The sequence below is a fragment of the Isachenkonia alkalipeptolytica genome, assembly GCF_009910325.1.
Taxonomy (GTDB): Bacteria; Bacillota; Clostridia; order Peptostreptococcales; family T1SED10-28; genus Isachenkonia; species Isachenkonia alkalipeptolytica.
Genome location: NZ_SUMG01000002.1, coordinates 57672 through 115342, shown reverse-complemented (window position 1 = coordinate 115342; position 57671 = coordinate 57672). Strand labels below are relative to the sequence as shown.

45 protein-coding genes (1 of these 45 only partly in view) are annotated in these 57671 nt (G+C 45.4%); 42 read left to right on the top strand and 3 right to left on the bottom strand.

All coding sequences use genetic code 11. The features are described 5' to 3' along the window. Positions 1 to 41: 41 nt before the first annotated feature. Entirely contained in the window at positions 42 to 941 is a 900-nt protein-coding gene (locus ISALK_RS02340; protein ID WP_371723399.1) for a LysR substrate-binding domain-containing protein, read from the bottom strand. A gap of 206 nt (positions 942 to 1147) precedes the next feature. On the opposite strand from ISALK_RS02340, the gene ISALK_RS02335 reads away from it, so the two are divergent. From ISALK_RS02335 to ISALK_RS02210, 26 genes are all read left to right on the top strand, one after another. Beyond that, complete coding sequence (locus ISALK_RS02335; RefSeq protein WP_160718640.1) at positions 1148 to 1375, top strand: hypothetical protein; 228 nt, start codon at positions 1148 to 1150, stop codon at positions 1373 to 1375. Positions 1376 to 1378: 3 nt separating this feature from the next. Beyond that, a complete protein-coding gene (locus tag ISALK_RS02330; RefSeq protein WP_160719035.1) occupies positions 1379 to 1804 on the top strand; it encodes a C-GCAxxG-C-C family (seleno)protein in 426 nt (141 codons plus the stop codon). Between the two features lie 158 nt (positions 1805 to 1962). Then, positions 1963 to 2145 (top strand): hypothetical protein, encoded by a 183-nt coding sequence (locus tag ISALK_RS02325; protein ID WP_160718639.1) that lies wholly within the window; start codon positions 1963 to 1965, stop codon positions 2143 to 2145. 44 nt (positions 2146 to 2189) lie between these two features. After that, the gene (gene fdhD / locus ISALK_RS02320) at positions 2190 to 2990 is read left to right on the top strand and encodes a formate dehydrogenase accessory sulfurtransferase FdhD (protein ID WP_160718638.1); all 801 of its coding nucleotides are present in this window, start codon (positions 2190 to 2192) and stop codon (positions 2988 to 2990) included. Positions 2991 to 3004: 14 nt separating this feature from the next. After that, positions 3005 to 3967 carry a GTP 3',8-cyclase MoaA gene (gene moaA / locus ISALK_RS02315; protein WP_160718637.1) on the top strand — a complete coding sequence of 321 codons (963 nt, stop codon included), beginning with the start codon at positions 3005 to 3007 and terminating at the stop codon, positions 3965 to 3967. Between the two features lie 2 nt (positions 3968 to 3969). After that, positions 3970 to 4383 carry a hypothetical protein gene (locus ISALK_RS02310; protein ID WP_160718636.1) on the top strand — a complete coding sequence of 138 codons (414 nt, stop codon included), beginning with the start codon at positions 3970 to 3972 and terminating at the stop codon, positions 4381 to 4383. An 83-nt stretch (positions 4384 to 4466) separates the two neighbouring features. After that, positions 4467 to 5381 carry a UDP-N-acetylmuramate dehydrogenase gene (murB, locus tag ISALK_RS02305; RefSeq protein ID WP_160718635.1) on the top strand — a complete coding sequence of 305 codons (915 nt, stop codon included), beginning with the start codon at positions 4467 to 4469 and terminating at the stop codon, positions 5379 to 5381. Between the two features lie 77 nt (positions 5382 to 5458). Further along, positions 5459 to 6322, top strand: a complete 864-nt coding sequence (rapZ, locus tag ISALK_RS02300) for an RNase adapter RapZ (RefSeq protein WP_160718634.1) — start codon at positions 5459 to 5461, stop codon at positions 6320 to 6322. 107 nt (positions 6323 to 6429) lie between these two features. Continuing rightward, positions 6430 to 7704, top strand: a complete 1275-nt coding sequence (gene mgfK / locus ISALK_RS02295; protein ID WP_236660233.1) for a gluconeogenesis morphogenetic factor MgfK — start codon at positions 6430 to 6432, stop codon at positions 7702 to 7704. Between the two features lie 155 nt (positions 7705 to 7859). Next, positions 7860 to 8276, top strand: coding sequence for an NUDIX hydrolase (locus ISALK_RS02290; protein ID WP_160718632.1), 417 nt, complete (start codon positions 7860 to 7862; stop codon positions 8274 to 8276). A 20-nt stretch (positions 8277 to 8296) separates the two neighbouring features. Further along, positions 8297 to 9253, top strand: a complete 957-nt coding sequence (gene whiA / locus ISALK_RS02285; protein WP_160718631.1) for a DNA-binding protein WhiA — start codon at positions 8297 to 8299, stop codon at positions 9251 to 9253. Between the two features lie 136 nt (positions 9254 to 9389). Then, the gene (locus tag ISALK_RS02280) at positions 9390 to 10448 is read left to right on the top strand and encodes an HD-GYP domain-containing protein (RefSeq protein ID WP_160718630.1); all 1059 of its coding nucleotides are present in this window, start codon (positions 9390 to 9392) and stop codon (positions 10446 to 10448) included. A 100-nt stretch (positions 10449 to 10548) separates the two neighbouring features. Further along, entirely contained in the window at positions 10549 to 12219 is a 1671-nt protein-coding gene (locus ISALK_RS02275) for a formate--tetrahydrofolate ligase (RefSeq protein ID WP_160718629.1), read from the top strand. A 17-nt stretch (positions 12220 to 12236) separates the two neighbouring features. After that, complete coding sequence (gene hutU / locus ISALK_RS02270; protein ID WP_160718628.1) at positions 12237 to 14273, top strand: urocanate hydratase; 2037 nt, start codon at positions 12237 to 12239, stop codon at positions 14271 to 14273. A gap of 101 nt (positions 14274 to 14374) precedes the next feature. Next, positions 14375 to 15271, top strand: coding sequence for a glutamate formimidoyltransferase (gene ftcD, locus ISALK_RS02265; RefSeq protein ID WP_160718627.1), 897 nt, complete (start codon positions 14375 to 14377; stop codon positions 15269 to 15271). A gap of 235 nt (positions 15272 to 15506) precedes the next feature. After that, on the top strand, positions 15507 to 16784 hold the full coding sequence (gene hutI, locus ISALK_RS02260) for an imidazolonepropionase (protein WP_160718626.1): 1278 nt from the start codon (positions 15507 to 15509) through the stop codon (positions 16782 to 16784). Between the two features lie 77 nt (positions 16785 to 16861). Next, entirely contained in the window at positions 16862 to 18493 is a 1632-nt protein-coding gene (gene pruA, locus ISALK_RS02255; RefSeq protein WP_160718625.1) for an L-glutamate gamma-semialdehyde dehydrogenase, read from the top strand. A gap of 218 nt (positions 18494 to 18711) precedes the next feature. Continuing rightward, positions 18712 to 21816: a BTAD domain-containing putative transcriptional regulator gene (locus tag ISALK_RS02250; protein ID WP_160718624.1), complete on the top strand. Its 3105-nt coding sequence runs from the start codon at positions 18712 to 18714 to the stop codon at positions 21814 to 21816. A gap of 35 nt (positions 21817 to 21851) precedes the next feature. Next, positions 21852 to 23375 (top strand): histidine ammonia-lyase, encoded by a 1524-nt coding sequence (hutH, locus tag ISALK_RS02245; RefSeq protein WP_160718623.1) that lies wholly within the window; start codon positions 21852 to 21854, stop codon positions 23373 to 23375. A gap of 234 nt (positions 23376 to 23609) precedes the next feature. Further along, complete coding sequence (locus ISALK_RS02240; RefSeq protein ID WP_160718622.1) at positions 23610 to 24926, top strand: Na+/H+ antiporter family protein; 1317 nt, start codon at positions 23610 to 23612, stop codon at positions 24924 to 24926. A 229-nt stretch (positions 24927 to 25155) separates the two neighbouring features. Continuing rightward, a complete protein-coding gene (locus tag ISALK_RS02235; protein ID WP_503466073.1) occupies positions 25156 to 28629 on the top strand; it encodes a DNA polymerase III subunit alpha in 3474 nt (1157 codons plus the stop codon). A 78-nt stretch (positions 28630 to 28707) separates the two neighbouring features. Then, positions 28708 to 29667 (top strand): 6-phosphofructokinase, encoded by a 960-nt coding sequence (gene pfkA, locus ISALK_RS02230; protein ID WP_160718621.1) that lies wholly within the window; start codon positions 28708 to 28710, stop codon positions 29665 to 29667. A 105-nt stretch (positions 29668 to 29772) separates the two neighbouring features. Next, entirely contained in the window at positions 29773 to 31527 is a 1755-nt protein-coding gene (gene pyk / locus ISALK_RS02225; protein WP_160718620.1) for a pyruvate kinase, read from the top strand. Between the two features lie 24 nt (positions 31528 to 31551). Beyond that, positions 31552 to 31971, top strand: coding sequence for an acyl-CoA thioesterase (locus ISALK_RS02220; RefSeq protein WP_160718619.1), 420 nt, complete (start codon positions 31552 to 31554; stop codon positions 31969 to 31971). 11 nt (positions 31972 to 31982) lie between these two features. Next, positions 31983 to 32504, top strand: coding sequence for an FxsA family protein (locus tag ISALK_RS02215; protein WP_160718618.1), 522 nt, complete (start codon positions 31983 to 31985; stop codon positions 32502 to 32504). Positions 32505 to 32620: 116 nt separating this feature from the next. Continuing rightward, positions 32621 to 33634: an aldo/keto reductase gene (locus ISALK_RS02210; RefSeq protein ID WP_160718617.1), complete on the top strand. Its 1014-nt coding sequence runs from the start codon at positions 32621 to 32623 to the stop codon at positions 33632 to 33634. A gap of 171 nt (positions 33635 to 33805) precedes the next feature. Here the strand turns inward: ISALK_RS02210 and ISALK_RS02205 are convergent, their stop codons facing one another. Further along, entirely contained in the window at positions 33806 to 35221 is a 1416-nt protein-coding gene (locus tag ISALK_RS02205) for a GerMN domain-containing protein (protein ID WP_160718616.1), read from the bottom strand. 163 nt (positions 35222 to 35384) lie between these two features. Here ISALK_RS02205 and rlmD point away from each other — a divergent pair, with 163 nt between their 5' ends. The 6 genes from rlmD (at position 35385) to katG (ending at position 43805) form a co-directional block, all read left to right on the top strand. Continuing rightward, positions 35385 to 36752, top strand: coding sequence for a 23S rRNA (uracil(1939)-C(5))-methyltransferase RlmD (gene rlmD / locus ISALK_RS02200; protein ID WP_160718615.1), 1368 nt, complete (start codon positions 35385 to 35387; stop codon positions 36750 to 36752). Positions 36753 to 36818: 66 nt separating this feature from the next. Further along, positions 36819 to 37646 (top strand): exodeoxyribonuclease III, encoded by an 828-nt coding sequence (locus ISALK_RS02195; protein WP_160718614.1) that lies wholly within the window; start codon positions 36819 to 36821, stop codon positions 37644 to 37646. A gap of 275 nt (positions 37647 to 37921) precedes the next feature. Next, entirely contained in the window at positions 37922 to 39301 is a 1380-nt protein-coding gene (locus tag ISALK_RS02190; protein WP_160718613.1) for a tryptophanase, read from the top strand. 60 nt (positions 39302 to 39361) lie between these two features. Further along, positions 39362 to 40108, top strand: coding sequence for an IclR family transcriptional regulator (locus ISALK_RS02185; RefSeq protein ID WP_160718612.1), 747 nt, complete (start codon positions 39362 to 39364; stop codon positions 40106 to 40108). Between the two features lie 136 nt (positions 40109 to 40244). Beyond that, entirely contained in the window at positions 40245 to 41450 is a 1206-nt protein-coding gene (gene dpaL / locus ISALK_RS02180) for a diaminopropionate ammonia-lyase (RefSeq protein ID WP_160718611.1), read from the top strand. A gap of 159 nt (positions 41451 to 41609) precedes the next feature. Next, positions 41610 to 43805: a catalase/peroxidase HPI gene (gene katG / locus ISALK_RS02175; protein ID WP_160718610.1), complete on the top strand. Its 2196-nt coding sequence runs from the start codon at positions 41610 to 41612 to the stop codon at positions 43803 to 43805. Positions 43806 to 43926: 121 nt separating this feature from the next. Here katG and ISALK_RS02170 read toward each other — a convergent pair whose 3' ends face one another. Continuing rightward, positions 43927 to 45708: a glycerophosphoryl diester phosphodiesterase membrane domain-containing protein gene (locus ISALK_RS02170; protein WP_160718609.1), complete on the bottom strand. Its 1782-nt coding sequence runs from the start codon at positions 45706 to 45708 to the stop codon at positions 43927 to 43929. Positions 45709 to 45912: 204 nt separating this feature from the next. On the opposite strand from ISALK_RS02170, the gene ISALK_RS02165 reads away from it, so the two are divergent. The 10 genes from ISALK_RS02165 to ISALK_RS02120 all read left to right on the top strand — a co-directional run. Next, positions 45913 to 47100 carry an aminotransferase-like domain-containing protein gene (locus tag ISALK_RS02165; protein ID WP_160718608.1) on the top strand — a complete coding sequence of 396 codons (1188 nt, stop codon included), beginning with the start codon at positions 45913 to 45915 and terminating at the stop codon, positions 47098 to 47100. 181 nt (positions 47101 to 47281) lie between these two features. Continuing rightward, positions 47282 to 47656 carry an ArsR/SmtB family transcription factor gene (locus ISALK_RS02160; RefSeq protein ID WP_160718607.1) on the top strand — a complete coding sequence of 125 codons (375 nt, stop codon included), beginning with the start codon at positions 47282 to 47284 and terminating at the stop codon, positions 47654 to 47656. A gap of 33 nt (positions 47657 to 47689) precedes the next feature. After that, on the top strand, positions 47690 to 49825 hold the full coding sequence (locus ISALK_RS02155) for a heavy metal translocating P-type ATPase (protein ID WP_160718606.1): 2136 nt from the start codon (positions 47690 to 47692) through the stop codon (positions 49823 to 49825). A 90-nt stretch (positions 49826 to 49915) separates the two neighbouring features. Beyond that, positions 49916 to 50782 (top strand): tRNA 2-thiocytidine biosynthesis TtcA family protein, encoded by an 867-nt coding sequence (locus ISALK_RS02150; RefSeq protein WP_160718605.1) that lies wholly within the window; start codon positions 49916 to 49918, stop codon positions 50780 to 50782. Positions 50783 to 50832: 50 nt separating this feature from the next. Then, positions 50833 to 51726 (top strand): acetamidase/formamidase family protein, encoded by an 894-nt coding sequence (locus tag ISALK_RS02145; protein ID WP_160718604.1) that lies wholly within the window; start codon positions 50833 to 50835, stop codon positions 51724 to 51726. A 150-nt stretch (positions 51727 to 51876) separates the two neighbouring features. Next, a complete protein-coding gene (locus ISALK_RS02140; protein ID WP_160718603.1) occupies positions 51877 to 53577 on the top strand; it encodes a DUF4153 domain-containing protein in 1701 nt (566 codons plus the stop codon). A 237-nt stretch (positions 53578 to 53814) separates the two neighbouring features. Further along, entirely contained in the window at positions 53815 to 55167 is a 1353-nt protein-coding gene (locus tag ISALK_RS02135) for a rhodanese-like domain-containing protein (protein ID WP_160718602.1), read from the top strand. 62 nt (positions 55168 to 55229) lie between these two features. After that, positions 55230 to 57017, top strand: a complete 1788-nt coding sequence (locus ISALK_RS02130; RefSeq protein WP_160718601.1) for an SLC13 family permease — start codon at positions 55230 to 55232, stop codon at positions 57015 to 57017. 65 nt (positions 57018 to 57082) lie between these two features. Beyond that, positions 57083 to 57595, top strand: coding sequence for a YeeE/YedE thiosulfate transporter family protein (locus ISALK_RS02125; RefSeq protein ID WP_201756822.1), 513 nt, complete (start codon positions 57083 to 57085; stop codon positions 57593 to 57595). Positions 57596 to 57610: 15 nt separating this feature from the next. Next, on the top strand, positions 57611 to 57671 hold the 5' end (the start) of the coding sequence (locus tag ISALK_RS02120; protein ID WP_160718600.1) for a YeeE/YedE thiosulfate transporter family protein. The gene runs 497 nt beyond the window's last position; only the first 61 of its 558 coding nucleotides appear in the window; its start codon is at positions 57611 to 57613; the stop codon falls past the right edge of the window.

Genomic DNA, 57671 nt, shown 5'->3' with positions numbered 1-57671 from the left:
AAGAACCCCCGATGGAAACATTCCGTCGGGGGTTCTTTCGACTAACAAAATCCTCGGCTGGAGGATTGCAAGAATTTTTTAAACTCTTCTTCATAGATGGAAAAAGGATGTTTTTTTCGATAGATGATGTAGTAGCTACTGCTAACGTTAAGATTCTCCACATTTACAGGGTGCAATGTTCCCTCGTAGAGTTCTCTTTCGATGGTCAGTTTCGGGATAAAGGCCATACCTTTTCCTGAAGCTACGGAACTTTTGATGGCCTCCATGGAATTTAACCGGTACATAATATTAAGATCTTCGCTTCGAATACCATGCTGCTTTAATGCTTCTTCAACGGATTTTTCATTACCGGAGCCTTTTTCTCGGGAAATAAGAGGGATATCCCGGAGTTCGTCGAGGGAGATCTCTTTTTTTTGAGTAGGGGATGAGGTCACTAATAGGATCGGATCTTCTCCGATGAACTCTGAATCGATGGTCTCTTCCGAAATATGTCCCTGAACGATCCCTAGGTTAATGGTATTATCCTTCAGTCGATTGATCACATCCTGGGAATTGTAGATATTAAAATTGATGTTAATATCGGGATGTTGATTTTTGAAAATATATATACTACAGGGAAGAGCGTGTTCTCCGATAGATTTACAGGCTCCTAGAAACAGTTCTTTTTTAGATGTTTTAAAATTACTGAGATCCCGTTGTATATTGTCTTGTAGCGATAGAATAGTGTCGGCATAATCAAAGAGAATTTTCCCGGCATCGGTCAGTTCTACCCCGCGGTTACTGCGAGTCAACAGTTTGGAATCAAATTCTTTTTCCAACGATTGTAGTTGCATACTTAAGCCCGGCTGGGTAAGGTGCAGTTCTTTAGCCGCTTTGGAGATGCTATTGAGTTTTACTGTTATATAAAATGACTTTAAGTACTGAAGATTCATTAACAACATCCTTTCCAAGCTTCCTATATATTAACAATTTATTGTTATTATAACATAACGGAAAGACCTATGCAGAAAAAAAACGAAGAAGGATAAAAAATTGTTATAGACTATAATGAATACTAATTATCTAATATTACTCATCTGTAATATACTATTGTTAGATAAATAACTAACAGTAAAATTATGAAATTATATTGCATAGGAGGAGTAGAATGAGCGAAAAGCAAATAACTAGAAAAAACTTTTTAAAAGGAATGGGGACAACTTTAGCCGGTGTTACGGTACTTGGAGGGATGAGCAGTATCTTAACCGGATGCGATGAAGATGTGCAAGCGGCTGGAGACCGGGATGAAGCAGTATACCCGGTGAATTATAAAAAGGTAGATCCTGATATGGTGGCGGATCGGGCTTATAATGCTTATCATGAACAAGGTGGATGAGGGATCGGTGTTGCCGAAGGTCTATTCGGCACGTTAGCGGATGAAGTCGGGTATCCGTACAACCACTACAACACCCAGATGTTTCACTCTTTTTCCGGAGGTTATGCCAGTGAAGCCTCCCTATGCGGAGCTTTAGGGGTTGCAGCCACATTCGTAGGTGCAGTTTTAGAGCCGGCAGAGGCGAGACCGGTGATTAAAGAAATGATGGATTGGTACAAAACGGCGGATCTTCCGATTTATGATTCGGGTAATCGGCCGAGCGGAACGACTACCGTAGCCAAAAGCACCCTTTGTTACGACTCCGTTAGCAAGTATATCAAAGCGGATAACCTTGAGTATGCCGACGGAGAAAGAAAAGAACGATGCGCTTCGGTTACGGCCGACGTCTCCAGATATATTGTGGAAGTTCTAAACGAAAAATTAGGATAAAACATTGACTAAAGCGTAATAGGGATTGATGCAATCCGAAATAGTAGAAGCGGTGTTTCAGAAAGAATCCATCTGAAACATGGCTTTTTTTATGGTTTCTATGTTAAAATAAGCATAAAGGAAAAAAATAATGGTCATATCCTGAAGGAGAAGTGTGAATGAAAATCAAAGAAAAATTTCAACGTTTTAATAAAAAAGTGTTTTTAATAACAGTCATTCCTTTTTTGATCATTGCCACGGTGGGCGTACAATTTATCGACGGATTGGTGGTTTATTTGTTTTTAGGAATTCTGGTGTCCTTACACTCGGCGGTATACCAAAAGTATAAAGACCGGGAGTAATCAAGAGGGAGAACCGGAAAAGAGCAATACTGGGAGGGAAAACCATGGAGCGGACAAAAAAAATTCAGATAGAACAGATTAAGGATGGATTAATAAAAGGGATGGAAGACCAGGTGGTGGTGGAATATCCCTTAACCGTATATTTAAATGATGAAGAGTTCATCACCCTGCTTTGCTCCCCGAACACATCGGAAAATCTTCAGTATTTGGCCCTGGGTTTTTTAATATCCGAAGGGATGATTGTCCATAAAAGCGATGTGGGAAAGATCACCGTGGAGGAAGAGGCCGGTCATATTCATATACAATTAAAGAATAAAATCAACCTAAAACAGAAGCTGTACGGCAAACGGACCGTTACCACGGGATGCGGGAAAGGAACCGTGTTTTATAATGTGTTGGATTCTCTGGGAAGCCAGGAGATCAAAAACGATATCATCTATGATTATCGACACATTCTTAAATTATCCACAGAACTGAATCAAAAATCCGGGCTTTTTAAGGAAACCGGAGGAGTGCACTTTTGTGCTCTCTGTGATCAGGAAAAGGTGCTGTTTTTTCATGAAGATATTGGAAGACATAATGCCCTGGATAAAATTATCGGGGAGGCCTTTGCCAAGGAAGAGCCCCTGGAGGATAAAATTCTAATTACCAGCGGAAGGCTTTCCTCGGAGATGATCATCAAGGCGGCCAAAAAAGCGATACCGGTGATTGTTTCCCGGTCGGCGCCCACAGAACTGTCCGTTAATATCGCAAAGGACCTGGATATCACTTTGATCGGTTTTGCCCGGGGAAATCGAATGAATATCTATCATGGAAGCAAGCGAGTGAGCCAAAAGGCTCTATAGAATGGAGAGATCTTATGAAAGATACCTATAAAAGAAATATCAATTATCTGCGAATTTCTGTAACGGACTTTTGTAATCTCCGTTGCAAATACTGTATGCCGGAAGCCGGCGTGGAGAAAATGAAGCACTGCGATGTGTTAAGCATCGAAGAAATTGTAAAAATCGCCAAAGAGAGTGCAAGTCTGGGGATTCGCAAGGTTCGAATCACCGGGGGAGAGCCCCTGGTACGAAAGGGCATTATCGATTTGATCAAGGGGATTTCCGCCATTGAAGGCATCGAGGATATTGCCATGACCACCAACGGATTGCTCCTGAAAGAATACGGAAAAGAATTAAAGGAAGCGGGGCTTAAACGGGTAAACATCAGCATCGATTCCCTGGATCCCCATAGGTATCGGGAAATCACCCGGGGAGGAGAAGTAGAGAAGGTTCTGGAAGGTATTGAAGAAGCCTTAACCCTCGGCCTGGACCCCATTAAGTTAAACACCGTAATCATCGGAGGAGAAAACGAAGAAGACATCCGGAAACTAATGGACTTAACAAAAGTCTACCCCATCGATGTACGGTTCATCGAACTGATGCCTATCGGAGAGGCCAGTTCCTGGTCCAAAAAACACTTTATCTCCAATGAAGAAATAAGAAAACGGGTTCCGGAATTGGTGCCCCAGCTTCATGAGACCGCCAGTCCCGCACAGTACTACAAACTTCCCAGCGCTAAAGGAAGGGTAGGCTTTATTGACCCCATATCCAGTCATTTTTGCAGCGAATGCAATCGGCTCCGGGTCACCTTTGACGGGAAGTTAAAGCCCTGCCTCCACAGCTCCCAGGAAATTGATCTTCTTCCCGCTCTTCGGGAGGAAACCGGGTCCCTAAGGGAACTTTTGGCACAGGCCATTGCATCCAAGCCGGAAAAACACTTCTTGGATACCGTGGACTACAAAGCGATTACTCGAAACATGTCTCAAATCGGAGGCTGAAAATGCGAATCACCGGACTGCAAAAGAAGCGGGAGGGCCGCTGGGAGAGACAGGCGGAACTCACCCTAAAAGAAAATGAAGATGTGTCCCTGATTACCCGGCGAGGGAAAAAGATCATCGAAGAGGATCTGAACCGGGGAAAGGTAGGCTTTTGTCATCAGCGATTCAAAGCGAATATCCGGGTGGAAAAAATCAAAGAGCTCCGGGACAGAAAGGTTCGGCGGGGAGATCAATTGTCGGGAAGAGAAGTAATCCTGGTCATTGAAAAAGTCGGGAAGAAATGCCATGGAAATTGTCCGATTTATACCGGGGAGGCCTGTGCTTTTTTGGAAGAGATTTATTTTCTAAAAGTTCGACAACCGGGAACAATAAGGTTGTCGGAGAGTTTGAAGTATGAAGAGCACCCAAAGCCTTAAGACCTACAGGGGAAAATCCATTGACTATACTTTGATTAAATTTGATTAAATGAAAACATATTAATGAACTGGGAGTGGATACATTGAATAAAACCAAGATTTTAGAAACATTACAGAAAACCGTGGATGATAATCGAATTTTAACCGACGAACCCATGAAGAATCATACCTCCTTTAAAATCGGCGGGCCGGCGGATTTTTTGGTGCTGCCGGAAAAAATGGAGGAGATTACGGAAACCGTAAAAAGTTTAAAGCGAGAAAAGATCCCCTATATGATTATCGGAAATGCCAGCAATCTACTGGTCCGGGATAAAGGCATACGGGGGGTGGTCATTAAACTGGGGGAAAGTTACAACCGGGTAACCATTGAAGGAACAAGGGTAACCGCGGAATCCGGCATTCTTCTTTCAAGGCTGGCCAAAAGAATTGCCAAAGCCTCTTTAAAAGGTTTTGAATTTGCCAGCGGGATTCCCGGAAGTCTGGGAGGCGCCGTATTCATGAACGCCGGGGCCTATGGCGGCGAGATGAAGGATGTGATTACTTCCGTTAAGGCCCTGGATGACCGGGGGCGTGTGATTACCTTCCGCAATGATGAGCTGGAGTTGGGATACCGTAGCAGTATTTTACAAAAAAAAGAGTATGCGGTGCTGGAAGTGGTCATGGAGCTGGAAACAGGATCGCCGGAGGAAATCTACGGAAAAATCCAGGAACTGGATCAAAAGAGAACCACGAAACAGCCGATTCACCTACCCAGTGCCGGCAGTGTTTTCAAACGGCCGGAGGGATATTTTGCAGGGAAACTGATTGAAGACAGCAACCTGAAAGGGTGCCGGGTCGGCGGTGCGGAAGTATCCACCCTACACAGCGGGTTCATAGTAAACCAGGGAGGGGCTACGGCTCAGGATGTCATAGACTTAGTGGAAAAGGTGCAAAAAACCGTGAAGGAACAATTCGGCGTGGATTTGGAGCGGGAACTTCGGATTATCGGTGAAGAGTAACTTCGCCGTAGACAAACATTAAGTCACTTACGCAAGTACTTATAAAAGGGTACTTTACTTAACGAGGAGATGAGAGGATGAAGTTCACCATCATTACCGGGATGTCCGGGGCCGGAAAAAGCCAAGTGATCAAATATATGGAGGATTTAGGATTTTATTGTGTGGACAACATGCCTCCCATGCTGTTGCAAAAATTTGCGGAGCTCTGTGACCAGTCCCAGGGAAAACTTGAAAAAGTGGCCATTGTTATGGACATCCGGGGAGGAGAATTTTTCGATGACCTGGTATCAAACCTGGAAGAGTTGGAACGGCTGGGCTATCATTATGAAATATTATTTTTGGATGCGGGGAATGAGGAACTGATCAAGCGCTTTAAAGAAACGAGAAGAAGTCATCCCCTGTCCATGTCCCGCTCCCTGGAGGAAGGCATCCAAAAGGAACGGGAGAAGCTTCGGAATTTACGCCAGATGGCGAACAATATTATGGATACCACGGGTCTGGATCTGCAGTCTTTGAAGGAGGAGATCCGAAACCTTTACATTGAAGGACGAAAGGGACGAAACCTTCGGATTTCTTTGATTTCCTTCGGTTTTAAGTACGGCATTCCCCTGGAGTCGGATCTGGTTTTTGATGTCCGTTTTTTACCGAATCCATTTTACGATAAGACCTTAAAGGAGTACACCGGGGATGATCCCCGGGTGCAACGCTTTGTCATGGACCATGAAATCAGTCAAGCTTTTTATGACAAGCTGTTGGATATGATTCGATTTTTAATTCCGAATTACATTCAGGAGGGCAAGAATAATCTGGTCATAGCCATCGGGTGCACCGGGGGACGGCATCGCTCGGTTACCTTGGTGAATAAGCTCTTTCAGGAACTGACCGAGGATGAAAACCGGGTAACCATTCATCACCGGGATAAGGGGAAAGGGAAAGGCTAACAAAAGGGAAGGAAGGAAAGGGGGAGGCTGTCATTGTAAAGGAAATAATAAAGACCGGTTGGCGAATTAAAGAGTATCTGTTCTTTGTTTTCCTAGGATTTGCCATGATGCTTTCCGCCTTCAGCGGAATTTTCACCAGACTGAATAACTATTTGACCCTGCCGGTGAAAGGTTTTTTACTGGGACTGGGGTTGATACTGGTAATCCTGTCCCTACGGGGGATGCTGATATTCTTTCTCACCAATATCAAACTGAAAACCTTTTCCAAGAAGGATATACGAACCCAGATCCTAAGGCAGAAACGCTTAATCCGGGGCCCGAAGGTGGTGGTTGTCGGTGGGGGAACCGGGCTTTCCGTACTCCTTCGGGGACTAAAGAAATTTACCGCGAATATCACCGCGATCGTTACCGTGGCCGATGACGGCGGCGGTTCGGGAATCCTTAGGGAAGACCTGGGAATGCTCCCTCCCGGAGATATACGAAACTGCATTCTGGCCCTATCGGATATGGAACCCACCATGGAAAAACTGTTAAACTACCGATTTGAAGAGGGGCAGTTAAAAGGGCAGAATTTCGGAAACCTGTTTATTGCCTCCATGAACGAAATCACCGGGGATTTTGAAAGTGCCATCAAGGAGATGTCCAGTATTTTAGCGGTTACGGGACAGGTGTTGCCGGTGTCCCTAGAGGATATTACCCTGTATGCAAAACTGGAAAACGGAACCGTGGTGAAGGGAGAATCGGATATCCCGGTGAAAAGCCTGGAGCATCAGAGCAAAATCCATCGGGTATTCATCAAGCCGAAGTACTCCAAGCCTTTGAAGGAGGCCCTACGGGCCATTGAAGAGGCGGATGTGGTGGTTCTGGGACCGGGGAGCCTGTACACCAGTGTTATTCCCAACTTATTAGTGGAAAAACTAAGGAAACAGATTCAAAAGACCAAGGCATCAAAGGTTTACATCCCCAATATTATGACCCAGCCGGGAGAAACCGACGGTTATTCGGTGTTTGATCATGTCCAGGGTCTGTTGAATCACCATCGGAACCTGCATCTGGACTGGGTGATCGCCAATAACAGCCGGGAGCTCCCCGAAGCCGTTAAGGAGAAGTACGAAAAAGAAGGGGCCCATCTGGTATCCATAGGGGAGGAAGACCGCCGGAAACTGAAAGATTTAAATATTAATATTCTGGAAGAGGATTTAGTTGAAGTGCGAAAGGATTATGTACGCCATAACAACCTGGAGCTTTCCCGATTGATTATTTCCTGTGCCTACGAAAAAAAAGGTTCCCGATGGTTTATCGGTGGCGTTCCGGGAAGAGGTAAATCCCATTATTTCCAATGGTTATCGGGGGCAACTTCCCAAGGAAGGACAGACACATAACAACAACTATAATAGACTAAGATTTGCAGGGGTTCCGGAGAAATGGGGAGCCCTTTTTTTATGGATTTTCAAGATTTTATTTATTATGCTATAATGAATAGTAATTACAGAGGGTTTAAAGAAGCAGATCCACAAAATTGAAGGAGTGGAGAGTCTTGAGTATAGAAATCAGTGCGGGAGGCGTGGTAATTTTCGGAAACGCCGTCCTATTACTAAAAAAATATAACGGAGACTTTGTGTTGCCCAAGGGCAAGGTGGAACCGGGGGAAACCCTGGAGGAATCCGCACAAAGAGAAGTTTTGGAAGAGGCCAAGGTTCGTGCCTGGCCTATGGAATATATCGATAAGATCGAATACAGCTATCATAATTCCTGGAGCAAAGACCAACGGGTGCATAAAACCGTACACTGGTTTTTAATGGAATCCAATAGTATCGATTGTTTGCCTCAGAAGGAAGAGGGCTTTATCGAAGCGATTTTTGTACATGAGGACAAAGCCGTGGATATGGCTCGATACCGGGATGAAAAAAATATTATTGAGCAGGGACTTCGATTATATAAAAAGCGGGTATAGAATAATAAGGACGTGATAAAATGTCGTTTTCTTTAAAGACCAAGGGAGAATTGGCCCGACTGGAAGCCGAGACCCCCTGTTGTCATAGAGCGGAGCTCGCCGCCTTGATCGGGCTGAACGGAGAGACGGTTCCCACCACCGAGGGAAAATTCAATTTAAAGGTTACGGTGGAAAATCCGGCGGTGGCCCGGAAGATCTTTAAACTGATCAAGCTTCTCTTTGCCATCAATCCGGAGATTAAAGTCCGTAAAAATTCAAGCTTTAAAAAATCCAACTATTACCTGATGGTGATCACCCATACCATGGGCAGTAGGAAAATCATTGAAGAGCTGGGACTGGTGGAGGAATCTTCCTCCCGTCAAGCCCTGATACGCTTTCCCCGGGAATATATCGTTGATAAACGATGCTGTAAACGGGCATATCTCCGGGGGGCCTTTCTTTCAGGAGGGTCCATCAGTGCCCCGGAAAAAACCTATCATCTGGAGTTTGTGGCCCATGAAATTGCCGTAGCAAAAGGGATTCAAACCCTGGTCAACGGCTTTGGCCTCAATGCGAAAATCGTCCCTCGGAAAAAATACCAGGTGGTGTATTTGAAAGAAGGGGATCAAATCGTGGAGCTGTTGAATATTATCGGCGCTCATAATGCTCTGTTGGAGCTGGAAAACGCCCGGATTTTAAAGGAAATGCGCAATAATATTAATCGGGTGGTAAACTGTGAAACTGCAAATCTCAGCAAGACCGTAAATGCATCGGTAAAACAATTGGAAAACATTCATTTGATTCAACGAACCATCGGTCTCGAAGAACTTCCGGAAAGCTTGCGGACCCTGGCGGAACTTCGGATTCAACACGAGGACGCCAGCTTGAAAGAACTGGGGGAAATGATGAATCCCCCGGTGGGAAAATCCGGCGTCAATCATCGCTTTCGAAAAATCAATAATCTGGGGGAAAAAATACGTCAGAACCGTTATATATAACTTGGGCAAAAGAAAGGTTCGTAAAGGATCGAGGGGATAAGGAAAAGGAATCATTGGTATTTATTGAAATGCAGGGTATAATAAACAGAGGGGAAATGTGAAGTTTTACAATAGAAGTCAAGGAGGACAGACACCCATGCTGAGGATTCGAAAAGAGGCACTGAAGCCGGGAATGCGATTAGCGAAGCCCATATTTACCGAGGAAGACCAGCTCCTACTTCATAAAGGGGAGCTTCTAAAGGGCCCCTTCATTCAAAGGATGAAAAACTATGATGTGAAGGAAGTTTATATTGACTGGCATCATCAGTATCCCATGGAAATCATGGAAGGGATCATTCAGGATACCCAAAATCAGATCCAGGATCAGTTTAAAACAAGCTTCAGTCGATTAATTGACAACAAAAATTCAGAATTTGAAAAGATAGAAAATCTGGTAGAGGAAATTTTAAGCGAAATATTGGAAAATAAAAAACTGTTGATTGATTTAACCGAAGTCCGTTCCACGGATAATTATACCTTTGCCCATTCGGTAAATGTTTGTATTCTTGCCATGATTTTAGGAAAATCCATTGGATACGGCAAAAAAAACTTGAAAAAAATCGGCCTGGGAGCCCTTCTGCATGACATCGGAAAAGTAGGAGTGGACGAGGAAATTCTGAAAAAATCCAAGGGGCTTACCGACGGAGAATATGGAGAGATTAAAAGGCATACCACGAAAGGGTATGAATTGGTAAAGAGTCTGGATCTGCTCTGTGAAGAATCCCGGCGGATCGTTAGGGATCATCATGAGTGGGTTAACGGAAAAGGCTATCCCAAGGGATTAAAGGGCGGTGAGATTCACCCTTTTGCCCGAATTGTGGGGATTTGCGACCAATTTGACGCCCTGAGTACCGACCGGGTATATCGTAAGGCATGGTCTTTCAGTGATGTGGTGGAATATCTGATTGTCTACCAGGGAGAAATATTTGACGAAAATTTTGTTCAGGCATTTTTGCGAAGCTTTGAAGTATATCTTGAGGGTCGATTGATTGAACTCAGTTCCGGGAGAAATGCGGTGGTTCGGAAATTCAATCGATCTTTTCCAACCCGGCCTATGATTCAGGTTATACAGAGGGAAGCTAAGGGAATCATTGAACAGGAATTATTGGATCTGACAAAAATACATAACGAAAAAATTGTCAAAGTTTATCATTAAAACAGGGTGAATATCTTTTTTTTTCTCCCTGTTTTTTTGACGTAAAATTGACGGTGAAAAGATATCATAATATTATCACACATAGAAAGGAAGAGATAAAATGTTAACGGATATTCAAATTGCACAACAAGCAAAGATGAAGTACATTTCTGAGATCGCCGAGGAGGCGGGAATCAACAGTGATGAATTGGAGATGTATGGTCATTATAAAGCCAAGGTATCACTGGATTTGTTTGATCGATTGGAAAAGCAGGAAAACGGAAAGTTGATTTTGGTAACTGCGATCAATCCTACCCCGGCGGGAGAAGGAAAATCCACCACAACAGTAGGACTTGGACAGGCACTGAACCAAATCGGGAAGAAAACCGCAATCGCCCTACGAGAGCCTTCCCTAGGACCGGTTTTTGGAGTTAAAGGAGGCGCTGCCGGTGGGGGACAGGCCCAGGTAGTACCCATGGAGGACATCAACCTTCATTTTACCGGAGACATGCACGCCATTACCACGGCGAACAACTTATTATCCGCAGCCATTGACAATCATATCCATCAGGGTAACACCTTAGATATCGATACCCGACAGATTGTTTGGAAACGGGTAATGGATATGAACGACCGGGCCCTAAGAGAAGTTACCGTAGGCCTGGGACCAAAAGGAAACGGATTCACCCGACAGGACAGCTTTATGATCTCTGTGGCATCGGAAGTAATGGCCACCCTTTGTTTAGCCAATAGTCTTGCGGATTTAAAAGAACGTCTTGGAAACATTGTGGTTGCTTATACGAGAAAGAATCAACCGGTTCTGGCGAAGGAACTGAACATTCAGGGAGCCTTAGCTTTAGTGCTTAAGGATGCTATGAAACCGAACCTGGTACAAACCCTGGAGAACACGCCCGCATTTATCCACGGAGGACCCTTCGCAAACATTGCCCACGGTTGTAACAGTATTATGGCAACGAAGATGGCGCTGAAACTTGGAGACTACGCCGTAACGGAAGCTGGATTCGGCGCGGATCTTGGAGCGGAAAAATTCTTAGACATTAAATGCCGGTACGGCGGATTAAAGCCTGATGCGGTAGTCATCGTCGGCACCATTCGGGCACTGAAGATGCATGGCGGTGTGGACAAAAAGAGTTTAGAAGCGGAAAATGTGGATGCACTGAAAAAAGGATTTGTAAACTTGAAAAAGCAAGTGGAAAACATCCGAAAGTTCGGTTTACCCGCAGTTGTGGCCATGAACCGATTCCCAACGGATACCGAGGAAGAAATTAAGGCCCTTCGAGCCCTTTGCGAAGATCTTGGCGTGGACGTAGCCCTGTCCGAAGTATTTACTAAAGGGGGAGAAGGCGGTATTGAGCTTGCGGAAAAGGTCGTAGGCATTGTTGAAAAAGGGGAAGCGGATTATAAGCCTCTCTATGAAGTGGAAAAATCCATTCCGGAAAAAGTGGAAACCATTGTCAAGGAAATCTACGGTGGAGACAACGTGGTATTTACCGGCAAGGCGGAAAAACAAATTCAAAAGCTGGAGGAAATCGGATTGGATAAATTACCGATTTGTATGGCGAAGACCCAGTATTCCTTAACCGATGACCCCACTTTATTAGGAGCGCCGGAAGGATTCGACATTACCGTACGGGAAGTCAACGTATCTGCAGGAGCCGGCTTCATTGTCTGCTTAACGGGAGACGTCATGACTATGCCGGGACTTCCGAAGGTACCCTCTGCGGAAAGAATGGATATTGATGAAGAAGGAACTATCACAGGATTGTTTTAGGAAAGGAGAGGTCCTAGATGAGTAGTAATTTTGATGTATCGGAAGCCATGACCATTAAATTGGATAATGAATTGCCGGATTACCCCCATTTTCAAGAGGGGATCCGACGGGCCCCGGACCGGGGATTCAAGCTAAGCAAGGAACAAACCGAGGTGGCGTTGAAAAACGCCCTTCGGTATGTCCCTGAATCTTTACACGACACGTTGGCGCCGGAATTTTTAGAGGAATTAATGACCAAAGGAAGAATTTACGGCTATCGATTCCGACCGAAGGGGGAAATCAAAGGAAAACCCATTGAAGAGTATAAAGGCAACTGCCTTGAGGGGAAAGCCATGCAGGTGATGATTGACAACAACCTGGATTTTGACATTGCCCTATACCCCTATGAGCTGGTAACCTACGGGGAAACCGGCCGGGTTTGCCAGAACTGGATGCAGTATCAATTGTTAAAAAAATATTTAGAAGAACTGACGGTAGACCAGACCTTAGTGGTAGAGTCGGGACATCCCCTGGGATTGTTTAAATCCCACCCGAAAGCTCCGAGAGTGATTATTACCAATTCTTTAATGATCGGCATGTTTGACAACATTAAAGATCAGGACATTGCAGAGCAGATGGGGGTTGCCAATTATGGACAGATGACCGCCGGTGGATGGATGTATATCGGTCCCCAGGGAATTGTCCACGGAACCTTTAATACCATCGTAAATGCCGGACGTAAAAAACTGGGCATCGCCGATGATAAGGATCTTAGAGGGCACCTTTTTGTATCCTCGGGCCTTGGGGGGATGAGCGGAGCTCAGCCGAAGGCCATTGAAATTGCCAATGGGGTGGGAATTGTGGCGGAGGTTGATTACTCCCGTATCAAAACCCGGTATGACCAGGGTTGGGTTAGTAAGATCTCCAGTGACTTAAAAGAAGTCTTTGATACCGCAAAGGAATATATGGAAAAAAGAGAGCCCATCTCCATCGCCTATCACGGAAACATTGTGGATTTATTGGAGTATGCCGTGGAAAACAACGAAAAGATCGAGCTTTTATCGGATCAAACCTCCTGCCATGCGGCTTATGACGGAGGCTATTGTCCCCAGGGGCTGACCTTTGAAGAGCGAACGGAACTGCTGCAAACTGATCGGGAGAAGTTTACCAAGATGGTGGATGACACCCTGAAAAAGCACTTTGAATTAATCAAAACCCTGGACGAACGGGGAACTTATTTCTTTGACTACGGAAACTCCTTTATGAAAGCGGTGTACGATGCCGGGGTAAAGGAAATTTCCAAGAACAAAATCGATGATAAGGACGGTTTCATCTTCCCCTCCTATGTGGAGGATATTATGGGACCGGAATTATTTGACTACGGATACGGACCCTTTAGATGGGTGTGCCTAAGCGGAGATCCGGAAGACCTTCGGAAAACTGATAAGGCCGCCATGGACTGCATCGACCCCGAACGTCGGGGACAGGACCGGGACAACTATGTGTGGATTCGGGATGCGGAGGAAAACCAACTGGTTGTGGGAACCCAGGCGAGAATTCTTTACCAGGACGCCATGGGACGAACCAACATTGCCCTGAAGTTTAATGAAATGGTACGAAAAGGGGAAGTGGGTCCCATTATGCTTGGACGGGACCACCACGACGTCAGCGGTACCGACTCCCCCTTTAGAGAAACCGCCAACATCAAAGACGGCAGTAACGTTATGGCGGATATGGCCACCCAATGCTTTGCTGGAAACGCAGCTCGGGGTATGAGCTTAATTGCTCTGCATAACGGCGGCGGCGTGGGCATCGGAAAATCCATCAACGGCGGTTTCGGTATGGTTCTTGACGGAAGCCGACGGGTGGATGATATTTTAAGCACCGCTATGCCCTGGGATGTTATGGGCGGTGTTGCCCGACGGGCTTGGGCCAGGAATGAAAATTCCATCAGCACCAGTATTGAGTATAACAAAGAAAACACCGGTGCCGACCATATTACCATTCCCTACATCCCTAAGAAAGATTTAGTGGAGGATTTAGTGAAAGAAGCCTTTGAAAAAAATAAGAAGTAAAATTACTAGCCTTATCCGGGAGTGAAAGTACCCGGATAGGGCTGGTTATTCGTGAAAAAGTTAACCAGACAGGATTTCCAAATAGAAAGGAGATTGTTAAAATGAACAAAATTGTACAGTGTGTACCGAATTTCAGTGAAGGAAGAGATCCGAAAAAAGTGGATCGAATTGTTGAACCCTTTCGGGGCAAGCAAGGGGTAAAACTCTTGGACTACAGCTCCGACGAGGACCACAACCGAACCGTGGTAACCTTAGTGGGAGAGCCGGATCCTTTAAAGGAAGCGGTGATTGAAGCCATGGGCATTGCCACGGAAGAGATTGATATGACCAAGCACGAAGGACAGCATCCGAGAATGGGAGCCACGGACGTGGTACCCTTTATTCCAATCAAAAATGTCACCATGGATGAGGCCATTGAGCTTTCCAAGGAAGTGGCCAAGGCGGTCAATGAAAAATATGATCTCCCCATCTTCCTATATGAGAAATCCGCCACGGCGCCCCATCGACAAAACCTGGCCAAGGTAAGAAAAGGACAGTTTGAAGCCATGGAAGAAAAGGTTCAAGAAGAGGACTGGGAGCCGGATTTCGGCGGCAAAAAAATCCATCCTACAGCAGGAATCACCGCGGTAGGAGCCCGAATGCCCTTAGTGGCCTTTAACGTAAATCTGGATACCGATGACATTGATTTTGCCAATCAAATTGCAAAGAATGTCCGGCATTTAAGCGGAGGATTCCGGTACTGCAAGGGGATCGGTATTGAACTGAAGGACCGGGGGATTGTTCAGGTTTCCATGAACATGACGGACTTTACAAAAACCGCTTTATACCGGGTGTTTGAACTGATTAAAATCGAGGCGAAAAGATACGGTGTAAACGTAGTGGGTTCCGAGATTATCGGTCTATTACCGATGGAAGCCTTAATCGACACCGCGGTTTATTACCTCGGGGTAGAGGACTTCTCCATGGACCAGGTTTTAGAACAACGGATTATGGAGTAATGAGTTCCTGGGATTTTCCCAAAGTTTAAGGAAGGTATTGAATAAAAACCGGGAATCCGGGGTATAGTATAAAACGAAATAAGAGGATCTTTAAAAGGTCACAATAGCATAAGTACCGGGGGTGCTTATGCTATTGTTATAAGGGTGCTGTACCGGTTAAAGGCAGAAGTAGTAACAGGGTAACAGCAACGACCATGACAGTCAATCTGAAATCGAGAAAGGAGCGAAACAGGCAATGAATAAAGGAAGTATGATAATTAAAAACACATCGGAAGTAGTAACCTGCAGCGGCTTTGCAGCCAAAAAGGGAAAGGAAATGTCGGATCTCGGGATTATTGAAAAAGGCGCCGTGGTTGTGGAAGAGGGGATAATTAAAGCGGTAGGGCCCCAGGAGGAAATCCTGAAGGAGTATGACGAGGCACGGTATGAGGTTATAGATGCCAAGGGAAAGGCTTTACTACCGGGGTTTGTTGACTCCCACACCCATTATATCTGGGGAGGTTACCGGGCGGAGGAATTCTCCTGGAGGCTTCGGGGCGACGATTATATGGATATTATGAACCGAGGGGGAGGCATTCTCAGCAGTGTTCGTCAAACCAAGGCCGCCACAAAGGAAGAGCTATACCGGGAAGGCATGAAACGTCTGGATTCTATGTTATCCTTCGGGGTGACCACCGTGGAAGGTAAGAGCGGATACGGACTGGACTTTGACACGGAGATCAAACAACTGGAAGTTATGCATGATACCGACCGGGATCACCCTATTGAAGTGGTGAAGACCTATTTGGGTGCCCATGCGGTGCCGAAGGAGTATAAGGGCCGGGAGGATGAAATGATTGAAGAGATCATCGAAGAGGTTCTGCCCGTGGTGGTCAAGAGAAAGCTTGCAGAGTTTTGTGATGTTTTCTGTGAGGCCAATGTATTCAATATTGAGCAGTCCCGACGGCTACTGACAAAGGCCAAAGAAATGGGACTGAAGATCAAGCTTCACGCCGACGAGATTGTCCCCCTAGGGGGAGCGGAACTGGCGGCGGAACTGGGAGCAACCTCCGCAGATCATCTGCTGCAAGCGTCGAAGGAAGGGATTGATCAGATGGCGAAGAAGGATGTGGTAGCCACAATCCTGCCGGGAACAGCCTTCAGTCTGAAGGAGGAATACGCCAGAGCCCGGGAGATGATTGACCGGGGTTCCGCAGTAGCCCTGGCCACGGACTTGAATCCGGGAAGCTGCTTTTCTGAATCCATTCCCTTGGTTTTTTCCCTTGCCACATTGTATATGAATTTATCTCCCGAGGAGGCCATCAATGCTTTTACCATTAACGGCGCAGCCGCCGTTGACCGGGCGGACACCATTGGAAGCATCGACGTGGGAAAACAGGGGGATATGATTTTACTGGAATTTGAATCTTATAAGTACATTCCCTATCACATCGGTGTGAGCACTGTGGAAAAGGTTATAAAAGGGGGAAGGCTGGTCTTTGATAAAGAAGGCAGTCCCTTAGTCCGACGATAAAAGGTTTTAAGGGGCGCGTTTTGGGGTAAACAAAGGAACGAAGGAAAAACACCATAATTTCAAGGAGGTAGTTACTTGTGTCCAATGCCTATTTTGTCATTGAAAAACCGGAAAATGAACCGATTTTAACCTATCGGGAAGGAAGTTCGGAAAAAAAGGAAGTTAAGGAGAGATTACAGGAATTAAAAAAAGAAGTTTTGGAAATTCCGGTGATTGTGAATGGAGAGGAAATTCAAACCGGAAACATGGGAAAAAGAACTTCTCCTGAGGACCATACTCTTTTGCTGGCGGAGTATCACAAAGCCGGCTCTGAAGAAATCGAAAAAGCCATCGAAGCTTCAATGGAAGCTAAGAAAGAATGGGCCCATATGCCCTGGGAAGAACGAGCGGCCATATTCTTAAAGGCGGCGGACTTAGTGGCCGGTCCTTATCGGGCAACCATTAATGCAGCCACCATGCTGGGCCAGGGAAAAAACATTCATCAGGCGGAGATCGATGCGGCTTGTGAGCTGATTGACTTCCTTAGATTCAACGCCTATTTCATGGCGGAGATCATGAAAGATCAACCCTATTCCCCGGACAATACCTGGAACCGTATGGAATATAGACCCTTGGATGGATTTATATTTGCGGTAACCCCCTTTAACTTTACGGCGATTGCGGGAAATCTTCCTACGGCACCGGCCATGGCAGGAAACACTGTAATATGGAAACCGGCATCCTCAGCGGTTTACTCTGCTTATTTCTTTATGAAAATCCTTGAAGAAGCGGGACTTCCCAAGGGAGTGATCAACTTTTTACCGGGGTCGGGATCGGAAATCGGCGGAAAAATTCTGCCCCATAGAGATCTAGCAGGCGTGCATTTCACGGGATCCACCAAAACCTTCAGGTACATGTGGGAGACCGTAGGCAAAAACATATCCGGGTATCGAAACTATCCCCGAATTGTGGGGGAAACCGGAGGAAAAGATTTTGTAGTTGTCCATCCCTCAGCGGACACCCGGCCTATAGCCACGGCCTTAGTTCGGGGAGCCTTTGAGTATCAGGGACAGAAATGTTCCGCAGCCTCCAGGGCCTATATTCCCAAAAGTTTATGGCCGGAGATCAAAGAAGAGTTTATCGGCTTGACCCGGGAGTTAAAGGTGGGTTCCACCCAGGACTTTAGAAACTTTGTCAATCCGGTTATTGATAAACCGGCCTTTGAGAAGATCACCTCCTATATTGATTATGCCAAGGAATCGGAAGAAGGAAAGGTTCTTTACGGGGGAACCTATGATGACTCGAAAGGGTATTTTGTGGACCCCACCATCATCGAAACCACGAATCCCCGATTTAAAACCATGGTAGAGGAAATTTTCGGACCGGTGATTACCATTTTCGTTTACGAGGACGATCAGTATGATGAAATTCTCCGGGAATGTGATGAGGCAACGGACTATGGACTGACAGGAAGTATATTTGCCAAGGATCGGGAGGCGGTCATCAAAGCCCAAAGAGTTCTGCAACAGGCGGCGGGGAACTTCTATATCAATGATAAACCCACGGGTTCTATAGTCAATCAACAACCCTTTGGCGGCGCCCGGGCTTCGGGAACCAATGACAAAGCGGGAAGCAAGCTGAACATGCAACGATGGCTGTCCGCAAGAGCCATAAAAGAAACCTATGATGCTCCCCGGGATTATCGCTACCCTTGCATGGAAGCGGAATAAAACATATAGGCTTTTATAAAGAGGGCATATAGAGATAAGTTATAAAATTAAAACAATCGGAGTAGAATTTCTGCTCCGATTTTTTATTTTACGGGGGAAATAGAATGAGATATAATGGAACTAGTTATTATGTTCAGGAAGAGTTATGAAAGAACGTTGATTATAACGGGAGATAAGGAAGGATCTTGGTTCGTTGCCAAAGAAAGGAATCGATTTTTATGGATATCATCAAAGTGAATTTATTCGGTACCCCGGGAGTTTATAAAAACGGTGAAAAACTACACTTCCCTTACCGAAAGGCCGAGGCCCTGTTTTATTATTTACTGGTACAACACCAGGGAACCCGGGAGGAACTGGTCAGTCTTTTTTGGGCAGAGAGCAATGAAGAGGTTGCTAAGAAAAATCTCAGAAATGCCATGTACAAGACCCGAAAGGCCTTCGGGTTGGAAATTATTCATTCGCCGAAAAAATCCACGGTAATGATCAATAAAGAAGTTCCCATTGAAAGCGACATTCAATCGGTCCAACAAAACCCGGGAAAAATCCTTGAACTTTATCGGGGAGAGTTTTTGAAAGGCTTCTACATTAAAAATGAAGAAGGTTTTTCCAATTGGGTGGACCAGCAACGGAGCTTTTATCGAAACCTTTATATTGAAAAATCCCACGAAAAAATCGATGAAGCACTGAAAAAAGGCAATTTTATTCAAGGGGAGAAGGAATGTAAAAAAGTGATCCAAGAGGATGAATTCGATGAACGGGGCTACCGGAAGCTTATGGAGGTATATCAGTCCCTGGGGCTCAGCTCCAAAGCCCTGGAGGTTTATCAGAATCTTCACCGTTGCCTAGAGGAGGAACTGGGGATTGAACCCGATGAAAAAACCCGGAAAGTTCACCTTGAAATTCTGCAACAAGGGGATAAAAATTCCCCTGCAGAGTCCCGGGAAGAGAAGAGTATATTCTTTGGTCGCCAAGAAGAATTAAAAAAAGGACAGGCTTTTTTAGAGGCTTCGGGAGAGAATCAAGGGAAAAGTGCCTTGGTTATTTTAGGAGAAGCGGGGATCGGCAAAACCAGTTTGAAGGAAAAGCTGTTAAAGGATGCCCGACTGGATAACCAGCGGATTCTTTCCGCTAATTGCTATGCCGCTGAAGAGGATTATGTTTTAAAGCCCTGGAATGCCATTATGGCCAAACTGTTGCCGGTGTTGAAAAAAGAAGAGATCCGACTGCCTAAAGCTTGGAGTGAAATAGCTGCCAGGGCTTTCCCACACTTTCTCATGAATGAGGAGAGTCCCGAGGATCCCTTTAACGGGAAAGGAAAAGTTCAAGATCAATTATTGGAAGAAGCCTTAGTGGAAATTTTTCAGCGGGTACTGAGAAAGAAGGATGTTTTACTGGTTTTTGAGGATTTGCAGTGGATGGACGAAAAGAGTCTACGACTCCTGGAGAACCTGTTGATGAAAATTGATTCTAAGGGTCTTCGGATGCTGGGAACCTTAAGGAACGGTGAAAATCGGGATTTGAAATTCTTTTTATCTCAACTGAGCCGAGAGAATCGATTGGGAAAAATATTTTTAGAGCGTTTTACAAAGGAAGAAACCCTGGATTTCATGGAAAATTTCGAGAAGTATTTTCCTCGAAAGAGTGAGAAGAATTTACAAAAAAGAAGAAGGACCCAGCGTGAAAGACTTAAAAAAGAAATATATCGGGAGACCGAAGGGAATCCTTTTTTTATCGTGGAGTATCTCTATACTTTAAAAAATAATAATAACAGGGGAACTTTTACGCCGAAAATCGAAGATTTGTTGAAAACCCGATTTCGAAACCTTTCCAAAAAAGAGGAGGAGGTTTCGGATATGGCCGCCATATTCTTTGATAAAGTTGATTTTGAAGGGTTAAAGGATTTAACCGGCTGGGACGAGCTGGCCCTGATTAATCATTTAGAAGCCCTGTCCAAGGAAGGCATTCTGGAAGAGGATGAAGAGGAGGATCGGATCCAATACCGTTTTACCCATCAAAAACTTCGGGAGTTCTGTTATCTCAGACAAAGCAAGGGAAAGCGGAAAATACTGCATACCCGCATTGGGAAAAACCTCGAAAAAAAATTAGATCATGGAAACCGGGACCGGCTATTGTATTCCAAGCTGATCTATCATTTTTCCCGAGCCGGGAATCATGGAAAAACCCTGAAATATAGTATTAAAAATCTGAATCAGTATGTGGATTTCAGTCATGAGCTGTTCCCGGTGTTAGAGCAACACACCGGGGAGGATCTCAGTCAATTTTATTTATCGAAAAGACAAATGAGTAAAGCCATGAAAGATATCGAGTATTATCTGGTAAAGGCAAAAGAAACCGGTGCCGGGCATGGGGCCTTTGCCAAGGAAGAGATGTATTTTCACTATATCAAAGGGCGTTATCTGATTTGGGAAGGTTCCTATGAGGTTGGTCTGGAACATATAGACAACATGATCCAAGTCGCCCTGGAACATCAGGATCATAGTAATGCAGTAAAGGGATATAAACAGCGGATCTATTATGGCATACAAATCCACGACAGCGAAACCGTAAGAGGGAATCTGAAAAAAGGCATGGAGCTGTTAAAAACCATCGATTATCCCAAGGAAGAAGCGGTGTTTTATCGGTTGCAGGGGGTCTACTACCTGATGACCGGAGCTTATCAGCAGGCGGACGAAACCCTTCGCTATTCCATTCGTCTCTTTAGCCAGTTACCAAAATCCAGGGAAAAATACCTGCTCAACATCGCCGCCGGCTATAATTATCTGGGGGAGGTTCGAAGATCCCAAATGAAGTTTTTCGAAGGGTTAAAGTATTACGATGAAGCCATTAGAATCTGCGAGGATCAAAATATCAGCCGGAGTCTAAATATGTTTTACACCAAGGCTGGACAAGCGGCCTTTGACGGCGGAGACTTTCATCGGGCGAAGGAGTACTTGAAAGAGGGCTTAAGGCTTTATGTCAAATATGATGTAACCTGGGGGAGATCCACGGCGGAAGGCTTTATGGCCCTGATATATTTTCGTGAAGGGGAGTATCATAAAGCGCAGGAATGCCTTTCCCGAGGGGATAAATACTGTAAAAAGATACAGAGTCCCTATGAGTTGGGAATTCTTTATCGTATAAAAAGCGGAATCAAAAGAGAAATGATGGAGCGAAAACATGTGCCGAAAAGCCTGCAGGACTGCTTACCCCAGAGCCTGTCCTGGTATTGCCGACAGGGCATTGATAATCTGGAGAAAATCCAGCGATGCTATGAGATTGATATCTTAAAAAGATTAGACGGTTTAGCGACGGAGGATGGATAGAATAAAAGAAAACAATATTTTTAAGGAGGCGTATCATGATTCAAATTGACGGTAACACCTTAAATTTACAGCGGTTTATTGAAGTGGCAGTGCACCACAAGCCTGTGACCTTGGCGGAGGAAGCAAAGGGGAAAATTCAAGAGTCCAGAGATTTGGTAGAGCGTTACGTGGAAGAAGAGCGGGTAGCCTACGGCATTACCACGGGTTTCGGTAAGTTCAGCGACGTAGCCATATCCAAGGAAGAAACGGAAGACCTTCAGCGAAACCTGATTATCAGTCATTCCTGCGGTGTGGGCAATCCCTTCTCCGAGGAAGAGGCCCGGGGAATCATGCTGCTTCGGGCAAATGCCCTGGCGAAAGGATATTCCGGGGTTCGAATAAAAACCATAGAAACCTTAATTGATATGCTGAATAAAGGGGTCCACCCCATCATTCCCGAGAAAGGATCTCTGGGTGCCAGCGGAGATTTAGCGCCCCTGTCTCATATGGTCTTGGTCATGATCGGCGAAGGGGAAGCCATCTATCAAGGAAAAAGAATGACAGGGAAAGAGGCGATGAAAGAAGCGGGGATCGAAACCATTGTCCTTACCGCTAAGGAAGGATTGGGACTGATCAACGGAACCCAGGCCATGACCTCGGTGGGAGCCCTGACCCTTCATAAAGCCATGGTATTGGCGAAGATGTCGGACATCTCCTCCGCCCTGACCATTGAAGCTTTAAACGGCATCACCGATGCCTTCGATCCCAAACTTCACGGGGTTAGACCCCACAGCGGACAAATCAATACGGCGGCCAATTTAAGACGCTTGTTGGACAGCAGCAAATTGACCACGAAGCAAGGAGAAATACGGGTACAGGATGCCTATAGCCTCCGTTGCATTCCTCAGATTCATGGGGCGACCAAGGATACCCTTCGATACGTACTGGAAAAAGTGGAAATTGAAATGAACTCCGTAACGGACAATCCGGTAATCTTCACGGAAGAGGATCATGTAATCTCCGGAGGAAACTTCCATGGACAGCCCATGGCCCTAACCTTTGATTACCTGGGAATTGCCATGGCGGAGGTGGCCAACGCTTCTGAGCGAAGGATCGAGCGCCTGGTGAATCCTCAACTCAGCGGACTGCCCGCCTTTCTGACGGAAAAAGGGGGACTGCACTCCGGATTTATGATCGCCCAGTATTCCGCAGCGGCCCTGGTATCGGAAAACAAGGTGCTGGCCCATCCCGCCAGTGTGGACTCCATTCCCTCATCGGCGAATCAGGAGGACCACGTAAGCATGGGAACCATTGCGGCGCGAAAAGCCCGGGATATTGTCTATAACAGTTCCCGAGTGTTGGGTATTGAGTTGATGTCCGCGGCCCAGGCTGTAGAATTCCAGGAGCATAAGGAAATGGGACTTGGAACCGAACCGGTCTATACCACCCTGAGGGAAGTGCTGCCCGCTTTAATAGAGGACCGGATTCTTTATAAGGATATCAATACCGCTTCGGAGCTGATTGATAATGAAAAGATCTTACAGGCCGTTGAAAAGAAAATTGGAGACTTAAGTATTTAGAAGAAGAATAGCATAAAACAGTAGGAAACTATACAAAATAGTTAAAGCACTGCAAAACAGCACTGAAAAAATACAGAGAATAGTAGAAAAAAGATAGTAAAGAAAAACAGACAGAGTCAAAAAAAACTCCCGGCGATCCCTTCGGGAGTTTTTTTGACGCATTAGAGACGCTGTGATATTATAATAATTAAATAAGCCATAATATTCTAATAAATCAAACAAAGGAGTGAGAACATGTTAACGAACCCTGTTTTAATTTCAGTTATTGTCATGGTGGTATTATCCTTATTAAAATTGAACGTTTTATTGGCCTTGATTGTGGCCGCTGTAGTAGGGGGCCTTTTAGCAGGTATGCCCTTAATGGAAACCATGGAAACCCTGATTGGAGGTATGGGAGGAAATGCCGAAACCGCTCTGAACTACATCTTACTGGGAGCTTTGGCTGCAGCCATTCATAAAACCGGTGCTGCAACGATTATCACCCAGAAGTTATCCAAAAGCATGAAGGGGACCGGGAAATCCTTGGTATTTATCATTGCCTTTATCAGTATTTTTTCTCAGAATTTAATACCGGTCCACATTGCCTTTATCCCGATTTTAATTCCCCCATTGATTATGGTAATGAACAAATTAAAAATTGACAGAAGAGCTGTGGCAACGGCGTTGACCTTCGGACTGAAGGCTCCTTATGTAGCTCTTCCCGTAGGTTTTGGTTTAATATTTCATAACATTATTCGGGACGAAATGGCCGCTAGCGGTTTAGAGCTGGCAAACGGAGAGATATGGCACGTTATGTGGATTCCCGGACTGGCCATGGTGGTGGGACTGTTTATTGCGGTTCTGTTCACCTACCGAAAGCCTAGAGAGTACAAGCCCTTGGAAGAAACCGGGACAGAGTTTGGAGAGCAGGAACAGAAGATTGAGGAAGTGGTATTTAATAAGAACCATGCAGTTACCGTTGTGGGAGCTTTAGCCGCTTTAGTTATTCAAATAACGGTGGGCTCCTTGGCCCTGGGTGCCATATTGGGACTGGCCATTATGCTCGTTGGTGGCGCCATTAAATGGACGGGCATTGACGAAATGGTCAAAAGCGGTATCGGTATGATGGGCTTTATCGCCTTCGTTATGCTGGTGGCCTCAGGCTATGGAGACGTTATTCGTGCCACCGGCGGTGTGGAAGCCTTAGTGGACTCCGTATCGGGAGCCATCGATGGTAATCAATTGGTGGCAGCCACCGGTATGATTGTCATCGGTCTGTTTATTACCATGGGGATCGGAACCTCTTTCGGAACCATTCCCATTATCGCCGCGATTTATGTACCCTTGGCAGCAGAACTGGGATTCAGCCCCATGGCAACGGTGCTGTTAATCGGCTCTGCAGCGGCGCTCGGTGATGCGGGATCCCCGGCTTCCGACAGTACCCTTGGACCTTCGGCAGGACTTAGTGTAGATGGTCAGCACGATCATATTTGGGATACCTGTGTACCCACCTTTATTCACTTCAATATTCCGATTATGATTTTTGGAATTATCGGAGCGATGATTTTATAATTCAGGGTAGAGTACCGGGCATCCGGGCCTAAAAAAATTGAATTGGTGAATTTATTGCTATTGAAACATCACAAAAGTTTAACAAACAGGAAAGAGTAAATTCATAAAAAGCTCTAGGACCGAGGGTCTTAGAGCTTTTTTCGAGGAATAAATCCCCGGGAGAATAAAAAGAAAGCCCCATTTATGGTATAATAATTCCTAAGAGATTAATAGAAGTTGAGGTGTAAAAATGATGCAGCAAAAGTTCACTCACCTGCACGTCCATACGGAGTACAGTCTGCTTGACGGTTTCACCACCATTGACCGGCTGATGGACCGGGTAAAGGAAAAGGGAATGGATAGTATCGCCATTACCGATCATGGATCCATGTTCGGAGTGGTTGAATTTTATAAAAAGGCCAGGGAAAAGGGCATCAAGCCCATTATCGGTTGTGAAGTCTACACCGCCCGCAGAGCCATGGAGGATAAAGATCCGGTAAAGGATAAGAATCAGGGACACCTGGTCTTACTGGCGGAAAACGAAACCGGTTACCAAAACTTAATCAAACTGGTATCCAAGGGTTTTTTGGAGGGCTTTTATTACAAGCCCAGAATCGATTATGAGACCCTGGAGAAACATAAGGAAGGGCTGATTTGTCTTAGCGCCTGTTTAGCCGGGGATATTCAGCAGCTGGTTCTGAACGGAGAGCATCAGAATGCGGAAGAACTGGCCCTGAAGCTTAAGGGAATTTTTGGACCGGAGCATTTTTATCTGGAACTTCAGGACCATCAGTTGAAAGAGCAAAAACTGGTGAATCATGAATTTTTGCAAATGAGCCAAAAGCTGGACATTCCCTTAGTGGCCACCAATGACCTGCACTATATTGACCAAGAGGACCATGAGCCCCATGACATCCTGCTGTGCATTCAGACGGGGAAAATTATGCAGGATACCCAGCGGATGAAATTTCCCAATAGCGAGTTCTATTTAAAATCTCCGGAGGAGATGGAAGAGCTATTTTCCCATGTGCCCGAGGCCCTGGAAAACACTGTGAAAATAGCAGAGCGGTGCAACGTGGAATTTGACTTTGATGCCATGCATCTTCCCGATTACCGGGTACCGGATGGGTATAGTGTGGACAGCTACTTAGAGAGACTTTGTACCGACGGACTGTATAGGCGTTACGGAGAGCCCACGAAGGAGATGGTGGATCGACTGCAGTATGAACTGGACACCATCAAAAGTATGGGGTATGTGGAGTACTTCTTAATCGTCTGGGACTTTATCCGCTACGCCAAGGATCAAAACATCGCCGTGGGACCGGGAAGAGGAAGCGCCGCGGGGAGTATTGTGGCCTATACCCTAGAGATCACCGACATTGATCCCATCAAGTACCAATTGATTTTTGAGCGGTTCTTAAATCCCGAACGGGTCTCCATGCCGGATATTGATATCGACTTTTGCTACGAACGCCGGGAGGAAGTCATCGACTACGTAAAGGCCAAATACGGTTCGGAAAAGGTGGCCCAGATCATTACCTTTGGAACCATGGCGGCAAGGGCCGCCATTCGGGATGTGGGCCGGGTAATTGATATGCCCTATATCCAGGTGGACCGCATCGCCAAGGAAATTCCCTTTGCCATCGGAATGACCATCGATCAAGCTCTGAAGGTCAATCCGAAGCTGAAAGAAATCATGAAAGAGGATGACCAGGCGGACTATTTAATACAAATGGCAAGACGGGTGGAGGGGCTTCCGAGACACGCCTCCACCCATGCCGCCGGGGTGGTCATCGCCAAGAAGGCGGTGGACGAATATGTGCCCTTGTATATGCATAACGACAGCGTTTCCACTCAGTTTACCATGGGAACCCTGGAAGAATTAGGATTATTAAAAATGGACTTTCTGGGGCTTAGAACCCTGACGGTGATTCGAAATGCCATGGATAATGTGGAGGCCATTCACCGGGAGAAAATCGATTTTTCCAAAGGGGATTATGAGGATCCCAACGTATATCAGCTGATCAGCAAAGGGGATACCCTGGGGGTATTCCAGTTGGAGAGTACGGGGATGATTTCCTTTATGAAGGAGTTAAAACCCGACTCCTTCGAAGACGTGGTGGCGGGAATCTCTCTATTCCGTCCGGGACCCATGGAGTCTATTCCAAGGTACATTTCCTCGAAGAAGGATCCCTCCACGGTGACCTACACCCATGAAGCTCTAAAGCCGATTCTTGACGTAACCTACGGCTGCATGGTGTACCAGGAACAGGTTATGCAGGTGGTTCGGGAACTGGGAGGCTACAGTTACGGCCGCAGTGACATCGTTCGTCGGGCCATGGGAAAGAAAAAAATGGATGTGATGGAAAAGGAACGGGAGTACTTCATTCATGGAAAAGAGGATGAACAGGGACAGGTGGAGATACAGGGCTGCATTCGAAAGGGAATTCCCAAAGAGGCGGCAAATAAGATCTATGACGAGATGATTGATTTCGCCAAGTACGCCTTTAATAAATCCCATGCGGCGGCCTATGCGGTACTGGCCTATCAAACTGCTTATTTAAAGTATTACTACCCCGTGGAATTTATGGCGGCGCTGATGACCAGCATTATGGGAGACACTTCAAAGGTGGCCCAGTACATTCATGATGCCAAAAAGATGGAGATCGAAATTCTTCCTCCGAATATCAACAAAAGCCACTCCAAGTTTACGGTGGAGGAGGGAAAAATCCGATTCGGCATGGCGGCGGTGAAAAATGTAGGGGTCTCCATGATCGACTCCATCGTAAGGATTCGACAGGAAAAGGGAGAATATAAGGATTTTAATGATTTCTGCCAAAAAGTTCTCTCCAAGGACTTAAACAAACGGGCCATCGAGAGTTTAATCAAATGCGGTGCCTTTGACGGCTTTGAGGCCAATCGGGCCCAGCTGATGTCCATTCATGAAAACGTGTTGGACAGTGTGTCCAAAGCAAAGAAAAAAAATGTGGACGGGCAAATCGGTCTGTTTGATCTAGGGGCTGTGGACAATTTGTCCATACCCAGCCAACGACTGCCGGATCTAAAGGAATTTAATGAGAAAAAGAAACTGGCCATGGAAAAGGAAACCGTGGGGATGTACATTACAGGTCACCCCTTAGCGGAGTATGAAAACATCTTAAAGGACTTTATCAGTACCAACAGCGCGGAGCTGAAAGAAGGAGTGAAGGAGTCGGAAAACACTCCGGTTTTTCGAGACAAGCAGCCGGTGATTGTGGGAGGACTGGTGGCGGAAAAGTCCACGAAAATGACCCGAAACAATAACCTGATGGCCTTTATTCGAATCGAGGATTTATACGGAGATCTGGAGTGCGTGATTTTCCCCAATGTCTATGAACGCTATCAGCCCTTGATTGAAGAAGATCAAATTCTACTGATCAAAGGGACGCTGGATGTTAAAGAGGATGAGGATCCGAAGATATTGATCAACAAAATTAAATCCGTGGAAACCCTGAAAAAACGAAAAATTTGCATCATCCTGGAAAATAAAAATGATAAAGAAACCTTTGATCGGGTAAAGATGATATTAGGAAAGGAACGGGGGGACACTCCGGTGTATCTGAGTATTAAAGACACGGAGGAAAAACTCAAAGCGCCGAAATCCTTGTGGATTCCCCATAACGGAAAGGCGCTGAGAATGTTGAAAAAAGAATTGGGAGAAGAGGCGGTTACCCTGTATGAATAGGGAGCCCTTTATAGCGGTAATAATCAACGGGACGGCTAAGTTATACTTAAATTAAGGAATGGAAATGGAGTGATGATTATGCAAACGATTGCAGTACTCACCAGTGGAGGGGATGCTCCGGGAATGAACGCAGCGATTCGTTCCGTGGTACGATACGGAGTTCATAAAGAGTTAAAGGTCTTAGGAATCCGGCAGGGCTATGAAGGCCTTTTGAATGCGGAAATTGAAGAGATGAATCTATCCTCCGTGGCAGATATTATCCATCGGGGAGGAACCAAGCTGAGAAGTGCAAGAAGTGAGCGGTTCAAAACCCCGGAGGGGCTTCGAAAGGCTTTAAATGTGATTAATATTTTTAATATCGACGGCCTGGTGGTCATCGGGGGAGACGGTTCTTTTCGAGGGGCCCAGGTGCTTTCGGAAAATGGGGTTCCCACCGTGGGACTGCCGGGTACCATCGATAACGATTTGGCCTATACCGAGTATACCATCGGGTTTGATACTGCCGTCAACACGGCCCTGGATGCCATCGGAAAAATACGGGACACCTCCACCTCCCACGGCCGGGCCAACATCATTGAAGTGATGGGAAGAGACTGTGGGGATCTGGCCCTTCATGCAGGCCTCGCCGGAGGAGCGGAAAGCATCATTGTCCCCGAGATCCCCTTTGATGTTGATCGGGTATGCAACAAACTGCTCCAGGGCAGGAACCGGGGAAAGCTACATAGCTTAATTGTCCTGGCGGAAGGGGCGGGAAATGCTATTGATCTGGGAAAACAGATCCAGGAAAAAACCGGCATCGAAACCCGGGCCACCATCCTTGGACATATTCAGCGGGGCGGCACACCCACGGCAAAGGATCGGGTCATGGCCAGCCAGATGGGAGCCAAGGCCGTGGAGTTATTGTTGGAAGGCAAAGAAAGTGTGGCCGTGGGCATGCGGGGCACCAAAGTTATCTCCATGCCCATTAAGGAAGCCTTAGCCCTGGAGAATGAAATGGAAAAGGAAACCTATGATTTAGCGGATATTCTTTCGAAATAAAGGGGGACCATCCCAAGGAGGGTTTTTAAGGAAACCTGTAAGGCAACAACAGAAGGTTAGTTAGAGATTTTTTATAGATTTGATAAATCAAACGGAGGTGCAAGGATGAAAAAAACAAAGGTAGTATGTACCATAGGCCCGGCCAGTGAAAGTTATGAAATATTACAAAACCTGGTGCAAAACGGGATGAATGTGGCAAGACTGAATTTTTCCCATGGCAATCATGAGGAGCATCAGGCAAGAATCGAGGAAATTAAAAAAGTTCGGGAGGATCTGGAAGTGCCCCTGGCCATTATGCTGGACACCAAGGGACCGGAAATCCGAACGGGAAAGTTTAAAGTTGACAAAGTAGAGCTGAAAGAGGGGGACTCCTATATTATCACCACCCGGGATATCCTGGGAGATCATACCATGGCTTCGGTTTCCTATGAAGGCATTGTGGGGGACTTGGAAATCGGGGATAAAATCCTGATCGATGACGGCCTGGTTTCCCTGAAGGTGGAAGGCTTTTTAAATGATACGGATATTCAGTGTACCGTGGAAAATCAGGGGGAGATCAAGGACCATAAGGGGGTAAATCTTCCCGGGGTAAAAACCAACCTGCCCGCACTGACGGATAAGGATATTGAAGATATAAAATTCGGCATAAGAATGGGCGTGGACTTTATCGCCCCATCCTTTATACGAAAAGCGGAAGACGTATTGGACATTAAACGAATTCTGGAAGACCACGGCGGTGATTCCATTCAAATCATTCCAAAGATTGAAAACCAGGAGGGGGTAGACAATTTAGACGAGATCATTGAAGTCTCCGACGGGATTATGGTAGCAAGAGGAGATTTGGGGGTTGAAGTTCCTACGGAAGAGATCGCCTTGATCCAAAAGGATATGATCCGAAGATGTAATGCCGTGGGGAAACCGGTAATTACCGCAACCCAGATGCTGGACTCCATGATTCGAAACCCGCGGCCTACCCGGGCGGAGGTCACCGATGTCTCCAACGCCATACTGGACGGCAGCGACGCCATCATGCTCTCGGGAGAAACCGCCGCAGGGAAATATCCGGAGGAAGCGGTTATGACCATGGCCAATATTGCCATTCGAACGGAGCAGTCCATTAATTACGGAAAAAAACTCAAAGAAAGAGGGTCGGAAACCACGCCTTCCGTGACCGATGCCATCAGCTATGCCACCTGCACCACCGCCATGGACCTGGGCGCTGCCGCAATTATTACTGCCACCTCCTCGGGTCACACTGCGAGAATGGTATCAAAATTCAGACCCAGCTCCGGTATAATTGCCGCAACCACCAAGGAGCATGTGCGAAGACAGTTAAGTCTCAGTTGGGGAGTATACAGCATGTTAATGGAGGATTTGGAAGGAACCGACGATATCATCAATCTGTCGGTTATGGAAGCCTTAAAGGAAAACCATATCCAGGCGGGAGACTTAGTCGTCATTACTGCAGGAGTTCCCGTGGGCGTATCCGGGACCACGAACCTGATAAAAGTCCATGTTGCCAGTGATATTTTACTTTCCGGTAAAGGAATCGGAAACTATTCCATTACCGGCCGGGCGGTAATCGTAGAGGATAATGAAGATTTAGACAAGGTTGAGCCGGGGGATGTTCTTGTTTCCTATGCAACCAGTCGAAACTTTATCGAAGCGATCGAACGGGCGGGAGCCGTAGTTGTGGAAGAAGGAGGACTTACCAGTCATGCAGCGATTGTTGGGCTCAATCTTCATAAAACCACTGTGGTTGGTGTAGATGGCGCCACAACAAAACTGAACACCGGAGACATTATCACCGTGGACGGAAAAACCGGTTTGATCTATAGCGGAAAAAGTAAAGTTCTATAAAAACACAGGGCAAGGAGGGATACCATGAATTTTCATACAACCAATATCCGGCCAAGATACAGTGAAACAGACCAAATGGGGATTATTTACCATTCCAATTATTTTACCTGGTTTGAAGTGGCAAGAACCTCATTTTTAAAAGAGCGGGGGATGAGTTACCGGGAGATGGAAAGACAGGGAATTTTTCTGCCGGTGATTGAAGTGAACTGTAAGTATATCAGCTCCGCTTTATACGACGACAATTTGACCTTGGAAGTGTGGATCGAGGAGTTTCAAAGTAGCCGAATGAAATTTCATTATCGGATTTTACGGCAGGAAGAGGAGCTTTTGGCCACCGGTTTTACGGAGCATGTTTTTTTTGATAAGAATAAAAAACGGCCGGTGAATTTGAAAAAGGCCTATCCGGAAGTATATCAGTTACTGGAAAAAATCTATCAGTCCTGAGAGGTGAAAAAATGCTAGGAAGGTTAATTCTACTGTTCACAGTGGTTCCCATTGTAGAGTTGTACATTTTAATACAAATCGGAAATGAGATCGGAGCTTTCAATACCATTATGCTGGTGTTTATCACCGGAGTAGTGGGGGCGGTCCTGTCAAAAAGCGAAGGACGGCAAATCATCGGAAACATCAAGCGGGAGATGGCCATGGGAAAGATGCCCGGGGACGAACTGATCAATGGTCTTTGTGTGTTGGTGGGAGGAGCCCTGCTATTAACACCGGGAATCTTCACCGATGTTTTAGGGTTTGTTTTGGTCATTCCTTTTACAAGAATGTTTTTGATTAAGACCATTAAACGAAAAATCAAATCCATGATCACGGAAGGGACCGTAAATGTATATTATAAAGATTCTGGAGACTTTACCAATAAAAGAAGTTCCAAAGGTGAAGATGGTCCCTTTCAGGGAAATTCCCGGGGGGATTTTGGGAATGTCAAGGATGTGGACTACGAAGAAGTAGAGGATGAGGAAGAAAAATAAAGAGATTTCTTACACAAAACAGTACAGAGTAAGGAGTAAATGGTTTACTGAGCAAGCAGGAGGAAGAAAAAAAGATCCAGCCAGATTCGGAATACGACAGTGATAGGAGTGAGCATATGGAAAAAAGAATGCTGGGAAAATGGGAATTTGGAGGTTCCGTTATCGGTTTTGGAGGAATCCCCATTCAACGAATTAGTGATGAAGAGGGAATAGAAGTTGTAAAGACCTGTTTGGAATCAGGGATAAACTTTATTGATACCGCCCGGGGCTATGGAAAAAGCGAGGAAGTTATCGGAAAAGCCATTGCCGGCAATCGGGATCAATGGGTTCTTGCAACAAAATCCATGGCAAGAGATTATCAGGGGATGAAAAAGGATATTGAAACCAGCTTGAACAATCTTCAAACCCACTGTATCGACTTATATCAACTCCATAACGTACGGAAGATGGAAGAGTATGAAGAAATCATGAGTGAAAAGGGCGCCTATAAGGCATTGAAGGAGGCAAAGGAAGCCGGTAAAATCAAGGCCATCGGCTTTACGGGACACGATGTGGATATGGCGGAAAGAGCCGTGGACAGTAAAAAGTTCGCAAGTATTCAGTTTCCCTATAATATTGTGGAAAGCCAGGGAGAAAAAGTTTTTGAAAAAGCCAAGAAACAGGGCATCGGAGTCATTGTGATGAAGCCCCTGGCAGGAGGAGCAATAGAGGATGGAAGCTTGGCCCTCAAATACATTCTAAACAATCCGAATATCTCGGTGATTATACCCGGGATGGATTCCATAGCTCAGGTAAAGGAAAATGCGGCGGTTTCCCTGAAGGATTATGGATTAACCGGTCAGGAACAGGAAAAAATCGAAGAAATCCAAGGGAAACTGGGCAACCGGTTTTGTCGACGCTGCGGCTACTGTGCCCCCTGTGCCGTGGGAATTAATATCCCCGCCCAGTTCTTAATGGAAGGCTATTATTCAAGGTATAATCTTAAGGAATGGGCAAAGACAAGGTACGACGCTCTGGATAAAAAAGCTTCCGACTGTATTAAATGCGGGGATTGTGAACCCAGGTGTCCCTACGATCTTCCCATACGGGAAATGCTTGAAGAGGTGGAGGAAGTTATGGAGCAAGCTTAGAAGGAGATCCGATTATTAAAGATACTAAAGATGTTAAAGATACTAAAGATGTTAAAGATACTAAAGATACTAAAGATGTTAAAGATATAAAAGATGTATAAAGATAAAAAGGAGGTTGATCTGTGATAAGATCAACCTTCTTTTTAAGAGAGACGATTTCCTAAGGGGGACTTAATCGTCCCTTGGTTCTTCGGGATTAATATGGTTCGGGGCCTCCATGGGGCTTCCGATGGAATAATGATGGAGCGAGTCTTCTTCATAATCGGTAATATGAAACACGACGGCATCCACATTGGAAAAGCTGGTAAAGCTTAGGAGCAGTCCATCCAGCATAGCCTGTTCGGCGTCCTGGGATATGGATTCCATAGCTCCTTCATCAAAGGTAATCTCCAGGGTATTGTCCTCCAACTCAAGACTATTCAGTTCAACTGAATCCTTGATAAGGGGTTGTTGCTGTTCATTATAATAATCGGGATGGCCTGCATAGCTTAACAATTGATAAAAGCCCTGGGGATCTTCCAATTCAAAATCTTCGTTGTAATAGTTTTGATTTTCCACAAAGGGCGGATCCTCTTGAAGATACCTTGGAACGAGTAAGAATCTCTCTGTATCGGTTTCGTATCCGAAGTACATAACCGGTCCTTCCGGCAAGGTAACGGGATCCTCCACGGCAAAGCCACCGAAGGCTTCTTCCCGGGTGCGGCGATCGAAGGTGAACTGTACACGATCCGTAAAGCTTGTTGCGTTCACGGAATAGGCATAGGCTCGATAAGCCTGCTGCCCAAGGGTTGCATCTTCATCGAAATCTTCCAAATCCTCACTGAGATTGATGGTGGCCAGACCATTGTCAAAGGCCAGGTTTCGCCAAGGAGGCATGATGCCCTCCTCCGGGACGGTAAGGCCTAACTCTTCCTGGGGACCATCGAAAAGGCCGTCTACCGTGGCGCGAATTTGCATGGATGTGTAGGGAATAATCCGGGTAACCGGTACGGAGTAATCCTCCATACTTGTGGGAAAATAAAGGGTTAGAGCGGTTTCACTCCCGGGGATGTCTGGAATTGCCGGTAAATAGGTGAAGTTTTCCTCAAAGGAGAAAGCAAGCTCCAGATCCTCGGCATCCAAAGGAGCCAGGTCACTCCGGGGTTGAACTTCCAAAACATAGGATTCATAAGGAAGACCTAAGGATCTCCGGTCCAGCTCAATGGAAAACTCAATGGTTTCTTCCGGATCAATGGTCTCACCAAAGGGAATATCAATATTAAAATCATTGAGATTTAATGATTTTAACTGCTGCCCTCCATGAGTAATTGTTAAATCCACCAAATCCTCTTGAAAATTTACCGCTTCTCCTCGGTTTTCTATGGTCATATGAAGAAGAAAAGACTCCTCGGACTGACGTTCTAAATCATGATGAAAATATAAGGTGCCGTTGGCCTCGGGACTCTCAGGATCTTCAGGAGACTCTATCCTGCTAGAAGCCCGCTCCCAGAAAGATTCAGCATCCATGCGGTCAAAATATATGGGAAAGCCTGTCGCCATAAATACTAAAATAATTAAAAGTAAAAGTTTAGCGATTCCTCTAAGCATGCATTTATCCACCACCTTCTTTAAAAGTACTTAAGTACTATTATAGAATATTTTGAAATAATAATAAACCGTATATGTGAATTTACCCATGATTTTATTATAAATATGTTGTAAGATGGAATTATCAAAAGAAAATCAGGAATCATTAAGGAGTCGTGAAAATATGCTTAAGAAAAACGGAATATATACTGTAACCATAGAGGATATCGGTCATAAAGGGGAAGGGGTCGGTAAAGTTAAAGGAATCCCCCTATTTATTCAAGGAGGTCTTCCTGGAGATGAACTGAAGGTGGAGGTTACGAAACTGAAAAAGAACTACGGATTTGCTAAACTGCTGGATATACAAAAGCCTTCCGATCAGCGGGTGATCCCCCGTTGTCCTATTGCCGAGGTTTGCGGCGGGTGTCAAATCATGAGCCTGGATTACTCAGAGCAACTGAATATAAAAACCAGACGGGTTCGGGAAACCTTACAGCGATTAGGGAAAATTGATGCACCGGTGCATGCAGCAATGGGAATGAAAGAACCCTACCACTACCGAAACAAAGCCCAGTTTCCCGTCGGCATGGAAGGAAACACTCCGGTTATGGGATTTTTTAAAACCGGAACCCATGAAATTGTAAACACGGAGCATTGCTATATTCAGCATCCGGTCAATGATGTATTAACCAAAATTGTCAAAGAGTACATTGGAAAATACTCAGTAACGGTATATGATGAAAAAAGCCGGCAAGGTCTCCTGCGGCATATGGTCAGTCGAGTCAGTAATAAAACCGGAGAAGTGATGGTAATCTTTGTCATCAACGGGAAAGAGCTTCCCTATAAAGAGGAGCTCATCCGGGAGTTGAAAAAAGAAGTCAAGAACCTTAAAACCGTGGTGCAAAATATTAATACGAAAAACACAAATGTAATTTTCGGTGAGAAGACGGCAACACTTTACGGGGAAGGATACATTGTAGATCAGCTAATGGATCTATCCTTTTACATTTCTCCCCGGTCCTTCTTTCAAGTAAATCCCACACAAACCCAGGTGCTTTATCAAAAAGCTTTGGATTATGCGGACCTTAAAAGAGAAGAAACTGTATTTGATCTCTACTGCGGAATCGGAAGCATCTCCTTATTCCTTGCCCAACAGGCAAAGAAAGTTTACGGCATTGAAATCGTTCCCGAAGCCATTGAGGATGCGAAGAAAAATGGGGAACTGAACAATCTATCCAACACGGAGTTTTTACTGGGCGCCGCAGAGGATGTGGTACCGAAACTTTACGAAAAAGGCATCACCGCCGATGTAGTGGTGGTGGACCCCCCGAGAAAGGGGTGTGAGGAAACGGTACTGGAGACCATGGTGAAAATGGATCCGAAAAAAATCGTTTACGTCTCCTGTAACCCTTCCACACTGGCAAGGGACTTAGCCTATTTAGAAGAACGGGGTTATCAGACCAAAGAAGTTCAACCGGTGGACCTATTCCCCCACACAAGCCATGTTGAGTGTGTGGCATTGATGTATAAACGTGGTAAAATTGTACCGTAAAGTTATGATTATATTAGGATACAGATGCGAAAAATTTAGTTGGTGATATATAAAGGAGGAAAAACAATGAAGTTTATTTCATGGAATATTGATTCATTAAATGCAGCATTAACAAGTGATTCAGCTCGTGCTTTATTATCTAGAGATGTATTAAACAGGATTATAGAATATAGTCCGGAAGTGATTGCCTTACAGGAAACAAAGTTACCTAACAAGGGTCCTACTAAAAAGCATTTAGAAATTTTGAAGGATAAGTTTGCTGACTATGAAATTGTTTGGAATGTTTCAGTGGAGCCGGCCCGCAAGGGTTATGCAGGTACCATGTTTTTATATAAGAAGGATCTGGAACCATCCGTTACCTATCCGGTACTTGGTGCACCGAGTACCATGGACTCTGAGGGGCGAATCATCACATTAGAGTTTGATGAGTTCTACTTAACACAAGTTTACACACCTAATGCAGGAGATGGTTTGAATCGTTTAGAAGAACGTCAGATTTGGGACAAAAAGTATGCAGAGTACCTAGCAAATCTGGATAAAAAGAAGTATGTTATTGCAACGGGTGATTTTAACGTAGCACATAAAGAAATTGATTTGGCTCATCCTAATAATAATCGTAATTCAGCGGGCTTTACCGATGAGGAACGGCAAGGCTTCACAAATCTTTTGGCAAAAGGATTTACAGATACCTTTCGTCGTATTCATGGTGATGTAACCGGTGTTTATACTTGGTGGGCTCAACGGGCAAAGACAAGTAAAATCAATAATTCAGGATGGAGAATTGACTATTGGCTGGTGAGTGACCGTATTGCCGATCGGGTTATTAAATCTGAAATGATTGATTCAGGTCCAAGACAAGACCACACGCCCATATTATTTGAAATTGATTTGTAGGGATCCTTACTAAGAAAATCTGATTTGCTTATACGAAATTAAAAGTTCAAGTAATGGCCTCCGGCGTGGATACCACGCCGGGGCTTTTCAAAACTGAATTCTCCGTTTGTTTTTTTGCCTTGTAAAATTCATCAATATCATATAAAATATAGTCAGATGAAAGAGAATGATGAAGTTCTCTTTCAATTATATTCATAATGCGGGAATGATTCCCGTAATGTGGGAACAAGTAGAGGGTATTAAATAAAAACTAAACGATGATTGGAGCGATCAATATGTCAAAGTACTTTGCTGAACCTTTCAAAATCAAAATGGTGGAGCCCATTAAGGTCCTAAGCCGGGAAGAGCGTATTGAAAAAATCAAAGAGGCAAACTACAACGTATTTGCCTTGAATTCCGATGATGTCTATATTGACCTGTTAACCGACAGCGGGACCGGTGCCATGAGCGATCAGCAGTGGAGCGGTGTGATGCGGGGGGACGAAGCCTACTCGGGATCCAGAAGTTATAAAGAGCTGATGAAGTCCGCTAAAGATATCTTTGGATATGAATATTTCCAACCGGTACATCAGGGAAGAGCCGCGGAGAAAGTGGTTATGCCCATGTACTTACAAGAGGGGAAAGTTGCAATTTCCAACATGCACTTTGACACCACCCGGGCCCATGTGGAATTAGCCGGAGCCAGGGCTATTGATTGCGTAATAGAGGAAGCGGCGGACACGGAATCCTACCATCCCTTCAAAGGAAATATGGACAATAAGCGACTGGTATCCTTAATTGAAGAGCATGGACGGGAAAAAGTGGGGCTGATTATTATTACGGTGACCAACAACAGTGCCGGCGGTCAACCGGTATCCATGGAAAACATCCGGGAAACCAGTGAAATTGGGAAAAAATATGATATTCCCGTATGCATTGATGCGGCCCGTTACGCGGAAAATGCCTACTTTATCAAGGAAAGAGAAGAAGGATATGAAAATAAATCCATCAAGGATATTGCAAGAGAAATATTCAGTTATGGAGAAGTCTTTACCATGAGTGCGAAAAAAGACGCCATTATCAACATGGGAGGATTAATCGGAGTCAAGGACCGGGAAGACTTATTTGAAACCGTGAAAGCCAGAACCATTCCCCTGGAAGGATTTATTTCCTACGGAGGCCTGGCGGGCCGGGATTTAGAGGCCATGGCCATCGGACTACAAGAAGGAACGGACTATGACTATCTTCAGTACCGGGTGGGACAAATCGAATACCTTGCGGGGAAACTGAAGGAAGCGGGCATTGCCCATCAATCTCCGGCAGGGGGTCATGCCCTGTTTGTGGATGCGAAAAAAATGCTTCCCCATATTCCCTACTATCAGTTCCCGGCCCAAACCTTAGCCCTAGAGCTTTACAAGGAAGCGGGAATCCGTTCCTGCGACATCGGGTCCTATATGATGGGGAACAATCCCGATACCGGAGAGCAGATTGAGTCGGAGTTTGAGTTCACCCGACTGGCGGTACCGAGAAGAGTCTATACCCAGTCTCATCTGGACGTCATTGTGGAAGCCTTAATTGCCATTAAAGAAAAGGCCGACAGCTTAAAGGGATATGAAATTACCTGGGAGCCTCCGATCTTAAGACATTTCACGGCGAAACTCAAGCCCATTGAATAAGTAAGAAGGTAATAAAAGCCGGAGGCGATTCTCCGGCTTTTTTCTAAAGGAGGAAGAATTATGAGTAAGGGAAGCATCCAATCGGTAACAAAGGCGCTGCACGTTCTGGAGCTTTTCACGGAGAAGCCGGCCTGGAGCATCACTGAAATCGGAGAACGACTCCAGTTTCCCAGTAGCACAACCCATCGATTGGTTATTACTTTGGAAGAGGCGGGGTATGTATACCGGGAACAGGAAACGAAGAAGTATTATTTGACCATCAAGCCCTACTTAATCGGAAGCAAAACGGAAACCGTCAGTCAGCTGGAAAAACAGGCCCAGGGGGTAATCCAGTTATTGGCCCAGGAAATCAATGAGAGTGTTAATATTTCCATTGCCCAGGGAATCTATGCGGTAACGGTATTAAAGGCGAATCCCGAACGAAAATTTTCCGCGGTACCGAATATCGGGGATAAGCGGCAACTCCATGCCACCTCTGTGGGAAAATGTTTGCTGGCCTATAACAGTAACGGCTGCTTGGATCAATTGATGAACGCCAAGGAACCCCTAAAAGCCTATAACAATCGTACCCTTACGGACCGGAAAGAGATCCGGGAATCCTTACAAACCGTTCGGGAGAATGGTTTTGCCATTGACCGGGAAGAAGTGGAGGCGGGCCTTACCTGTTTCGGCGCACCGATTTTCGATGAAATGGTGCACTGTATTGCGGCGGTTAGTATTTCCGTGCCTACCTTTCGTATAGAAAAGGAACAGTTTTTTATTGATCGGGTAATGGAGACCGCATCGGAAATATCATCTAAGTTCTAATGCTACCCGAAAAGGAAAGGGATTTCTTTTTCGGTTTTTTTTATTATTTATTGGAAAGAGAAGGCCTTGGGGATATAATCACATATAAAGAAAAGAATTTTTCGGGAAAGACAAAATACATTATGGGAAGGTGAGGATGATGAAGGAGATTCAATGGATCAGCAATAAAAGGGAAAAGAAAAAGGAGGCCTCCTCCGGGGAATTTGGGGTGAAAATGGGTAAGAAAGCGAAACGGTTCCATGAAACCTTTCCCAATTACGGGGTGACACCCCTGCGGGAGCTTTCGGAACTATCCCAATACTTAGGATTAAGTGGGATTTATGTCAAAGACGAGAGTTACCGATTCGGACTGAATGCCTTTAAAGCCCTAGGGGGGACCTATGCCATCGGAAGCTATATTGCAGATCAACTGGGGATGGACATTAAAGACTTATCCTATGACCTATTGAAGAGTAAAAGCATCAAAGAGAAAATCGGCGAGATCACCTTTTTCACCGCCACCGACGGCAATCACGGAAGAGGCATAGCCTGGGCGGCGAAGGAGCTGGGATATCAAAGTGTGGTGTACCTTCCCAAGGGGAGCGCGGCGGAGCGCTTAAACAGTATAAGAGACCTGGGAGCGAAGGCTTATATTACCGATCGGAACTATGATGATTCGGTGCGGCTTGCAAAGGAAGAGGCGGAAAAAAACAACGGGGTGCTTATTCAAGATACCGCTTGGGAGGGTTATGAAAAAATTCCCCGGTGGATTATGGAAGGGTACACCACCCTGGGATATGAAATTACGGAACAGCTGAAGGGCCGGGAGCTTACCCATGTTTTCCTGCAAGCGGGGGTGGGATCCATGGCCGGGGCATTAACCGGTTTTTTTACGGATTACTATCAAGGGGAAAATTCTCCGAAGATCATTATTGTGGAGCCGGATAAGGCGGACTGCGTTTTTAAAACCGCAGGGGCAAGGGACGGCAGTTTACAACAGGTAACGGGGGATTTGGACACGATTATGGCAGGACTTGCCTGTGGTGAGGTCTCCACCCTGGGCTGGGAGATTTTAAAAAATCACGGAAATCATTTTCTGTCGGTGCCCGACACCATTGCGGCGAAGGGAATGCGTATTCTTGGGAATCCCCTGGGAGAGGATCGAAGAATCATCTCCGGGGAAAGTGGTGGGGTAACGCTGGGTCTTGTAGCCCAGGTGATGGCCCGGGAGGAACTATCGGATCTGAAGAAAGAGTTGAAGCTGAACGAAGCATCCAAAATCCTTTGTATTTCCACGGAGGGGGATACGGACCGGGATCATTACCGGAAAATTGTTTGGGATGGGCTTTATTCCAGTGTTTAATCCAATCAAGAGGAGGCCCGTAAAAACGGTCCGGTGAATACCACTGTAATTATCAGAAATTTTGTTAAACAACAGCGGTAATTGGGTATAGGAAAGATATGTGTAATTAAGTCTATATCGAGATCAACGGACGAACAAAATTCATGAAGGAGGTTTATTATGGGAGAGCAAGGGAAATGTCCCGTAACGGGAGCAACAGGGAATGTAAAAGCAGGACGGGGAACGGAAAATAAGTATTGGTGGCCGGATCAGTTAAATCTGAAGATTCTTCATCAGAATCCTGTATCACGGAATCCCCTGGGGGAAGAGTTTGATTACAAAGAGGAATTTAAGAAATTGAACCTGGATGAAGTCAAGAAGGATATATATCAATTGCTGACGGACTCTAAGGAATGGTGGCCGGCGGATTACGGTCATTACGGACCCTTAATGATCCGTATGGCATGGCATAGTGCGGGAACCTACCGGATGCAGGACGGACGGGGTGGAGGAAACACCGGCAACCAACGATTTGCGCCCCTTAATAGCTGGCCGGACAACGTAAACCTGGATAAAGCCAGAAGACTTCTATGGCCGATCAAACAGAAATACGGAAACAAGTTATCCTGGGCGGATTTGATGATTCTTACGGGGAACTGCTCCTTGGAATCCATGGGCTTTAAAACCATCGGATTTGCCGGGGGAAGAGAAGACATCTGGGAGCCGGAAGAGGATACCTACTGGGGCTCGGAAGAGGAATGGCTGGGAGATGAACGGTACTCCGGCGACCGTGACCTGGAAAATCCTTTGGCCGCGGTGCAAATGGGGCTGATCTATGTAAATCCCGAGGGACCTAACGGAAAGCCCAGCGCAGTGGAATCGGGAAAGGATATCCGGGATACCTTTGGCCGTATGGCCATGGACGATTATGAAACCGTAGCCCTGATTGCAGGGGGGCATACCTTCGGAAAGTGCCACGGTGCCGGGGATGCAGACCAATTAGGACCGGAGCCGGAAGCGGCCCCCATTGAAGAACAGGGTCTCGGCTGGAAAAACAGCATGGGCACGGGACACGGAGAGGACACCATCAGCAGCGGAATTGAAGGAGCCTGGACTAAGACCCCGATCGAATGGGACAACACCTATCTGGAGACCCTGTTTAAATATGACTGGGATCTATCCAAAAGTCCTGCCGGTGCCTGGCAGTGGCACCCTGTGGAGCCGGAAGCCCAGACGGAAGTGCCTGATGCCCACAATCCCAATAAACGGTGGGCACCGATGATGACCACAGCGGATATGGCCCTTCGAATGGATCCGATTTATAAGCCTATTGCAAAGCACTTTTTGGAAAATCCCGAAGAACTGGCCGATGCCTTTGCAAAGGCATGGTTTAAACTGACCCACCGGGATATGGGGCCCATCAGCCGTTACATCGGCCCGGAAGTACCGGAGGAAGAGTTTATCTGGCAGGATCCGGTGCCCAAGGTGGATTTTGAGTTGATTGATGAAAAGGACATTGAGGAGCTGAAAGAAACCATTCTGAGCTCCGACTTAACCTTACAAGAGTTAGTCTACACCGCCTGGTCCGCCGCCTCAACTTTTAGAGGCTCCGATTACCGGGGCGGGGCCAACGGCGCCAGAATACGCCTGACTCCCCAGAAGAACTGGGAGGTCAATCAACCGGACCAGCTGCAAAGAGTCCTCCGTGAACTGGAAAAGATCAAGAAGGCCTTTAATGAAAAGCAATCGGGCAATAAGAAGGTCACCTTAGCGGATCTGATTGTCCTTGGAGGAAATGCCGGTGTTGAAAAAGCGGCTAAGGATGCCGGTGTTGACGTAAAGGTCCCCTTCTCACCGGGGAGAACCGATGCCACGGAAGAGCAGACCGATGCCGAATCCTTTGACGTACTGGAACCGAAGGCCGACGGATTCAGAAACTATATGAAGGGTAAATATGCGGTTAAGGCGGAAGAGATGCTGGTTGATAAGGCACAGCTTCTGGGTCTTACCGCACCGGAGATGACCGTCCTTGTGGGAGGAATGCGGACTATGGACGCAAACTTCAATGGGGAAAAGCATGGGGTTTTCACGGAAACCCCCGGCAAGCTGACCAATGACTTCTTTGTAAATCTGTTGGATCTGGAGACCAAGTGGAAACCGAAATCCGAAGATCGGGAGGTTTTTGAAGGACGGGATATGAAATCCGATGCAGTGAAATGGACGGCCACAAGGGTGGACTTAGTCTTCGGCCACAACTCGGAACTTCGGGCAATCGCCGAGGTCTACGGAAGCGAAGACGGCAAGGATAAATTTGTTCACGACTTTGTAAAGGCCTGGAATAAAGTGATGAATGCGGACCGTTTCGATTTGAATTAAAAAATCAACGGGATAGAATTTAAAAGCAAAAGGCCCCCTGTATCTGCAGGGGGCCTTTGTTATGGACTGTCAAAATGTTATAATGATAAGGGCGGACAGAGGATCAATGGAAACGCTAGGATTAATGTTCCCCCTCTTCCTCCTCAACACTTCTTCCTAGGACCTCTTTAACCAGTAAGGGCTGATTAGTAATAATACCGTCGATATCGTATTGAAGAACCTCACGAATAGCCTCTTCCGTATTCACTGTCCAAACCCAGATTCCTTTATCGTCCTGTCGGGCCTGTCGAACGAAACTTTGACTCAACATTCCATGGTGGGCGGTATAATAATCCACATCTAAAGAGGTAAGGTCGCCCAGGGTGTAATACATGATCTGGGCGGTGATGATTTCCGGGTTCATTTCTTGAACATGGCTAAGGAAGGTGTTGCTAAAGGACTGGACATAGGCTTGTTCCTCCATCCCATGATACTCAATAATATCAACTAGTTCCCGGGCAAAGGCCTCATCATCCCCATTGGTTTTTACATCAATCAGTAAATGGGCGTCTCCCGAAGCGGTTTCCATAGCATCATCCAGGGTAGGAAGAAAGGGATCCTGATCCGGAAAGCCTTCGGGAGGAGCGATCTCTAAATTTTGGAGTTCTTCGTAGGTCAGATCGTTCACTTGATAGGGAAGGTTAAAAGTTCGCCTTAAACTGCGGTCATGATGCAGTACAATAACCTGATCCTCAGTCATCATCACATCGAATTCGATGATATCAATATCCGCCTCCATGGAGGCCCGGATACCCTCCAGGGAATTCTCGAACTCCTCTTGAACAATGGCCCGGTGGGAAATGACGGCAACGTCCCGACCGGCATAAATGGTGTTTTGATTGATAAACAGTCCCGTAAAAAAGGTGGCCAGGATACTTAAAAAGAGCATGGCGGGCAGCAGGATTCTTTTCTTTTTCAATAAGCGAAACAGCTTATGTTCAATATTGGCAAGGAAGGAAAGGTTATGGGTTTTCAGCCGGTCCTCCCTTGGAGTCTCCCCCTTTGCCTGTTCATAGAGTTTGGTAATAAAAATAATATTTAAGGGGATCAATAAAAGGGAATAAATATAGGTTAACAAACTGGCTAGGGTGATTAGATAATTTCGTAGAATATAGTTCACCTGAATATCTAATAAACCCGTTATGGAAGAAAGCAAGGTGAAAAACAGTGCTCCCAGGGAAAATAGAATTAAGTTCATAAGAAGAAGCTTAAAAAGCAGATTGAAACTGATTTTCCTTGTCAATCGGAAGCTGTTTTTCATTCCGGTCCATACTTTTTGATCTTCAATCAGCACTTCGTGCAGCGTAAAGATTAATCGAAGAAGAAGGTAAATAAACAGAGCGATCAGTAAGAAATAGAGACTTCGGGTTATAATATTTCCCATGAGGGTATCCATCAGAAGCTGGGGAAACTGGATGATCTCCGATATTTCCGGCATTATCGGGATGTTCACAATAGGGAGGATCAGAAAAAAAAGCAGGGCAAGATAAAGGGCCCCTAAACCCAACATCCGTTTAATGGATACGATGGAAGTTATGAATCCTTCGGAAATGAGAACAGCTTGATTACGGTTGTTCTTATGAGCCAACACAATGTAGGTTCCTACTTGAATAACCGTAAAGATCACCGCTAAGGTGGACAGTATAATAAGGCCGATAATTCCCCGGGGATCCAGGAGAAGGGAAAAAGCGGCGGAATTGATTAAAACCCCGGAACTTACCAGAAGGAGGACTCGGTTTAAAAAATAGCCCAAAAAAGGGATCAGTACATAACTGCTTAGTAGCAAATAAAATAAACTGAAAACCAAATAATTTTTCCAGGATTTTCGAAAATCCCATAAACTGCTAATGATTAACTTAAACATAGGAATCCCTCCGAGTGCATTTTCTGTATTACTTTTGTATACCCTGTAGAATGGAAAGTACACAGGCAAATCAAAGCAGCTTAAATCTGAATGGGGTTTTGTTGGAAAGAATCGGAAGGGTCAATCAGAATAACTTATTAGTATGATATAATAGCATTGAATAATAAGATAATGATATCCAAATAAAAATGGAGGGGTAGGCTGATGAAATTTGCAAAACGTATGGAGGCACTTAAGGCTTCGGAGATTCGGGAAATATTAAAACTCATTGAAAATCCGGAAATCATCTCTTTTGCAGGAGGACTTCCGGCACCGGAATTATTTCCCGTTAAGGAAATGGTCGACGTATCCAAACGGGTATTGGAAGAAGACGGAGAAAAAGCACTGCAGTACAGCAGTACGGAAGGATATCTGCCACTGAGAGAAAAAATCGCAAAAAGAATGGAAGAAGTGGGCGTGAAAACCACGGCGGATAACATTCTGATTACCAGCGGATCACAACAGGGTTTGGACTTTTCGGGGAAAGTCTTTCTGAACGAAGGGGATGTGGTGCTCTGCGAGAGCCCCAGTTACCTTGGGGCGATTAATGCACTAAAATCCTATTCTCCCCAGTTCGTAGAAATCGATACGGATCATGAAGGGATGAACATGGAGGAGTTGGAAAAAGTCTTAAAGGAAAGGGATAATATTAAAATGATCTATGTGATCCCGGACTTCCAGAATCCTTCGGGGCGGACCTGGTCCATCGAGCGGCGGAAAAGGTTAATTGAACTGGCTAACGAGTTCGATCTTCCCGTTATCGAGGACAATCCCTACGGAGAATTGCGATTTGAGGGGGAAAGACCACCCTCGGTTAAGTCTTTTGATACCCAGGGACGGGTAATTTACTTAGGAACCTTTTCTAAAATCTTTTGTCCCGGATTACGGGTGGGTTGGACCTTAGGGGACGGAGAAGCCTTGCAAAAGTATATTTTCGTAAAACAGGGGGCGGATCTTCATACCAATACCCTTACCCAACGGGAAATTAACAAATTTATGGAAGTATACAGCATTGATGAACATATTGAAAAGATTAAGGATGTTTATCGGAAACGGCGAGATGTGATGATGGAGGCCATTAAGGAATACTTCCCCAAAGTCGTAAAATACACCTATCCTGAAGGCGGTTTATTTACCTGGTGTGAGCTTCCCGAAGGAATGGATGCAAAGGAAGTGTTTAAAAAATCCATCGAGGAAAAGGTGGCCTTTGTGCCCGGGGGGTCCTTCTATCCAAATGGAGGTAAGGACAATACCTTCCGACTGAACTACTCCATGATGTCTGAGGATAAAATTCAAGAGGGGATACAACGATTAGGGAAGGTACTGGAACTGGAAATACAAAAAAAGGCATAGTTAGTCCTCTTGGCTGTGATGATAGAGAAATTGTTAGGTAATGCCGACCGGATAAATTAACCGGTCGGTTTTTTGTTAATAATTTAAACGGTACATAGTTGACATAGGATGCAGGGGCTACTATAATGAAATCAACATATGAATACTTGCTCACACATAACAATGAAAAGGAGAGAAGCTCATGAAAGATTCGAAAACCAAAATAGAAAAATGCGACTGCACCATTATTCATGATGACATCGTAAATGAAGTGGGAGAAAATATGCCCGAAGACGAGCGGCTGTATGATTTAGCCGAGCTGTTTAAAGTCTTTGGAGATACCACAAGGATTAAAATATTATATGCTCTCTTTGCCGCAGAGATGTGCGTCTGTGACATCGCAGTACTGTTAAATATGAGCCAATCGGCAATATCCCATCAATTGCGGGTACTAAAGCAGGCCAGGTTGGTAAAATATCGAAAACAGGGAAAGGTGGTATATTATACCCTGGACGATGATCATGTGAAAGAAATTTTTGATCAGGGATTAATTCATATCAACGAAATGAAAGCCTGATCTAGAAAATAAAAGGGCGAAGGAGGAGAAGACATGAAGCATAACACCATCAAAAAAGAATGGGCCCTGGAAGGTCTGGGTTGTGGAAACTGTGCCGAGAAAATGGAAAGCCAAATCAACAAACTGCAGGGAGTACAACAGGCAAGGGTGGATTTTATCGCGAAAAAGCTTACCCTGGAAATCGATGAAAAACAGGAAATCACGGAAATTGTAAAGGAAGCCGCAAGGATAATGGACCGCATCGAACCGGGGGTTCGGGTTCAAAAGTTCGAAAAAGCCAGGGGGAAAGAAAAATCCTTTAAAGATGATAAAGAACAGGAACAGTCAAAAGAGGATCGAATCCGATTGGGTTTTGGAGGGGCACTTTTTGCCGTGGCCATGATCGTAAACCTATCGGAGAACTTCAGTCTGGGACTGTTTGTTCTAAGCTATATCATTGTAGGGGGAGGAATTCTTCTCCGGGCGGCAAAGAACATTGCCCGGGGCCAGGTGTTTGATGAGAATTTCCTAATGAGTATCGCCACCCTGGGAGCCTTTGCCATTGGGGAATACCCCGAAGCCGTAGCGGTAATGCTTTTTTACCGTGTGGGAGAATATTTTCAGAATATTGCCGTGAACCGTTCGAGAAAATCCATTGGGGAATTGATGGATATTCGACCGGATTTTGCCCATCTTAAAACCCCGGAGGGTCTTCGAAGGGTAACTCCCGAGGAAGTGGCAGTGGGGGATAGGATTATGATCAAACCGGGAGAGCGGGTGCCCCTTGACGGGATAGTATTAGAGGGAACCTCCGCGGTGGATACCTCGGCCTTAACCGGAGAATCCCTCCCAAGGGAAGTAAAAGGAGGAAGCACCCTTTTAAGCGGTTTTATTAATAAAAACGGAGTCCTTACCATGGACGTTACCAAAGAGTTTGAAGACTCCACGGTATCGAAGATTTTAGATTTAGTGGAAAATGCCAGCAGTCGAAAGGCGCCTACGGAGAATTTCATAACCAAGTTTGCCCGCTACTATACTCCGGTTGTGGTAATCACAGCTTTACTCCTTGCGGTCATTCCCCCTTTGGTTCTTCCGGGAGCCCTTTTTTCCCAGTGGATTTATCGGGGATTGGTGTTTCTTGTAATATCCTGTCCCTGCGCCTTGGTAATCTCCATTCCCCTGGGCTTTTTCGGAGGGATCGGGGGCGCCTCGAAAAGAGGGATCTTAATTAAAGGCAGCAACTATCTGGAAGCCCTGAATAATGTGGAAACCGTTATTTTTGATAAAACCGGAACCTTAACGGAAGGGGTATTCAAGGTACGGGACATTGTGCCGGAGGATGCTAATAAAAGGGAAGAGTTGCTGAAATATGCGGCCTATGCCGAAGGGTATTCCAACCATCCTATTGGAATCTCCGTGGTGGAGGCCTATAACCGGGAGATCGAGACCCGACATCTTTCCAATTATCAGGAAATCCCCGGGCATGGGATTATGGTGAATTACAGGGATGAAGAAATTCTTGCGGGGAACCGTAAGTTAATGGACCGGGAAAACATCGAGTATAAAGGGGTTAAAACCCTGGGAACTATTATATATATCGCGGTAAACCAAAAATATATGGGATACATCGAAATTGCCGATGAGATAAAAAAAGATGGAAAAGAAGCGGTGGATGCCTTAAAAGCTTTAGGGGTTAAAAATACGGTTATGTTAACGGGAGATAGTAAGGCTGTAGGAGAAGCGATCGGAAGAAAACTGGGGATTGATAAAGTCTATGGGGAACTGCTTCCGGATCAAAAGGTGCAAAAACTTGAAGAAATTGAAGGCGCCAGAACCACCAAAGGGAAAGTGCTATTTGTCGGGGACGGAATCAATGATGCCCCGGTGTTGGCCCGGGCGGATGTGGGGGTTGCCATGGGCGGCCTCGGCTCCGATGCGGCGATAGAAGCTGCGGACCTAGTCATTATGAATGATGAACCCTCAAAGATTGCCAAAGCCATAGGTATTGGAAGAAGAACCAGAAAAATCGTCTGGCAGAATATTATTTTAGCCCTGGGGGTAAAACTGGTGTTTTTAATTCTTGGAGCCATGGGGAAGGCTACATTATGGGAAGCGGTTTTTGCCGATGTGGGCGTCGCCTTGTTAGCTATCCTGAACGCCATGCGGGTAATGCAGGGAAAGGATGATTAGGGAGAAGAATACTTCTGTTTGATATTTATTATTAAGGGTGGTATTCTTAAACTAAGAATCCAGCAAATTGAAAGGGCAAGGAGTGGTAAGATGACAGAATTTGAAGGGGCCGCTTGCGGGCAGATTATGCCCGAGGAAAGTCGAAAACCCCTGGGAGAAATAGAAAAATTAATGATTACCAAATACCGAAAAAAGCTTTGGACCAAGTTTATTAAAGGGGTGAAGGATTATCAGCTGATTCAATCCGGGGATAAAATCGCCGTGGCCATATCCGGGGGAAAGGATAGTCTTGTAATGGCGAAGCTTTTTCAGGAACTACGGAAAAACGGGATTGCTAATTTCGATTTGGAGTTTATTGCCATGGACCCGGGGTATCATCCAAGTATTAAGGAACTGTTGGTGGATAATTGTAAGCATTTAAATATTCCGCTGCATATTTTTGAGTATCAAGTCTTTGAAATTGCCCAGGAAAAAGCCAAGGACTATCCCTGTTATATCTGTGCCAAGATGCGCCGGGGGGCCCTTTATGCCAAGGCGAAGGAACTGGGATGCAATAAAGTGGCTCTGGGACATCATTATAATGATGTAATTGAAACCACGATGTTAAACCTGTTTTATACAGGGAATTTCAAAACCATGTTGCCGAAGCTGAAGGCCCAGAATTTTGACAATATGGAACTGATCCGGCCCATGTATTTAATCGAGGAAAAAGACATCACGGCCTTTACGGAAAACAGCGGGATTTGGCCTCTTAACTGTGCCTGCATGGTGGCATCGAAAAAAATCGGTAGCAAACGGGAAGAGATGAAGACCTTTATCGAGAATATGAAAGAAACCTTTCCCCATGTGGATCGAAAGATTTTTCGGGCAGGACACAATGTGAATATGGACTGCATCATCGGTTGGCAGAAAGACGGAGAAAAGCATTCCTATTTAGAAGAGTACGATAAGATGTAAAGAAGAGAAAAATCATGAAAAGGACAGGGTTTTTTAAAGGAGGGAAGGCTTTGAAGAAAATCAGTAAGGATCAGCATGTATTCATGATGGATAAGGAACATCCGCCGGTATTGAAGGTGAAATCCGGAAGCGTTGTAACCTTCGAAACCTATGATTGTTTTCAAAATCAAATTACCAAGGAAGCACAATCCATGGAAGCCTTGGATTGGGGTCATGTAAATCCGGCAACAGGGCCCTTGTTTATTGAAGAGGCGGAACCGGGGGATGTGTTGGAAATTAATATTCAGCGTATTGCCGTTAACTCCTCCGGGGTGCTGGCCGCCATACCGGATGCCGGACTGTTAGGGGATCAGGTTAAAACATCGAAGTTTAAAATCCTTCCAATTAAAGGGGACAAAGTACTATTTGATGAAAATATTGAACTGCCTTTGGAGCCCATGATCGGAGTGATCGGGGTAGCTCCTGAAGGGGAAGGGGTGCCCTGTGGCACGCCGGGAGCCCATGGAGGAAATATGGATAATAAAAAAATTAAAGAAGGGGCCACGGTCTTCCTGCCGGTACACCAAAAGGGTGCCCTGCTTTCCATGGGAGACCTTCACGGCGCCATGGGTGACGGAGAAATTATGGTAAGTGGAGTAGAAGTCGGTGGAGAGGTAACGGTTCAAGTAAAGGTAATCAAAGACCATTCGATAAACAATCCTATGGTGGAGGATTCAGAGTACTTTTACACCGTTGCTTCCCATAGGGAACTGCTGGCAGCCGTTAAAATCGCCACTGAGGATATGCAAAAGCTGGTAATGAAAGAGCTGGAGCTGTCCTTTAACGAGGCGGGGATGCTACTCAGTGCTGCAGGAAATGCGGAAATCTGTCAAGTGGTGGATCCTTTGGTTACGGCAAGGTTCGGGTTTCCAAAATACCTAATGAAGCATTTAATATTTAAGTAAGAACATAAAACCGACCCCATGGGTCGGTTTTAAAATGGGAAAAAGGGTATAAATACTACATAGAACAGCTTTTTATAAGAGAGGATGGATGGAATTATGAAATTGACTTAGCGATTAAAACAAAGCATGGAAGGGCTGATTCATGCTCTCATGCGCTATCCTTTAACCATTGTATTTTTTATCGTCGCGGCAGCAATCAATGCGTTAAGCATTCAGAGGCTAGGGGTTGATCAACATGAACGTCTGTTGGCAACCTTTGTTATCGCAGCACTGACAACCCTGGTTGCCCAGGGGATCTATGAACGGTTTTTTACCCACAGCATTCGGCGATGGGTATTGGCGGGGGGAGCAGTGCTATTATCCGCCCTGTACTATTTAACCATGTTGGGGGATCCGGATTTCAGCCTGATTATTTTTATTCGAACAGGGGTGCTGGTTCTTGCTTTAACGGTGGGATTTATTTGGATTCCAACGATGAAATCGAAATTTCAGTTTGATCAGAGTTTTTTGATCGTATTTAAATCTTTCTTTAACTCCGTATTTTTTGCCGCAGTGATTATGGTAGGGGTAAGCTTGATCATCGGAGCTGCGGATCAACTGCTTTTCAACCTAAGCTACCGGGCCTATCCCCATGCAGCGAACATTATTTTTGTGATTTTCGCTCCCATGTACTTCTTATCCCTGATCCCGAAATACCACGCAGAGGATAAAGAGGCGGAGGGAAAAGTAAAATGGAGCCGGTTCCTGGAAGTTCTGGTGGCCTATATTATTATTCCCCTGGTTTCCCTATTCACGGTGATATTAGTACTTTATATCCTGCTGAATATACGGGGAGATTTTTGGACGGATAACCTGTTAGAGCCGATGCTGGTTACGTATTCTATTGTTGTGATATTTGTCTACGTTTTAGCGGGAACCTTGGAAAACAAACTGGTGGAGTATTTTAAAAGAATCTTTCCGAAAGTACTCCTTCCCATTGTGTTTTTTCAAACCATGGCTTCATTCCTGAAAATACAGGAAGAAGGCTTAACCCACGGAAGATATTTTGTGATATTGTATGGGGTATTTGCCATTGTTTCCGGGATTCTATTCAGCCTGTATAAAGGAAAGAAGAACGGCGCCGTGGCGATTCTGTTGATGGTGTTTTCCATCCTATCCATTATGCCGCCGGTAGATGCCTTCAGCGTCAGTCGGAGAATTCAAATCAGCCAGTTGGAAGCCGTACTTGGGGAGAATGAAATGCTGGTAGAGGGAGAAATCCGAAGAGCCGAAGAGCTATCGGAAGAGGACCGTAGATTAATTCGAAGTACCACATCTTATATTGATCAAATGAATTATACTGAGGAATTAGACTGGATTCCCGAGGATTTTAATTACTACCGGGACTTTGAAGAAGTGTTTGGAATTACTCCCCAGGAATGGGAAAACGAAAGAGCGATTCCCCGATACAGAAGCTTTCAGAGAGCTCAGGAAGAAGTATTGGACATAGGGGCCTACAACTATATGATTCAGGTGCAGTTCACAAGTACCGGGGAGGACCGGGAACCGAAGGAAATTATTTTGAACGGGGAAACCTATAGGGTCGGCTGGGAAGGGGGAGCCCTTGAAGGCTTTTTCGTAAAGGCCATGGAAAGCAATCTTGAGCTGGTTATCCCTATGGAAGAGATTACGGATCGGCTTTTGGATAGGGAGAACGGCCATCAGCAGCTATCTCAAGAGGAGGCCGCCTTTTATACAGAAACCGGGGACCTGAGCATGGGGGTCGTTGTTAATTATCTGGACATACAAGAAGAAAATGGTCAAAAAAGTTATAACGGAGACGTATATATACTCCTAGGCGGGGAAGAGTAAATAGTAATGGTGTAAAGCGCTCCAAAAAGTTTGCCGAAGTATTTTTCGGCGGACTTTTTTTTCGGGGGAAAACCCCGGGGAATTTAGTTTTAATAACTTCAACGGTAGAATAGGAAGGTCTTCCCTTGATTAAACCGGGGATAATCGGGTATTTAGGAATACAAATGTGAGAATACAAGAAAAAAAACGGCGGAATACTGTTGAGTATATATTTCGCCAACAAAGGAGGAAGAAACTATGTTTTTTAGGCAAATTGAAAGTGCGGGTTTAGCTCACTATTCTTATATGGTGGGAGAGGGAAATGAAGTGGCGGTTATCGATCCGAAGCGGGATATCGGTGTGTATCTAGAAGAAGCCCGCAAAGAAGGGTTAAAGATCAAATATATTTTAGAAACCCATCGAAACGAAGATTATATTATTGGATCCATGGAATTAGCGGAAAGAACCGGAGCGACAATTTATATTTCCGGACATGAGGATTTAGGACATGTTTATGGTGAAAAAATCTTTGACGGGGATAAATTAAAGGTAGGATCCTTAACCATCCAAGGGATCCATACGCCGGGGCATACACTGGGACATATGAGCTATGGGGTTTATGAAGAAAATCGGGAAAATGCTTATATGGTCTTTACCGGTGATTGTCTGTTTATGGGAGATTTGGGACGTACGGATTTTTACGGGGAGGAGAACTTGGAAAAAATGACCGGGCTTTTATACGACAGCGTATTTGAAAAGCTCCTGTCTTTAGGGGACGAAGTGTTGGTTTTCCCCGCCCATGGGGCAGGCTCTTCCTGTGGAGACAGTATGGAGGAACGGCCTTATTCAACCCTGGGCTATGAAAAAGCCTATAATCCCGAGTTGCAGGTAATATCGAAAGATAGCTTTATTAAAGATTTTGGTAGAATGCGAATTAAACCCCGGTATTTTGAGAAAATGGAAAGATATAATGTCAAAGGGGCGGAATTTGTAGGGGAAGAAGTCAGACTGGAGCCTCTGCAAATCGATGAAGCGAAAAAACAGGGGATTACCATTATTGATGCGAGAACGAAAGAAGCCTATTTCGGTGGACACATTCCCGGAACCCTGTTTTTCAGCGTAAGGAATTTCTCAACCTACGCGGGAAATATCATTGATACGGATACCCCCGTGGCCTTTTTGGTAGAGGGGAATGACACGGAAAAACTTCATACCCTTTACTGGTATGCCAGACGAATCGGATTTGAAAACATAAAGGGATACATTGCCGACGGAAATTCTCAGTGGGAGCGTATGATAAAGGATTTAGAGCCCCTTCCCACGATTACCGCAGAAGAGTACCTGGAGTTAAACTCGGAAGAATTTGTGATGCTGGACATTCGAAAGCCCGAGGATATTTCTCCCGAGGATCCTTCGGAAAAGCGAGTTAATATTCCGCTACAAAACTTGTATAAGGACTATGAAAAACTTCCGAAGAATCAACCGATCTACATTATCTGTGGGTCCGGAGACCGCTCCGCAACAGCGGCATCCTTTCTAAGGAGTAAAGGTTATGACGGAAGAGTGGTTTCCGGGGGTCTATTAACCCTCAAGCCCCTTTTGAATAAATAAGTTCTTTCAGAGGAACCTAGAGAAAAAAGAGTCGATGAAAATGGTTTATGGGAGAGGATGACATGACTCAAGAAATTGCAATAACCTATGGGATATTAATCTTGGCGGTTGTTTTATTTGTCACAGAAAAATTACGGACGGATCTCGTGGCCATATTGGTGATGCTTCTGCTTGCATGGTCCGGGGTCATTACCATTGAAGAAGCTTTTTCCGGTTTTTCATCCAATGCGGTGATTGCCATTATGGGGGTTATGATTTTAGGTTATGGCATTGACCGATCGGGTCTGATGAACCTCCTTGCTAAAAAAATCACGGATACCGTAGGGAGCAAGGAGAAAAGGATTATGGTATCGGTTTCCGGGACGGTGGGAATTCTTTCCGCATTTATGCAAAATATCGGAGCCGCAGCTCTTTTTTTACCGGCCCTTCGAAAAATAGGGAAACAGGCGAATATTCCCGCCGGCAGACTTATTATGCCCATGGGTTTTGCGGCGATTCTAGGGGGAACATTAACCATGGTGGCATCAGGACCGCTGATTGTCCTTAATGATCTCTTAGGGGACGGGGGTTATGAAGGTTTTAATTTGTTTAGTGTAACGCCCATAGGGTTGATGCTCCTTGCAACCGGGATTTTACTTTTCTACTTCTTCGGCAATTTTATTCTGCCAAAAGCCAGTGAGGATGAAAAGGAAGAGTCGAAGAAGGATCTGCAAAAACTCTATGATTTACCAAGGGAACTTCGGGAGGTATCGATTCCAAAGGGAAGTCCTATTCTAGGCAAAAACATTGAAGAGATTGATATCTGGGAAAAGTATGATCTGCACATTCTGGGAATATCCCAGGAAGGCAGCAAAACCTACATTCCCTGGAGAAAGACCACCTTAAAAGAGAATCAAAGCCTGGTACTGCTGGGAGAAAAAGAGAAGCTCGAAGCTTTTATTGAACATGAAAAGCTTAGGGAAAAAGAAGCCTTGGAGGAATTCTCCAACCTGACCCAAGAGGACTATGCAGGATTTGCAGAAATCATTGTGCCTCCCCGCTCTGGGGCCATCGGAAAAACCCTGGGAGAGTTTGCTCTTCGGAAGAACTTTAAAGTAGAACCGGTGGCGTACATTCATCATGAAGGAGAAAAAACCAGCTTGCTGAAAAAACCTATGGAAGCCGGTTTACAGATGATTGTTTTTGGCCGGTGGGAAGATTTGCATCAGATGAAGTCCTCCAGCGATTTTGTCGTGATGACCCAGGTTAAGCCTCCGAAGGAAAAAGGAAAGGATCGAAAACCCCATGCCCTGTTTTCCATGGGTCTTGGGATTGTACTGGTGCTTTTCGGTTTCTCCTTATCCTTAAGCTTTTTTACCGGGGCACTGTTGATGGTGATTTTAGGGGTAGTCCCCAAGGAAGAGTTGTACCAAGCCATTGGCTGGCGAACCGTATTTTTACTTGCGGGCCTGATTCCCCTGGGTTTGGCCTTTGAAAAAACCGGTGGCGCGGAACTTGCGGCAACTTGGATGATGAGTATTGTAGGAGGATGGGGAGTTATTCCTGTATTAATCACCCTTGCGTTACTGGCCACTCTGTTTTCCCTGTTTATGTCCAATGTAGCCGCCACGGTGTTATTGGTTCCCTTAGTGTTGATTATTGCGGAGAATTTCGGACTGGATCCCAGAGGCCTGGCCTTATTGGTAGCCGTGGGAACGGATAATTCCTTTGTTCTCCCAACCCATCCGGTGAACGCCTTTACCATGGGCCCCGGAGGCTATAGCAATAAAGACTATATGAAAGCCGGAGGTCTGATGACCCTTGCTTTCTTAGTGGTTCTGGTAACGATGATTTATTTCTTTTATATATAAAAAGAAGCTAAGAGATTCCGGTAGGAGTTGTTACAAGAATTATAGGAGTGAAAGGAGGAAGGATTTTGGGAATTTTTACCGAGACCCTGTGGTCTCCCTATGTGGTGGGAGCACTAATCGGGCTTTTAAATATCATTGCCCTAAGGATTTCCAACAAGCCCTTAGCGGCATCAACCACGTATCTTAAAGTAAGCGGAATGATTAGAAAAGTATTTCAGCGGGAAAAGGTTCAAAGAAATGAATATTACAGTAAGAAGAAAACCGATGTGGACTGGGGAGTGATGTTGGTTGGAGGGATTATAATCGGATCCTTTCTGTCCGCCAACTTATCCGGTGACTTTCAAATTACCTTGGTACCGGAAATGTGGGCCTCCAACTTTTCTGCGAATTTTCTTCCCAGATTTATTACGGCTTTAATCGGAGGGATTATCCTTGGTGTCGGAGCACGCTGGGCGGGCGGTTGTACCAGCGGTCATGGAATCAGCGGCGCCAGTCAGCTTTCTATTGTCAGTTGGGCGGCGGCCATTGCCTTTTTTATCGGAGGGATTCTCACCGCAATGATTAAGTACAGTCTATAAGGAGGGAGGAAGTTTATGGAGAATCACTATGAAAACAAAAGAGTCCAGCTGCTCCTCGGTCTTTTAATCGGTATCG

Bases quoted from the DNA above. Each gene is read 5' to 3' on its own strand.
- ISALK_RS02190 (WP_160718613.1), top strand. From the start codon at position 37,922: ATGTCAAAGTACTTTGCTGAACCTTTCAAAATCAAAATGGTGGAGCCC.
- mgfK (WP_236660233.1), top strand. From the start codon at position 6,430: ATGCTTTCCGCCTTCAGCGGAATTTTCACCAGACTGAATAACTATTTG.
- ISALK_RS02205 (WP_160718616.1), bottom strand. From the start codon at position 35,221: ATGCTTAGAGGAATCGCTAAACTTTTACTTTTAATTATTTTAGTATTT.
- ISALK_RS02140 (WP_160718603.1), top strand. From the start codon at position 51,877: ATGCGCTATCCTTTAACCATTGTATTTTTTATCGTCGCGGCAGCAATC.
- ISALK_RS02280 (WP_160718630.1), top strand. From the start codon at position 9,390: ATGCTGAGGATTCGAAAAGAGGCACTGAAGCCGGGAATGCGATTAGCG.
- ISALK_RS02240 (WP_160718622.1), top strand. From the start codon at position 23,610: ATGTTAACGAACCCTGTTTTAATTTCAGTTATTGTCATGGTGGTATTA.
- pfkA (WP_160718621.1), top strand. From the start codon at position 28,708: ATGCAAACGATTGCAGTACTCACCAGTGGAGGGGATGCTCCGGGAATG.
- fdhD (WP_160718638.1), top strand. From the start codon at position 2,190: ATGGAGCGGACAAAAAAAATTCAGATAGAACAGATTAAGGATGGATTA.
- moaA (WP_160718637.1), top strand. From the start codon at position 3,005: ATGAAAGATACCTATAAAAGAAATATCAATTATCTGCGAATTTCTGTA.
- katG (WP_160718610.1), top strand. From the start codon at position 41,610: ATGGGAGAGCAAGGGAAATGTCCCGTAACGGGAGCAACAGGGAATGTA.
- whiA (WP_160718631.1), top strand. From the start codon at position 8,297: ATGTCGTTTTCTTTAAAGACCAAGGGAGAATTGGCCCGACTGGAAGCC.
- ISALK_RS02250 (WP_160718624.1), top strand. From the start codon at position 18,712: ATGGATATCATCAAAGTGAATTTATTCGGTACCCCGGGAGTTTATAAA.
- ISALK_RS02335 (WP_160718640.1), top strand. From the start codon at position 1,148: ATGAGCGAAAAGCAAATAACTAGAAAAAACTTTTTAAAAGGAATGGGG.
- ISALK_RS02215 (WP_160718618.1), top strand. From the start codon at position 31,983: ATGCTAGGAAGGTTAATTCTACTGTTCACAGTGGTTCCCATTGTAGAG.
- rapZ (WP_160718634.1), top strand. From the start codon at position 5,459: ATGAAGTTCACCATCATTACCGGGATGTCCGGGGCCGGAAAAAGCCAA.
- ISALK_RS02310 (WP_160718636.1), top strand. From the start codon at position 3,970: ATGCGAATCACCGGACTGCAAAAGAAGCGGGAGGGCCGCTGGGAGAGA.
- ISALK_RS02185 (WP_160718612.1), top strand. From the start codon at position 39,362: ATGAGTAAGGGAAGCATCCAATCGGTAACAAAGGCGCTGCACGTTCTG.
- hutH (WP_160718623.1), top strand. From the start codon at position 21,852: ATGATTCAAATTGACGGTAACACCTTAAATTTACAGCGGTTTATTGAA.
- hutI (WP_160718626.1), top strand. From the start codon at position 15,507: ATGAATAAAGGAAGTATGATAATTAAAAACACATCGGAAGTAGTAACC.
- ISALK_RS02210 (WP_160718617.1), top strand. From the start codon at position 32,621: ATGGAAAAAAGAATGCTGGGAAAATGGGAATTTGGAGGTTCCGTTATC.
- ftcD (WP_160718627.1), top strand. From the start codon at position 14,375: ATGAACAAAATTGTACAGTGTGTACCGAATTTCAGTGAAGGAAGAGAT.
- ISALK_RS02340 (WP_371723399.1), bottom strand. From the start codon at position 941: ATGTTGTTAATGAATCTTCAGTACTTAAAGTCATTTTATATAACAGTA.
- ISALK_RS02220 (WP_160718619.1), top strand. From the start codon at position 31,552: ATGAATTTTCATACAACCAATATCCGGCCAAGATACAGTGAAACAGAC.
- ISALK_RS02150 (WP_160718605.1), top strand. From the start codon at position 49,916: ATGACAGAATTTGAAGGGGCCGCTTGCGGGCAGATTATGCCCGAGGAA.
- ISALK_RS02130 (WP_160718601.1), top strand. From the start codon at position 55,230: ATGACTCAAGAAATTGCAATAACCTATGGGATATTAATCTTGGCGGTT.
- ISALK_RS02195 (WP_160718614.1), top strand. From the start codon at position 36,819: ATGAAGTTTATTTCATGGAATATTGATTCATTAAATGCAGCATTAACA.
- pyk (WP_160718620.1), top strand. From the start codon at position 29,773: ATGAAAAAAACAAAGGTAGTATGTACCATAGGCCCGGCCAGTGAAAGT.
- ISALK_RS02235 (WP_503466073.1), top strand. From the start codon at position 25,156: ATGATGCAGCAAAAGTTCACTCACCTGCACGTCCATACGGAGTACAGT.
- ISALK_RS02325 (WP_160718639.1), top strand. From the start codon at position 1,963: ATGAAAATCAAAGAAAAATTTCAACGTTTTAATAAAAAAGTGTTTTTA.
- ISALK_RS02275 (WP_160718629.1), top strand. From the start codon at position 10,549: ATGTTAACGGATATTCAAATTGCACAACAAGCAAAGATGAAGTACATT.
- ISALK_RS02155 (WP_160718606.1), top strand. From the start codon at position 47,690: ATGAAGCATAACACCATCAAAAAAGAATGGGCCCTGGAAGGTCTGGGT.
- dpaL (WP_160718611.1), top strand. From the start codon at position 40,245: ATGATGAAGGAGATTCAATGGATCAGCAATAAAAGGGAAAAGAAAAAG.
- ISALK_RS02160 (WP_160718607.1), top strand. From the start codon at position 47,282: ATGAAAGATTCGAAAACCAAAATAGAAAAATGCGACTGCACCATTATT.
- hutU (WP_160718628.1), top strand. From the start codon at position 12,237: ATGAGTAGTAATTTTGATGTATCGGAAGCCATGACCATTAAATTGGAT.
- ISALK_RS02165 (WP_160718608.1), top strand. From the start codon at position 45,913: ATGAAATTTGCAAAACGTATGGAGGCACTTAAGGCTTCGGAGATTCGG.
- rlmD (WP_160718615.1), top strand. From the start codon at position 35,385: ATGCTTAAGAAAAACGGAATATATACTGTAACCATAGAGGATATCGGT.
- ISALK_RS02135 (WP_160718602.1), top strand. From the start codon at position 53,815: ATGTTTTTTAGGCAAATTGAAAGTGCGGGTTTAGCTCACTATTCTTAT.
- ISALK_RS02170 (WP_160718609.1), bottom strand. From the start codon at position 45,708: ATGTTTAAGTTAATCATTAGCAGTTTATGGGATTTTCGAAAATCCTGG.